The organism is Solidesulfovibrio fructosivorans JJ], assembly GCF_000179555.1.
Classification (GTDB): Bacteria; Desulfobacterota; Desulfovibrionia; order Desulfovibrionales; family Desulfovibrionaceae; genus Solidesulfovibrio; species Solidesulfovibrio fructosivorans.
Genome location: NZ_AECZ01000026.1, coordinates 1 through 54,416, shown reverse-complemented (window position 1 = coordinate 54,416; position 54,416 = coordinate 1). Strand labels below are relative to the sequence as shown.

The window sequence follows — 54,416 nt, the reverse complement described above, 5'->3', positions numbered from 1 at the left end:
CCCTCCCCAAAAACTTTCAAAAGGGGCTGTGGGCCGCGGTCCATCTCTATCGCTGCCCGTCAAAGCCGATGAAAGTTTTTGAAGAGGGTCCAGGGGGAAACTTTTTTCAAAAAGTTTCCCCCTGGCCGCCGGAGGCATCTCCCCATCCCTCTTCAGATCTCAAGCGGCAGGCGCACGAAAAAGGTGGTGCCGGCGTCGTCGTCGCTGGCGAAGCCGACCTCGCCGCCGAGGTATTTCTCCGCGAAAAGCTTCATGCCGTAAGTGCCCAGTCCCCGGCCGGTTCCCTTGGTGGAAAAGGCACGGCGGAAAATCTGCGCCCGGGCCTCCTCAGGCACGACACCGGGGTTGTGCACCCAGAAGCGCACATGTCCGTCGTCCAGGTCGCAACCGGCCGTGATCGTGTCGCCGGGGCCGGACGCTTCCAGGGCGTTTTTCTGCATGTTGACCAGGATGCGGGCGAGGAGCTTGCGGTCCGTGGCGAAAAAGGCGTCGGAGCTGTCCTTGGCCACGACGAGGGTTTTGCCCCGGGCGGAGGTTTCCCGCCGCATGAAGGCGACGATGTCGTTTAAAAGGGAGAGCGTCCCGAGCTTGCTCACCGTGACTTCGTAGTCCCCGTGCTCGGCCTGGGTGAAGTCTCGCTGGGACACGATGAGGTCGTTAATGCGCTCGGTGGCGAACAGCAGCAGGTCCAGCTCGGCATTGCGGGCGCCTTCCTCCTCTTCGCGCATGATCTCGCAGATGCCCTGCATGCCGGAGACGATGTTCAGGATGTCGTGGTAGAAGATGCGCTCGATAAGCGACAGGCGTTTCTCGGCCCGCGTATCGGTCAGGATGATGGCGTGGAACATTTCCCCGTTGTAGGGCAGCCCCCAGGCCCAGAGCCGGAAGTCCAGGGTCTCCAGGCGCTTGCCGCCATGCCGGGCCAGGGAGCATTCGCCCTGAACCGTATCGGCGCCGGCCAGCAGTTTGCCCATCGACCGGGCCACGCCGCAGCTGCGGCAGGTTTCGCTCGTGCCGCAGCCGCCGATCTCGATGTTCGCGCCCAGACAGGAGAGCGCCTCGCCCAGGCGCTGGCCGAGCACATCCTTGTTCGGACAATCCAGGGAAGCCAGTTCCCGGAATTTTTCATTGGAATAGATGATCTGCCGCGTATCGTTGCACACGGCCACGCCCAACGGCAGGCGGTTGAGCACGCCGGCCGCCGGGCTCGAGGCGAAAATCTGCGCCTGGCGGCCGATTTTTGTTATGGACGTGCGCTGGGCCGGTAAAAACGGAACAACTCCGGCGTTCACAGAACTACCTCCGCGCGGATATCCCGCCCGGTCCGCATACCGCATGGCGCACTGCTCCCGCAAGTCCTCAGGCCATGGCCGCATTCCCCGCCAGCGCGGCCAGGATCGGGGCGCCGGGATCGCCCAGCCGGGCGGCGAAAATCTCCGGCAATCCGGCCAGTTCCGCCAGCAGCCGGGACAGGCGTCCGTCGTCGGTTACGGCCACGACCAACCGCGTCGTTCCGTCGGGACGGGGCAGGCAGGCCAGCCCCAGCAGGGGATAGGCCCGCCTGGCCAGACAGGCGGCCACATGGCGCACGGCGGCCATGGGATCATGGGCGGCCAACTCCAGCACGGCGTGGCCGCTTTCGGGACCTCTCGCGTCAATTGGCGTCGGCATGGCTTCCCTCCAGAATCATTTCGCTGTTGGCGGCGCCGGGGGGCACCATGGGGTACACGTGGGCGTCGGGATCGACCGGGACGCGGATGAGTGCCGGTCCCTGCGCGGCCAGGGCGGCGGCCAAAGCGCCGCGTCCATCGCGGCAGCGTGCCATGTCGAGGCTCGCCATGCCGAACCCGGCGGCCAGGGCCGCGAAATCCGGCCGGGCGGAAAAGGTCGTGGCCGTGTAGCGCCCCTCTACGAAAAAGGCCTGCTGCTGGCGCACGAGCCCGAGCACGCCGTTGTCCATGAGCAGGATTTTGACCGGCAACCCCAGCTCCACCAGCGTGGCCATCTCCTGGATGTTCATGAGCAGCCCGCCGTCGCCGGTGACGCACACCACCGGCGTGCCCGGTTCGGCCAGCGCCGCGCCGATGGCCGAGGGCAGCCCGAAGCCCATGGTGCCGAGCCCGCCCGAGGTGAGGAACCGTCCCGGCCGCGAGCACGGCCAGACCTGGGCCGCGCGCATCTGGTTCTGGCCCACGTCGGTGGTCACGATGGCCTCGGGGCCGAGGATGTCGGCCACCGCCGCCAGCACGCCGTACGGGCTTTTGGGATCGCCGAGGGCCGGCAGGGAAAAGGGATGCAGCTCGCGCAGCACCGCCCGGTGCGCCGACCAGTCCGGCCGCGCCCGGGACGGCACCAGGGGCAGGAGCGCATCGAGAATCCTGGCCGCGTCCCCGGCCAGGGCGACATGGGCGCGCCTGTTCTTGTGGTGTTCGGCCGGGTCGATGTCGATGTGCACTACGGCCGCGTCCGGACAGAACCGCTTGGCGTCGCCCGTGGCCCGGTCGTCGAAACGCGCGCCGATGGCCACGAGCAGGTCGCAGTCGGTGAGCAGATGATTGGAGGCCGGCCGGCCGTGCATGCCGATCATGCCCGCGTTTCGCGGATGGTCGACCGGCAGCAGGCCAAGGGCCATCAGCGTGGTCACCACCGGCGCGTCGAGCGCCTCGGCCAGGGCGGTCACGGCCTCGCCCGCGCCGCACCGGGCCGCGCCGCCGCCGCAGTAGAGCACCGGCCGCCGGCTCGCCGCCATGAGCGCCGCCGCCTTGGCCAGCTCGGTCGTGTGCGGCATGGCCTGGGCATCGGCATGCCCCGTCTCGGGCCAGGCGTCGAACCGGACCAGTTCGGTCTGCACGTCCCGGGGCACGTCGATCACCACCGGACCGGGCCGGCCCGAGGCGGCGATGTGAAAGGCGTCGGCCATGAGCCTTGGCAGATCGGCCGCCCGGCGCACCAGCATGTTGTGCTTGGCGATGGGGATCGTCAGGCCGTACACGTCCACTTCCTGAAAGGCGTCCGTGCCGATAAGCCCGCGCGAAACCTGCCCCGTGATGCACACCAGCGGCACGGAGTCGGCCTTGGCGTCGGCAATGGCGGTCAGCACGTTCATCGCCCCCGGCCCCGACGTGGCCAGACACACCTGGGTCGTGCCCGAGACCCGGGCCATGCCCTGGGCGATGAACCCCGCGCCCTGTTCATGGCGCGCCAGCACGATGCGCACCGGCGTTTCGGCGATGGCGTCGAACATCGGCAGATTGGCTCCGCCCGGGATGCCCGACACCACGGTGATGCCATGCCGCACGAGACTTTCCGCAATGATGCGCGCTCCGGTCATCTCAATCATCTTGGGCCTCCTTGGGCCCCAACGACGCGCGGCGGAAAACGCAAAAAGCCCCCGCCGGCGCGCCGGCGGGGGCTGGATAAGCTTCGAATTGCTGTAAAAGAATCCCCGCTAAGGCGCCGTTATAACGACGCCTACTACGACCGCGCTGGTCCGGAAGGACTCGGGTAGCATGCGGGAATTCGTCGTAGTCATGGCAGGGTTTTCTCCGTCAGTTTGGTTATCCTTACCCCGGCTTCCCCCGGCCCGTCAAGCCCCGGGGCAGGCAGGGGAGGCTTTGCCTCCCCTGCACCCCTCCATCGGGGGGCTTGATGCCCCCCGAACCCCCCTTTACCGGGTAGGTCTGGTGGATGGGGGAGAGCGGGGGGCAGCGCCCCAGCCTGAGCCTATATTACACCATGTAGCGCAGATAATAGCCGCAGGTGGGGTAGGCCCAGATGGCGTCGGCCAGGGCCTTGGCCGGCAGGTTGTTGCGCATGGCCAGGGCGATGGCGTTGATGATTTCCTCGGCGTCGTGGCCGAGGATGTGCGCGCCGAGGATCCGGCCGGTGTCCGGGGCGGTGAGGATCTTGGAATAGCCGACGGTTTCGCCCAGGCGCTTCCAGGGGAAGGCGTCGGCCAGGTCGTATTCCTTTTTCTCGTAGGGGATGTCGCGGGCCCGGCACTGGGCTTCGGTCAGGCCGGCCATGCCGAGCGGCGGCTGGGTGAAGAGCACGCTCGGGGTGCCGCGGCGGTCGATGGGCAGGGTATTGCCGGTGAGCATGTTGTGCCCGGCGGTCTTGCTTTCGAGGTCGGCGGTGGGGGTGAGCGCGTAGGGCGCGTCCAGGCAGTCGCCGGCGGCGTAGATGTCGGGATTGGCGGTCTGGAGGTACGGGCTGACGGTGATGCCGCGCTTGGTGTGGGTGACGCCTGCGGCTTCGAGGTCGAGGTCGTCGATGGCGGCGGGGCGGCCGGCGGCGTTGACCGCCATGTCGCAGGTGAGACTGGCGCCCGGAGCCTCGATGCGCAGGCCCTCGGGGCTTTGGGTAATGGAGGAGACCGGGGCGTTTAAGCGCGCGTCGATGCCCAGGGCGCGGGTCGCATCCACGAGGCGGGAAACGGCGTCCTGGTCGAAGTTGCGCAGGAAGGCGTCGCCGTGGGTGATGATGGCGACCTCTTTCCCGCCGCAGAATTTGGCGATGTGGGCCAGTTCGAAGGCGATGAAGCCGCCGCCGATAAAGGCCAGGCATTTGGGCAGGGCGTCGCGGTCGAGGAAGGTGTCGCTGGTGTCGAGCCGGTCGCTGCCGGGAAAGTCGAAACGCCGGGGCCGCGCGCCCACGGCGATGAGAATTTTCTTGCCCGTGTATTCCGTTGCGTCCACTGCTATGGTGTTGCTGCCGGTGAAGACGCCGCGCCCCCGGATGATGTCGATGCCGGCCTGGGCATAGGATTTTTCGATGCTGGCGTCGATGGGGCTTGTGAAACCGCGTTTGAAGGCCATAAGCGCCTGCCAGTCGACGGCGGGCTCGCCGGACAGGCCTTTGCCGGCCAGATGGCGGGCGGCGGAGACGGCCTCGACGGCGGCCATGAGCACTTTTTTGGGGTTGCAGCCGGTATGCGGGCAGACCCCGCCGAGCGGTCCGGATTCGATGATGGCCACGGACCAGCCGGCTTCCCGGCAGCGACGCGCCGCCGGGTGGCAGGCCGGTCCCGCGCCGAGCACGAGCAGGTCGTATGTTCGCGTCATGATGGCTTCCTTTGCCGGGCGGGCGGCCCGGCCTTTGGCTTAAAGTGGGATCAGGCTAGCATGGATCGGGCGGCGAAGACAGGGGCGCGCGTGAAAAGCGGCGGCCCGGGCGGAGGCGAAGATGGGAGCGCGATACGACTATGATCTGGCGGTTCTTGGCGGCGGCGCGGCGGGACTGACGGTCGCGGCCGGGGCGGCAAGGCTTGGGGTCAAGGTTCTGCTGGTCGAGCGTGAGGGCCGGCTTGGCGGCGACTGTCTGCATTTCGGCTGCGTGCCGAGCAAGACGCTCATCGCCACGGCCAGGGCCCGGCGGATGATGGCCCGGGCCGGGGAATTCGGCCTGCCCGAGGTCGCCTTGCCGCCGGTGGATTTCGCCCTGGTGCGCCGGCGCATCGAGGCCGTGATCGCGGCGATCCAGCAACACGATTCGCCGGAGCGTTTTCGCGGGCTCGGGGCCGAGGTCCGTTTCGGGGAGGCCCGGTTTCTGGACGATCATGTCCTGGAGATCGACGGCGGGCGCGTAAGCGCCGCCCGGATCGTCGTCGCCACCGGATCGCGGGCCGCCGTGCCGGATATCCCGGGACTGGCCGAAGCCGGGTTTCTCACCAACCGGGAGATCTTTTCGCTGGAGCGCCTGCCGGAGCGGCTGGTGATCCTCGGCGGCGGGCCGATCGCCGTGGAGATGGGGCAGGCTTTTTTTCGCCTGGGGAGCAAGGTTACGCTGGTGCAGCGCAGCGCCCGGATACTCACCCGGGAGGATGCGGACCTGGCGACGGTGGTCCAGGCGCGCCTCGCCGCCGAGGGCCTGGATTTGCGCCTTGGGGCCAAAGTCGTGTCCGTGACCCCGGGCGCGCCGAAAACCGTCACCCTCGAGCGGGACGGGCGGCGCGAGGCCGTCGCGGCCACGGATATCCTCGTGGCCATGGGCCGCGCCCCGAACCTCGAAGGGCTTGGGCTTGACGCGGCCGGGGTTGTCCATACAAAAAAAGGCCTTGTGCTCGACGCCCGGTTGCGCTCCAGCCGGTCGCATATTTTCGGGGCCGGCGATGTCACGGGGGAGCACCTTTTCACGCACGCCGCCGGCTACGAGGGCGGGGTGGTGGTCGCGGGCGCGGTGTTTCGGCTGCCCAAAAAGGCCGAGTACCGGCTGTTGCCGCGCTGCGTGTACGCCGAGCCGGAGCTGGCCGTGGTCGGCGCGACCGAGGACGGGGCCCGAAAGGCCGGCCTTGCGGTCACGACGATTACCGAGCCCTTTTCCGGCAACGACCGGGCCAGGGCCGAGGGCGAAACCGAGGGGCTGGTCAAGATCGTGCTCGGGGACAAGGGGCGGCCGCTTGGCGTCGGCATCGTCGGTCCGGACGCCGGAGAGCTTGCCGGCGAATGGGTGGCGGCGCTGGCCGGAAAAGTGGGGCTCGGCACGCTTTCCGGCGCGGTCCACCCCTATCCGACCCTGGCCGAGACGAGTAAACGGGCGGCCGGGCGCGGGCTCGAGGCGAAACTTTTTTCGCCCGTCGTGCGGCGGGTATTGCGTCTTTTTTTCGGTTATCGGGGAAAGCGGTAACCATTTCGGATGATTGACGGACAAATTTATCTGGCGGCGGGCGGCGGACGCCTGGCCGCGGGGGAGTGGCGCGATGACGGAGGGGAGCGAGGCGGTGCGGCTTGTCATGGTGCTCAAGGGCTATCCGCGTCTGTCCGAGACGTTTATTTCCAACGAGATACTGCTGCTTGAGGCCAAGGGCTTCAAGGTGCGCATCGTGTCCATGCGCGATCCGCGCGAGGCCGCGCGCCATGCCTCGATCTACCGCATCAAGGCCGATGTGGTGTATCTGCCGGAATACATCCGGCCGGCGCTCGGGGAGCTTCTCTACGAGAATTTCCGGGCCGCCCTGGCCGCGCCGCGCGGCTACCTGCGCGCCTTTGGCCTCATGGTCCGGCATCTGGCCCGGACGCGCCGCTCGGCCACGGTCAAGCACCTGCTCCAGGCCGGGTTTCTCTGCCGCCGGGCGCTGACCCCGGGCGAACCCGCCCACCTGCACGCCCATTTCGCCCATTCGCCCACTTCGGTCGCGGTTTATGCCGGGCTCATAAGCGGCCTGCCCGTGAGCTTCACCGGCCACGCCAAGGACGTCTGGACCCAGGAGCCGGGCAAGCTGGCCGAAAAAATCGGCCGGGCCGCCTTCGTCGTCACCTGCACCAAGGCCAACGCCGCCTATCTGCGCCGGCTTTCGCCAAACGGCACGCCGGTCTACGACGTCTACCACGGCATCGACCTGTCGCTTTTCCACGGTCCGGAAAAACGCCCCGATCCGGCCCCGCCGTATCGCATCCTGACCGTGGCCAGACTGACGGCCAAAAAAGGTCTGGACACGGTCCTTGCCGCCCTGGGCCGTCTGGCCGGAGAGGGGATGGACTTCACCTACGACCTCGTGGGAGAGGGCGAGGACCGGGAAGCCCTGCAAGCGCGGGCCCGGGCCCTTGGCATCGCGGACCGGGTGAATTTTTGCGGGGCGATGCCCCACGAGGCGGTGCTGGCGCTCTACCGGAAAGCCGACGTGTTTGTCCTCGGCTGCCGCGTGCTTAAAAACGGCGACCGCGACGGCGTGCCAAACGTCATCGTCGAGGCCATGGCCATGGGAGTGCCGGTTGCGGCCACCAACGTCTCGGCCCTGCCGGAGCTGGCGCAAGACGGCGAGACGGCCCTGGCCTGTCCGCCCGACGATCCGGCGGCGCTGGCGGCCAATATCCGGCGCTTGCTCGCCGACGCGGAGCTTCGCGCGCGCCTGACCGACGCGGCCAGGGCCGCCGTGGCCCGCGATTTCGACAACGCGGCCAACATCGAACGGCTGGCGGCCATCTTCGCCCGCCATGCCGGAGGCAAGGTCCCGTCGCCTGTTGCCGGACCGGGCGGGGCCGCGTGAACGTCGCCCTGTACGCGCCCTTCAAGCCCCTGGATCATCCCGATCCCTCAGGCGATCGGACCATCGGCCGCGAGCTGGCCGCCGCCCTGGAAGCGGGGGGAATCACGATCGTGACCCCGAGCCGGTTTCGCACCCGCTGGTTTTCCACGCGGCCGCTTTTGTGGTTGAAGGCCCTGGCCGCGCGCCGCGCCGCCCTGGAAGCGGCCAGTCTGGCCCGGGTCAAGGTCTGGCTCACTTTCCACACCTACTACAAGTCGCCGGATATCCTCGGCCCCTACGTCGCCCGGGAGCTCGGCATTCCCTACGTCGTTTTCCAGGGCGTCTATTCCACCAAGACCCAGCGCAGGCTCAAGACCCGCCTTGGCTACGAGCTCAACCGCCGGGCGCTTCTGGCCGCCCGGCTGGTGGTCACCAACCGTCGGCTCGATTACGCCAACCTGGCCCGGCTGTTGCCCAAAAACAGGCTCGCCTATGTGCGCCCAGGCATCCGGCCCGACGCCTTCGCTTTCGACGCCGAGGCCCGGCGGGAACTGCGCCGGGAGTGGGACGTGGGCGACGCGCCGATCATCGTCACTGCGGCCATGTTTCGCGACGACGTGAAGACCAAGAGTCTTGTCTATCTTTTTCTGCGCCTGGGCGAGCTGGCCCGGGAGGGAACGCCTTTTTTCCTGGTGATCGCCGGCGACGGAGTCATGCGGGACAAGCTGATGGCCCTGGCCCGGCGCGAGCTGCCCGACCGCCATCTGTTTTTGGGCCGCGTCGACCGGGAGGACATGGGGGCGCTTTTCGGCGCGGGGGATATCTTCGCTTTTCCCGGCATTCGGGAATCCCTCGGCATGGTCTACCTGGAGGCCCAGGCCGCCGGGCTGCCGGTGGTGGCCCTGGCCGACGGCGGCGTGCCGGAAGTGGTGGCGAACGGCCGCACGGGATTGCTCACCCCTCCCGGCGACGACGCGGCCTATCGCCGGGCCCTGTGCGAGCTGCTCACGGACAGGCAGCTCCGCCGGGACATGGGCGAGGCGGCCGAGGCATACGTGCGCGAGAAGCACGACCGGGACCGCAATTACGGCGTGATGGCCCGGGTGCTGCGCCGGCTGGCCGGCGAGGGTTGAAAATGCTTCTGGCCGAAATCAAAACATTTATGGTATGATATATAATAAAATGTTTGTTATATAGGAATTATTATTCCTTACATACGCCTTGCGGCCTAAGCGGTGCGCGTCGACAAGGCCGGAGCCTGTCATGGCCAATCTCTGCGAAACGCCGCTGCGTGATTTACCCCCCGCAACGCCCCTGACGTTCGGTCTCTGGACCTCGGCCGGCCAGGCCGCCCGCACGTTGCTCGACGCCGGAGCCGGTGAAGCCCTCGTCCTCGACGGCGGCCGGCCGCTTGGCGTGGTCACCACGCGCGGGCTGGCCCGGGTGCTCGTCCAGACCCCGGACACGGCCGCCCATCTGGCCGTGCGCGACCTCATGGACCCTGTGGCCGTTTCTCTGGACACCGATTATCTGCCGGCCGCCCTGCGCCACCTGCTCGCCGCGCCGTCGCGGCGGCTGGCGGTGGTGGACGCCAAGGGCCGGGCCGTGGGGATTCTGGCTCCGTTCCATGTGACCCGCTTGTGCGGGCAGATCGGCGAGTTTCCCGGACGCACCGTGGCCAGCGCCATGGCCCGGGCGGTGGTGACGGCGGCGGTGGGCGAGACCTTGCCGTCGGTTCTGGCCCGCATGATCCGCACCGGCGTGGGCGGGGTGGTGGTGGCCGAGGCGGACAGGCCGCGCGGCGCGTTTACGACCCGCGACGCCGTGGCGCTTCTGGCCGGCGGACGCGATATCGCCAATTGCCGCGTGGAAGCGGTCATGCGCGCCCCGGTGGTGGCCATCTCGCCGCAGCTGCCGCTCACCGAGGCCGTCTCCGGCATGGACGGGGCCGGGGCGGGGAGGCTGGCCGTCACTGACGCCGCCGGTTACCTGCTCGGGCTTTTGACCTGGACCGACGTGGCCCAGGTCGTCTCCGAGCTTTTGTCGGCGGCCGAGGGCGCGGCGTTTCGCAAGCGGGCGGAACAATACCGGGACCTCTACGACAATGCCGCCCAGGGGCTTTTTCGCCTGGACACGGCCGGCCGTCCCCTGGCCGTCAACACGACCCTGGCCCGGCTCTTCGGCTGCCGCGACGCGAACGATTGCCTGCGTCAGGCCCGCACCGACGAACACCTTGTGCGTCTGGACATCCCTCAGCGCCGGGAACTGCTCGTGCGCGCCCTGGGACAGGCCGATCCTGTTTTTTTCGAAACGCATTTCTACCATCATGACGGCAGTATGGCGCGCATCAAATGTTATGTGCGCGCCCAGCGCGACGCGCTCGGCAGCCCGGTGTGCCTGGAGGGGGCCTGCGCCGATTTCTCCGCCTTGCCGCCGCCGGAGAACGCCGCCGGCGAAAACGGCTACCGCTCCATCGTCGAGCACATCACCGAACTGATCTGCCGCATCGACGCCGCCGGACGGCTGCTGTTCGTCAACACGGCCTTTGCCCGCTACTGGGGCAAGACGGCCGAGGCGTGCGTGGCCGAGAATTTCCGCTCGCCCATGCCGGACGAGGACGCGGACCTGGTGGCAAGGCGCCTGGCCGCCATATCCCCCGTCCGGCCGACCACCGGCTTCGAGCATCGGGTGCTGCGCCCGGACGGCCGCATACGCTGGCAACGCTGGATTTATCGGGCCATGTTCGACGAGGCGGGAACGCTCTGCGAATACCAGGCCGTGGGCCGCGACGTCACGGCGCGCAAGCTGGCCGAGGAGCGCCTGCGCGCCGAGCACGCCAGGGCCCGCAATATGCTCGAGGCCTTGCCCCTGGCGGTGTTTTTCAAGGATGTCGAGCGGCGCTTCACGGGGTGCAACCAGGCTTTCGAGACCCAAAGCGGCATTGCGCGCGAGCGCCTTGTCGGCGGCACCCTCGACGATTTTCTCGGCGAGGCCGATGCCCGGCCGTATCATGCGATCGACCGGGAACTGCTGGCCAAGGGAGGGCGGCAGGTCTACGAGGCCGTGCTGCCGACGCCGGCCGGCGCGCGCCACATGATCGTCCACAAGGGGCTTCTCCACGATGCCGGAGGCGCTGTTGCCGGCATCATCGGCGCGGCCATCGACATCACCGAGCGCAAACTGGCCGATCGGGCGGCCGTTCAAGTCCGCGACGCCCTGGAGGCCGAGGCGCTGCGTCTGCGCCAACGCATGGCCGGGGCGATCGAGGCCCGGGAACAGGCCGAGTCCCGGCTGCGTCGGGAACGGCGTTTTCTGGATACGGTGCTTTCCGGCATCCAGGACGGCATCTGCGTGCTCACGCCCGACCTGACCGTCACCTCGTCCAACAAGGCCATGCGGGCGCTCTACGCCGAACGGGGGGAGATGGTCGGGCGCAAGTGCTTCGACCTGTTTCACGGCCGGGGCATGCCCTGCAACGATTGTCCCTCCTTGCGGGCCCTGGCCACGAGCAAACTGGCCATAAGCCTCGTGCCCAAGATCGAGTCGGGCAGCGCTTCGGGCTGGGTGGAGCTTTTTTGTTACCCGCTCTTCGATGACGACGGCGTGGTGTCGGGGGTGGTCGAGATCGTGCGCGACATCACCGCCGGCAAGCGGCTCGAGGCGGAACTGGCCGACGCGCTGGAACGGGCCGAGGGGGCCAGCCAGGCCAAAGGCGCGTTTCTGGCCAACATGAGCCACGAGATCCGCACGCCGCTCAATGCCGTGCTGGGCTATGTCCAGCTCATGCTGGCCGACCGCCTGGAACCCCGGCAGCGCGAACGCCTGACCGTGGTCGAGGAGTCCGCCGGCACCCTGCTTTCCATCATCAACGACATCCTCGACTATTCCAAGATCGAGGCCGGCCGCATGGAACTCAAGGCCGAGCCTTTTGATCTCGTGCGCGGCCTGGAGGGCGTGCTCAAGGAGCAGGAGGTCCTGGCCAAGGCCAAGGGGCTCGACCTTGTCCTCGACATCGCGGAAAACGTGCCCGGGGCCGTACGCGGCGACGGGTTGCGGCTGCGCCAGGTGCTGCGCAATCTGGTCAACAACGCCGTCAAGTACACGGATAAGGGGGGCGTGCGGCTTGGCGTCGCCATTGCCGACGCGCCGTGCGCCGCTTCCGGCGGGGAGGGCGGCCGGCTGTGGCTGCGCTTTACCGTGGCCGACACCGGAATCGGCATCCCCTACGAGCAGCAGGAAACGATTTTCGACAGCTTCACCCAAATCGACGGCGGCCTGACCAAGCGCCAGGCCGGCACCGGACTGGGGCTGGCCATCTGCCGCCGGCTGGCCGGGCTCATGGGCGGGACGATATCGCTCGAAAGCACCCCTGGCCAGGGCAGCGCGTTCCGGCTGGAATGTCCCTTCGATGCGGCCCGCGTCGAACCGGCATCCGTTGCGGACACGCCGGCCGGGCCCCGGTCCGACGACTTGCCGCCGCTTTCCATCCTTTTGGTCGAGGACAACCGGGTCAACCGGGTGTTCGCCTCGGACCTCCTGGAAAACAGGGGCCATACCGTCGCCGTGGCCGAGAACGGCCGGGCCGCCCTGGACTATCTGGCCGCGCATCAGGTCGACGTGGTGCTCATGGACATCCAGATGCCGGTCATGGACGGTCTTGCCGCCACCCGGGCCATCCGGGCCGGGCATCCGCCCATCGACCCGGATCTGCCGGTCATCGGGCTGTCGGCCTATGCCATGGACCAGGAGCGCGAACGTTTTTTGGCGGCGGGACTCGACGACTACATCATCAAGCCCATCGACGTGGGAGCCTTTTTCGCGGTCGTGCGCGACGTGCTGACCCGGCGCGGCCGCATGCCCTCCGGGGTGGGCCGTATCGAGGACGGGGACAGGCAAATCCTCGACAGGCAGGGGCTCATGCGGCAGTACCGCACCAAGACGCGGCTTTTGTCCCGGGTGGGGCGGGCGTTCGTGTCTTCGGTGCCGGAGCAGCTTGCGAACATGGAGGCGGCTCTTCGCGCCGGGGACATGCCGGTCTGCGAACGGGTGGCCCACACGCTCAAGGGCAATGCGGCCATGTTCGGGGCGGCGACCATGCGCGCCCTGGCGGCCGAAGCGGAGATCGTCGCCGCCGCCGGCGATGCCGACAAGTTTGTCGCCTTGGCTCCGGCCCTGGTCGCCGCCTGCCAGGCGGTGGTCGCCGGTATGGACGATTTCCTGCGGGGGCTTGCCCCATAATCGGGGTGCGCTCTTAGGGATTTTGGGGCATACCGGGCGCAACGCATCACGGAGGGGGCGTTTCCATGGCTCGAACCGTCTTTTATCTTTTACGCCACGCCGAGACGCTGTGGAACCGCGACAAGCGCATCCAGGGGCAATGGGACAGCGAATTGCACCCGGAAGGGCACGCCGCGGCCGAAGCCCTGGCGCCGCGCCTTTCGGGGCTCGGCCTGTCCCGCATCCTCGTCAGCGACCTGGGCCGGGCCAAGTCCACGGCCGGCATTTTCAACCTGCGCCTGCGCCTGCCGGTGACCCTTGACCGCCGGTTGCGTGAACAGCATTTTGGCGACTGGATGGGCAAGTACTGGCGCGACATCCCCGAGGCCGACAAATGCGCCGCCGAGGCGGCGGGCTGGGATTTCCGTCCCCCCGGCGGCGAGTCGCGAAGCGACGTGCGCCAGCGCGCCGAGCACGCCCTGATCGACGCCGCCCGGGCCAATGCCGGGCGCGCGGTCCTGGTCGTCACCCACCAGGGCGTCATCAAGGCCATCCTGTACCATCTGCTCGGCCGGAACTATACGCCGGACGAACCGCCGGCGTTCGACCTGTCCCGGTTGCAGCGCCTGGTCTGCCAGGACGGCGTGCTGTCCATCGACGCCCTGGACGTGGTCCCGCCCGAGGAAGTCCCCGCCCCGGACATTGCGTGAAAATCGCCCTGTACTGCCAGCATGTGCTCGGCATGGGGCATCTCATGCGCACCCTGGAGATCGTCGCCGCCCTGGAAGGGCATGAGCGGCTGTGCATCCTCGGCGGGCCCGACGCCCCGGTCGGCCTGCCGCAGGACGTTGCCGTCGTGCGGCTGCCGGCCCTGTCCATGGACGAGGAATTTTCCGCGCTGTCCCTGGACGGGGAGGCTTTGGAAACGGCCAAGAAGACCCGGGCCGCCATGCTGCTCGATGCCCTGACCGCCTTTGCACCGGACGTCTTTTTCGTCGAACTCTATCCTTTTGGCCGCAAGGCCTTCGAATTCGAGCTCGTGCCCGCCCTGGCCGCCATCCGTGCCGGCGCGTACGGCCCCTGCCGGGTCGTTTGCGGCGTGCGCGACATTTTGGTCGAGAAAAAGGACCAGGCCGGCTACGAGGCCCGGGTCCTGGACCGGTTGGAGCGCTTTTTCGACGCGGTGTGCGTCCATGGCGACCCGGCGCTTTTTCCGCTGTCGGCCACGTTTTCCCGGGCCGCGGATATTCCCGTGCCCGTGGCCTACACGGGCTACGTGGCTCCCGCGCCGCAGGCGGCCGTCGACGGGGGGGCCGTGCGCCGGGCGCTTGGCGTGAAAAAGGGGAAGGGGCTTTTGGTCGCAAGCGCGGGAGGGGGCAAGGTCGGCTCCGAGCTTTTGGCCGCCACCCTGGCCGCCTGCCGCGAGCGGGCGCGTCTTACGGAATTGGCGGTGCGGGTCTTTGCCGGGCCGTATTGCCCGGACGACGCGTACCGGGCGCTCGGGGACGCGGCGGCGAGCCTGCCGGACGCCGGAGTGGCGCGTTTTGCCGACAATTTTGCCGACATTTTGAAGATTGCCGATGTCTCGGTGAGTCTGGCCGGGTACAACACGGTCATGGCGCTTCTGGCCGCCCGCGCCCGGGCGTTGGTGTACCCCTTCGACCAGAATCGCGAGCAGCGTCTGCGGGCCGGCCGCCTGGAGGAAATGGGTCTTTTGGGCTTGGTTGCGCCGGAGGATCTCGTCCCGGACCGTCTGGCCGACCGGATCGTCGCCGCTCTGGACGCGCCCCGGCCGCCCCGGGCCGCTGTCGATCTCGACGGCGCGCGGCGCACGGCCGCGTTGCTGGTCACGCCTTCCGTTTGACGAAGACCGCATCCCCGGACACGATCCGGCCGTCCGCGTCCCGCGCGAAATCGTAGAGCCCGTCGCAGGCGAATCCGTATTCCGTCAGGAAAGCCTCAAGTTCGGGCAAAAGCGCCTGTCCGGCGTAGAGCGGCACCAGCGCCGTCTCGGCCACCACCACCGACACGCCCGGCAAAAGTCCGGTCGCCCCGCGAAGCGCCGGCAACTCGTAGCCCTGCAAGTCCAGCTTGATGACGTCGGCGGCCGCGGCCACGGCGTCGAGCCGCGCCACCGGCACGTCCACCGTCTCCGTCACCGTGAGCGTCTGGTCGGCATATTTGTCGCGGATTCCCGTGGGCGGGAGGAGCGAGGACAGCGTGGGGCGGTTCATGACCGAAAGGGTGCGCGTCTGCGCCGCATCGCCGAGAGCCACGGCCCGGACCGTCACCCGGGCGTCGCCGGCAAAGCGCTTGGCCAGCTTGCGCGCCAGACGCGGCTGGGGCTCCACGGCCAACACGCGCGCCCGGGGCAGGGCCGTAAGCAGCCGCTCCACGACATTGCCCTTGTTGGCCCCGCCGTCGACAATGACAGGGGCTTCCGGCAACGCCAGCTCCAAAAGACGATCGATCCAGCTCTCCCGCATGAATGGGCATTCCTTTGGGAAGAAAGACAGTGCGAGAGGGGAAACCCTTTAAAAAGGGTTGTCCCCTCTCGCGCTCTCCCTTTCCAAAATTTTATAATAAGGGGATGCGATAGGTAGAACGTATTATCACCGTTAAAAGTTTTTGGAGAGGGGGTCCGGGGGGGGAACCTTTTTTCAAAAAGGTTCCCCCCCGGTCTCATCCTCCTCTTCATCCAAATCCGGCGCCTGGTCGTAGGGCGCGCCGAGGGGCAGTTGCACGGTGAAGGTCGCCTCGCCGCCAAGCTGGAAGAAGGTGAGCGAACCGCCCATGTTCTTGACGATGCGGTAGGCCAGCGGCAGCCCGAGGCGCTCCTCGCCTTCCTCGAAGGGCAGGAAGAGCAGTTCCGGATCGTCCACCGGCATGGTTGTGGCGAAGGTCACGTCGAGGTGGATGAACCGGGCGTGGCGCGAGGTGGCGAGGGACACCCGGCCGCCCTGGGGCAGGCGTTTGGAGGCGTAGCGCACGAGGCTCGTGACCACCTGGGTGAGCAGTTCCGGGTCGAGCTGGAGATCGGGCAGCCCGGGGGCGAGCTTGGTATCGGCGGCGAGGCCCCGGGCGGAAAATTCCGGAGCCAGGAACTCCACCACGGCGGACGCGATGGCCCCGAGCGAGCAAAGCCGCGGGCGCAGATCGACGGGGTGCAGGTAGGTGCTTATCCGGTCCAGGATATCCTCGAGGCGTCTGGCTTCGGCCAGGATGATGCCCGCCTCGCGGTTGTCCGGCATCCGGGCTTGCAGGCGATGGGCGAAGCCGGCGATGGAAAAAAGCGGGTTTCGGATCTCGTGGGCCACTTCCGCCGAGATCGCGCCCAGGGTCTTGAGCTTTTCCTCCTGGACCACGAAGCGTTCCAGTTCCACCCGGTCGGTGATGTCCACCACGATGCCCTCGATCATGGTTGCGGCATCGTCGTGGTTGGGCCGGGTCGAGGGGATGGCCCGCAGCAGCGCGTGGACCGTGGCCCCGTTTTTGTGGATGAACCGGCATTCCTCGGTGCGGGCGCGGCCCCGGGCCGGGAAGTCCCGGGTGAGGCTTTGGACCACGCGTTCCCGGTCGTCCGGGTGCAGGCGCGTCACGAACCAATCCCGTTCGCTCAGTGCCTCGCCTCGAGAAAAACCGAGCAACGTGCGGCAAAATTTGTTAATGAAAGCCACGCGCAGGTCCGCTTCCAGGACGAAGACCAGAAGCGGCAGGTTTTGCACCAGATTGAAATAGCGGGTCTCGGCCAGACGTACGGCCCGGGACAGGTGCTGCCGCTCGAGCACGGCTTCCAGGGCATGGCCGAGCAGGTCGAAGCTGACGATGGGTTTTTGCAGATAATCCGCCGCGCCGAGGCGAAAGGCCTGGATCACGCCCTGGATTTCGTCCTGGCCGGAGATGACGATGACCGGCGGCGGCTTGCCGCCTTCCCGGGCCAGGGCCTTGAGCACGTCGAACCCGTCCAGGCCGGGCAGGCGCAGGTCGAGCAGCACGGCGTCGGGTTTGTGTTCGCGGATGGCGGCAAGCCCGGTCCGCCCGTCGTCGGCGGTGGCGACGGCGTAGCCCGAGGCCGTCAGCCAAAGGCTCACGGCTTGCCGCACGTCGGGGTCATCCTCGACGATCAGGATCGTGGCAGTGGTGGTCTCGGCCATGGCGGTCTCCGCGGACAGCTGATTATGGTGGAAGCTTAGACCATTCGGCCGCGCCTTGCCAGGGGCGCGGCAATATCCGCGCGGCCGGGGTGGGGCTTTTTGGGAGTTGCAAAAATGTCAACTTCAAACTAGGGAGACTCACGTCGTGCCGCCTTCGGAGCGCGCCGGACTCATGTGGAGAAAGGTCCGGCCTGCCTGCCCCGGGGCGGATGGAGACACGGCGTCGTCTGGGGTTTGGTACACAAAAACGTTATGAGAGGGGGAAAACCATGAACGCGGCGGACACCGCTTTCGTGCTCATTTCCGCTGCCCTGGTCATGCTCATGACCCCGGGGCTGGCGCTTTTTTACGGTGGCATGGTCCGGGGCAAGAACATCCTCGGCACGCTCATGCACTCCAACATCCTGCTTGGCACCGTCACCATCATATGGGCCATCGTCGGCTACAGCCTGGCCTTTGGCGGCGACATCGGCGGGCTGATCGGCAATCTCGACTACGTGTTTCTGCGCGGGGTCGGGACCGCCGCCAAGCCGGGCGTGGACAACATCCCGCACCTGGCCTTCATGATCTTCCAGTGCATGTTCGCGGTGATCACGCCGGCGCTGATTACCGGCGCGTTCGCCGAGCGCATCAAATTTTCGGGGTTCCTCGTCTTCACCTGCCTGTGGATGATCGTGGTCTACTCGCCCATGGCCCACTGGGTCTGGGGCGGCGGCTGGATGGCCAAGATGGGCGCCCTCGATTTCGCCGGCGGCGCGGTGGTCCACATGAGTTCCGGTGCCTCGGCCCTGGCCGCGGCCCTGTATCTGGGCCGGCGTCACGGCTACGGCAAGCAGGCCTTCATTCCCCACAACCTGCCGCTGACCATCCTCGGCGCGGGACTTTTGTGGTTCGGCTGGTTCGGGTTCAACGCCGGCAGCGCCCTGGCCGCCAACGGGTTGGCCGCCTCGGCCTTCGTCACCACCCACCTCGCCGCCGCCGCCGCCGCCTTGAGCTGGATCGTGGTGGAATGGCTCCATCGCGGCAAGCCGACCACGCTCGGCATGGCCTCCGGCGCGGTGGCCGGACTTGTCGCCATCACCCCGGCGGCGGGCTTCGTCGAGCCCATGCCGGCCATCCTCATGGGCCTTGTCGCCGGCGCGCTGTGCTACGGCGGCGTGCTCTTAAAAAGCAGACTCAAGTACGACGACGCCCTGGACGTGGTGGGCATCCATGGCCTCGGCGGCACCTTCGGCGCGCTTGCCACTGGGCTTTTCGCCACCACGGCCGTCAACGACGCCGGGGCCAACGGCCTTTTCTACGGCAACCCCGGCCAGCTGTGGATCCAGTTCGTTTCCGTGGTCGCCACCTGGGCCTACTGCTTCGTCATGTCCTTGATCCTCTTTAAGATCGTGGACGTGATGGTTGGTATTCGGGTAAGCCAGGAAGACGAGACCAAGGGCCTCGACGTCAGCCAGCACAGTGAAGTCGGCTACCAGCTCTAACGTGGGGAGTACGCGCGCCATGAAAAAGATCGAAGTCATCACGCGGCCTTACAAGATCGATGAGATCAAGGAAAAGCTCACCGGCATCGGCATCAAGGGGATGACCATCTCCGAGGTCAAGGGGTTCGGCCGCCAGCGCGGTCATACCGAGGTCTACCGCGGGGCCGAGTACCAGGTGGATTTCGTGCCCAAGGTCAAGATGGAGGTGGTGGTGGAGGACGCCATGGCCGCCGAGGTCATCGCCACCATCAAGGCCGCCGCCCAGACCGGCGAGGTCGGCGACGGCAAGATCTTCGTCTCCACCATCGACGAGGTCATCCGCATCCGCACCGGCGAGACCGGCAACGCGGCTATTTAAGGAAAAGAGGAAGAAGTGCGAGAGGGGAAACCCTTTGAAAAAGGGTTGTCCCCTCTCGCGCTCTCCCTTTCCTAAATTTTCTAAAGGTGTTGGGGAAAGGAAGAATATTGCCTCATCGGTAAGGAAAACGATGAAGAGGTTGCCAAGGTTTCCCCGTCTTCGCGCGTGATCTCCCCGGAACCATGCATGTCCCTACAAGAAAAGCCGCCGAGCGCGGCCCTGCTCGTCGAAGGCAAGGCCCTTCTGGATACGGCCCTGGCCGACGGCCAGGTGGACGTGTCCTACGTCGCCGCTCTGGCCGACGTCTTCGACCGTTATTTTCGCGAACGTCTGGCCGAATACGAGGCGTCCTCGGGCGAACGGGCGGCCTTTGCCCTGGTGGCCGTGGGCGGTTACGGCCGGCGTGAGCTGTGCCCGGCCTCGGACATCGACGTCCTGGTGGTCTTCGGCGGCGAATGCCCGGCCGACGCGCCGGAACTGGCGCGGTTCCTCTTTTTCCCGCTGTGGGACCTGGGCGTGGACCTGGGCCATGGCGTGCGCACCTTGGACCAGTGTCTGACGCTTGCCCGTACGGACCATCAGGTGCTGGCCTCGCTGCTCGACGCCCGGTTTCTTGCCGGCGACCCCGGCGTGCACGAGGGGCTGGCCGCCCGGCTGGCCGCCGACGTGTTTCCGGCCCGATCCGCCGATTTCGCCTTGTGGCTGGATGCGGGCAACAAGGAGCGCAAGGCCTCCTACGGCGATGCCGGGGCCATGCTCGAGCCCAACCTCAAAAACGGCCTTGGCGGGCTTCGCGACGCCCATCAGGTGCGCTGGCTACTGGCCCTGGACGCCGGGCGCGAGCGCGATGCCGTACTCCTCGCCCCGGAACTGGCCGCCCTTGCCGAGGATTTCCGTTTCGTCCTGACCGCCCGGATGCACCTGCACCGCCTGTGCGGCCGCAAAAACGACAAGCTCTATTTCGAGTTTCAGGAGCGCGTGGCCGAGGCTATGGGCTTTGGACCGCGCGGCGACCGGGCCGGGGTGGAACGGTTCCTGGCCCGGTTGTTGCGCCGCATGGCCGACATCAAGGCCTTGCGCCTTTCCGCCTGGCCGCTTCTGGCCGGCTCTCTCGGGGCGCTCGATCTCGGCGCGCCGGCCAAGGCCCTGGGGGGCGGCGTGGAGTTCGCCCCGGAGGGGCTGCGCTTCGCGCCGGGACTCTCCGAAGAGGCGGCCATGGAGGGGCTTTTCGACCTGCTTCTGGCCTGCGCCCGGACGGGCCGGGCGCCGTCCCACGAGACGCTTCGCCGGATGCGGGACATTGCTTCGGCCTATGCCCGGTTGGCCGGTGTGTCCCCGCGCACCGGGCGGCGGCTCTACGACGGCCTCGGCGCGGTCATGGCGGCCGACGCCACCGGCGCGGCCATGGACGCGGTCATGGCCACCGGGCTGTTGCGGGCCGCCTTGCCGGAATTCGCCCGGGTCGAGGACATCGTCGCCTTCGACATCTACCACGTGCACCCCGTGGGCCGGCACACCCTGGAGGCGGTGCGGCTCCTGGCCGGCATCCGGGCCGGGGAGCCCTCGCGCTACAAGGCGCTTCTGGCCGGCCTGCCCCGGCCGGAGCTGGTTTTCTGGGGACTTTTGCTCCACGACGTGGGCAAGGGGCTTGGCGGGGGGCACGCGGAAAAGGGGGCGCAGCTGGCCGAGGCCATGCTGGCCCGGCTGGCCGCGCCGCTGGAGGTGCGCCATGCCGTGGCCGGACTCGTGCGCGAGCACCTGCTGTTGCCGGAAACGGCGACCGGCCGCGACCTGGCCGACCGGGACGTGGTGGCCGGAGTGGCGGCCCGGGTGGCCACGGTGGAAACCCTCGACATGCTGACGCTCATCGCCCGCTGCGACGGTCAGGCCACCGGGCCCCAGGCCTGGACCGGCTGGAAGGAATCGCTCATCTTCGAACTCTACGACAAGGTCCGCGCCGCCATCGAGCAGGGGCGGATCTTCGACGCCGGCGACGCCAGAATCATGCTGGCGACGCGGGAGCGCGTGCGCGAGCTGGCCGGCGAGGGCATGGAGCCCGAGGCCTTGGAGCGGGCGCTTTTGGCCATGCCGCCGCGCTACCTGGTGGTGGAATCGCCTGAAACCATCCTGGTCCATCTGGCCTTGCTCAAAGAGCTGGACGCGGCCGAGGTCGAGGACAGGCGCATGTGCCCGAGCGCCCGCTCGGCCCGCCGGGGCCGGGACGTGGCCGTGTTGCGCCACGAGGCCTTGCCCGAGGGCGACGGCTTTCGCCTGACCGTTGCGGCCCGGGGCGTGCGCGCCCTTTTCGCCACGGTCTGCGGGGCGCTGGCCCTCTACGACCTGTCCATCCGCGACGCCGACGTTTTCGTGTGGGAGGGCGGGGTGACGATCTTGTCGCTTCGCACCGCCAATCCGCCGGATGTGCTCTATGCCGACGAGGTCTTCGCCCGGGTCGCCCGGGCCGTGCGCTATGCGTTTTCGGGCAAGCTTTTTCTCGCCTACCGGCTGGCGAAAAAGCGGGAATCGTTTTTGTGCGCGCCGGCGGCGGCCAATTGCCCCCGGACCCCGCCCGAGGTGGTGCTCGACGACCGGGCCTCGGACCTCTACACCGTGTTGGAGGTGACCTGCGACGACCGGGTGGGCCTCCTCTACGACATCGCCCACACGCTTTACGAGCTGCGCCTGGAGACGCATCTGGCCAAGGTGGTGACCCCGGCCGGCCGGGTGCGCGACGTGTTTTACGTGCGCGGTCCCGACGGCAGGCGGGTGGAGGACCCGGAGCAGGCGGCGGAGATCAAGGCCGCGCTGTTGCACCGGCTGGCCGACGATTTGTGCGCCGCGCACTGAGCCCGGCGGGCGTATCCGAGCGGTGTCGACGCTTGACGACGGCCTTGGTTGCGGCGATACCTTGGGCATCTACGTCGTGTCGCGGCCTTGCGCCGCGACCGTCAAGGAGCCCGCATGAGCGACATTGAAGCCCTGCCGTGCCCCCCGCGTCTCGGGGAGCCCGCCCCGGATTTCGAGATCGAAACCACCCAGGGCATTCTGCGTCTGGAAGATTTCCGGGGAAGCTGGCTGGTGCTTTTTTCCCATCCGGCGGATTTCACTCCGGTGTGCGCCACGGAGATCATCGCCTTCGCCGGCGCGCGCGAGACCCTGCGCGCCAGCGGCTGCGAACTGCTCGGGCTGTCCGTGGATTCCATCTTTTCCCACATCGCCTGGGTGCGCTCCCTGGAGTCGCGGTTTTCGGTCACCGTCGATTTCCCCTTGGGCGCGGACACCACCGGCATGGTGGCGCGGCGCTACGGCATGCGCATGCCTGCCGAATCGCCCAACGAGCCGTCACGCGTGACCTTCGTCATCGATGACCGCCAGATCGTGCGGGCCCATCTCGCCTACCCCATGACAACCGGCCGCAATGTCGACGAGATCGTGCGGCTGGTCGCGGCCCTGCAGACGACCGACGCCCGCGGCGTCGCCACCCCGGCCGGCTGGAAGCCGGGCGAGGCGGTGCTCGTCCCGCCGCCCCGCACCAAGGCCATGGCCGAGGAGCGGGTGAAGGCGGGCGGGCCGGGCTGCCCGGATTGGTATTTTTGCAAAAAGGAGACTGCATGACGTCCGAGGACAACCTAGACGAACGCATAGACGCTGATGAAAGCGTCGCCGCCATCAAACCCGACGGAGGGCTCACCCAGACGGCCAAGGATATCCTGCGCGTCTGCGATCCACCGGCGACCGAAGAGGATATCAGCCGGGCCCTGGTGCGCCATTTTTCCCAGGTCGAGCCCATGGTGCGCGATCTGATCAATCTGGGGCTGCTCATGGATGTCGAGGGCCGGCTGGCCCTGACCGAGCTGGCGCGGGAAAAACTCCCGCGCTAGATATTTCTTTTGCAAAGAGGATGCGAGAGGGGAAACCCTTCTTAAAAAGGGGTCTCTCTTCTCGCGCCCTCCCTTTCCAAAACCCTTGCCTTGACCGGCGTCGTATGGACACCCTGGCTTGCCTCCTGGGGCTGGAGGGCCGGGGAAGCATCCTTCGGAAAACGTGGTCCCGCCTCGGCAGGCTTTAACGGAACAGGGCCCGGCGAAGGTCCCGGTATCCCGGCGCGGCCTTTACGGTCGCGCGTGGCGGTATTATGGTGTCCAGTATCGATGCGCCGGCCATGCGCCATGCGGTGCCGGCCAAGCGCGCCTGGAGGTTGCCGTGAACGCCTTATCCCGGTCCGGGGATTCCCCCGGGTCGCGCAATCCGGAAAGCTGCCGCCGTTGTGCCGCGGCCGGCCCCACATGCTGCACGCTGACGCCCGGGCATGAGGAATTGTGTTTCCCCATCTCCGAGGTGGAGCGGCACCGCATTGCCGAACATGTGGGCCTTTCGCTCGGGGCGTTCACGCCGGAAGCCAATTCCGGGGCGTTTCTCTCCTGTATGCGTCGGCTTTTCCCCCGTGAGGGCAAGTTGCTCGAAAGTCTTTTTCCCGAATCGGGCCGCCACCTGCGCCTGTCGGTCTCTCCCGGGGGGCACTGCGTGTTTCTGCAGGCCGACGGATGCCGCTTGCCAAGGGAGGCCCGGCCGTATTATTGCCGCCTCTTCCCATTCTGGATGGCTGACGGACGGGTCACGGCCTTTGCCGCCGCCAGCTGTCTCGTCCACCGCCAGGGCCGCACCGTCGCCGGGATGCTCACGCTTCTTGCGGCGACCGAGGGGCAGGTGCGCGATCTCCACGGCCGGCTGCGACTGGCCTGGGGGCTTCCTCCCCGGGAAGACATGCCCGCGGTCACTCCCGTCCCAGCGAGATTTGGCACGTGAAAAAATTCCTCATTTTGCTTGTTCTGTTGGTGTTCGTCGGCATCGTCTCCGGGGCCGCCGGCCTTATCGGCTTGTACTACTGGGCCTCGAGCGATCTGCCGAGTTTCCGCAAAATCACCGACTACCGCCCGCCGCTGGTCACGACCATCTACACCCGCGACAACAAGGTGCTCGGCTACCTCTATTCCGAAAAGCGCTTTTTGGTGACGCTCTCGGAGATGCCCGAGTTTTTGCCCAAGGCCTTCCTGGCCGCCGAGGACGCCACCTTCTACCAGCACGAGGGCGTGGACCTTTCGGCCATCGTCCGGGCCATGATCAAAAACCTCCAGCGCGGCGGCATCCGGCAGGGCGGTTCCACCATCACCCAGCAGGTCATCAAGCGGCTGCTTTTGTCCTCGGAAAAAAGCTACAAGCGCAAGATCAAGGAAGCCATCCTAGCCTATCGCCTGGAGAAGTACCTGACCAAGGACGAAATCCTCACCATCTACCTCAACCAGATCTACCTGGGCTCCCGGGCCTACGGCGTGGAAGCGGCGGCGCGGACCTATTTCGGCGTCCACGTCGGCGACCTGACCCTGGCCCAGGCCGCGCTTCTGGCCGGCCTGCCCCAGGCGCCTTCGCGCTACAGTCCGTTTCGGGATTTCCAGGCGGCCAAGAACCGCCAGAAATACGTGCTCGGCCGCATGCTGGCCCAGGGCTGGATCACCCAGGCCCAGCACGACCAGGCCGTGGCCGAGCCGCTGGTCTTTAAAAGCATGCCCGACCCGTCCTGGGAGGTGGCCCCGTTCTACCTCGAGGAGGTGCGCCGGGAACTCATCGACCGTTTCGGCGAGGATCAGGTCTACAACGGCGGCCTGCACGTGCGCACGGCCGTGGACCTCAAGCACCAGGAAGCGGCCGAACGGGCCCTGCGCGAGGGGCTGGTCGCCTCGGAGAAGCGCCGGGGCTACAAGCCGGCCCTGGAAAAGCTCGACAAGGACAAGTTCGCGGATTTTCTGGCCCACAGCAACGTCCCCGCGTCGCTTTTGACCCCGGGGCGCTGGCTCAAGGCCCTGGTCACGGAGGTCGGCGGCCAGGGCGTGACCGTGCGCTTCGGCGACAAGTACGGCTTCATTCCGGCCAGCGAGGTCGGCTGGGCCAAGGGCCGGGTGGAAGTCGGCGACATCGTCTGGACGTCGGTGCTGGCCGAGCCCGAAAAGCCCGGCGCCCGCAAGGAGGAGGCCGAGGCCCCGGCCCCCAAGGGCAAGAAGGGCAAGGCCGAATCGAGGAAAGCCGCGCCGTCGGCGTCCTCCCGGCCCATGTGGAAGCTGGCCATGCAGCTCGAGCCGCGCATCGAGGGGGCCATCGTGTCCATGGACCCGCGCACGGGCGAGGTGCTGGCCTGCGTCGGCGGCTTCTCCTTCGAAAAAAGCCAGTTCAACCGGGCCACCCAGTCGTTTCGCCAGCCCGGTTCGTCGTTTAAGCCCATCGTCTATTCCGTGGCCATGGACAACGGCATGACCCCGGCCACGGTGGTCATGGACGCGCCCTTTTCCTACCGCGATCCCTGGAGCGGCCAGGTCTGGTCCCCGGGCAACTACGAGGGCAACTTTTCCGGTCCCATGACGCTTCGGGCCGCGCTGTCCAAGTCGAAAAACCTGGTCACGGTGCGGGTGGCCCAGCAGGTGGGCATGAAAAAGATCATCGCCCGGGCCCAGGAACTGGGGCTGCGGGGCGAATTCGTGCCGTACCTGCCGGTGAGCCTGGGAGCGGTGGCCGTCAACCTGCTGGACATGATCCACGCCTATTCCGCCTTTGCCCGCGACGGCTCGACCATCACCCCGCGCTTCGTCCTGGACGTCAAGAGCCCCTGGGGCGAGGAACTCTACGTCAACAAGCCCGAGATCAAGCAGGTGCTCACGCCCCAGACCGCCTACATCATGGACTGCATGCTCAAGGAAGTGGTGCGGGCCGGCACGGCCACGCGGGTGAAGGTCCTCGGCCGGCCCATCGCCGGCAAGACCGGCACCACCAACGACTTCCAGGATGCCTGGTTCATGGGCTTTTCGCCCTATCTGCTGACCGGCTGCTACGTCGGCTTCGACCAGCCCAAACCCATGGGCAGGGGCGAGACCGGCGGGCGGGCGGCCCTGCCCATCTGGCTGGCCTACCGCGAAGCCGTGGAGAACGATTATCCGGTGGAGGATTTCTCGCGGCCCCCGGGCATCGTCATGGCCAACGTGGACGGCGTGCCCATGGCCTTCAAGGAGGGCACCGAACGCGGTTCCATGGCCGTCATGGACGAGGAGCAGGAGAAGGCCTTTTTCACCGACCCCAACGCGCCCCTCGGCAAGGGCGAGGACCTGCTCAAGCAGATGTTCTGATCGCGTCCGCCCGCGCCCGTTTGGGGCGCCTGGACCGCGGGCGGGGCCCGGGGGCCGTCCGGTCGGCGGTCTTGCCCGGGGCGATGGCGGCCCCGGAACGGGCATCCCGCGTGGCGCTTTCCCCTTCAAACAGCGTATTCTTTGTCGCCCGGACTGGTTCGGCAGCCGGGCGACTTTTTTTGCGGCCTGTCCGGCTGTGGGCACGGTGTTGGCAGCGGCTTTTTTCGGGCGGATGATGGACGGCGGCGCCGGACAGGACTTTTGCGAGAGGGTGGCCTATGGTGCTTTTGAAGATATTACGCCAGTAATGGTGGAAATGTCTGGAGGGTACGCCTTTTATATGGCGTGATATGGATGGAATTACGTCTGTGAAATGAATGGAATATTGAGAGAATTATTTCTCTTTTTGAAGATAAATAAAATGGGATTGGGGGAAATGTACTTTTATATTGCAGGAGTATTTTAACTTTTTTCTGGATACTTGTTTATGTGACGCAATGTTAATTAAAAGGTTACATCGAAATAATTTATTTTTTCTCTAAACTCCTTTCTCCTTCGGCCGATAAGTCCCGCAGGCAAGGTTGCACAAAACCAAAGGAGAAACGCCATGTCCTCTGATCTTATCGGCCTCAGTTACGGCAGCGGCACCGGTACGAGCCTGGGCACGCTGGCCAGCTCCAGCAAATCCTCGACCGTGAGCGCGGCTTCAAGTTCGGACGACGACTCCTCCGGGAGCCCGGGCATCCAGGGTGACGGCAAGAATTTTTCCAACGGCGCGGAAATGATGCAGAAGCTCAAGAATCTGCAAAGTTCCGATCCGGACAAGTTCAAGGAAGTGGCGCAGAAGATTTCGAACAGTCTGTCCGATGCGGCCAAGAACTCTTCGGATTCCCAGGCCGCCGGCATGTACAGCGATATGGCCGGCAAGTTCGCCCAGGCCGCCAAGTCGGGCAGCATGTCTTCGCTGGGTCCCTCCGAGCCGCCGAGCAACGCTTCCGGCGCTCAGGGGCAGGCGGCCATGAAATACGCCGCCCACCAAAGCGGCGGCGGCAACCCCATGGAAAACGTCGACAGCATCATTTCCGGCGCGCTTTCCGGTGTGGGGGCTTCCGAGGCGTAATCCGCAAGTGCCGCCTCCCGTCGCCGGGACGCGCTGCGAGGCGCGGCGGCGGGAGGCGGACAGGTCCGGCGCGGCGGGCTTATGACGGGGCGTCGTGGCCGAAGAAGGTATTTTCCAGGCTTTGCGTCTCGGCCGGCGGCAGGCGCATGGCCAGCTTCTGGATGTCTTCCAGGTAGCACCGGGCGTTGCTCAAGAAGAAGGCCAGGGCCGGCGCGAACGTCTTTCCCACCAGGCCGTCGATAAAAAGGCGGCTGATTTCCTTTTCCCGCAACAGCACGTACTGCGACAGCAAAAAAATCCGGCGCTCGCGCAGCGACATGGCCCGAAGCGCCCGGGCCATGACCGTGCGGGCGTGGGGCTGGTACATCCAGAAATAGAGAAAATCCAAAGCATTGGCGATGAAGATGGCTTGCAGGCCGCCCGGGTGCGATTCCAGGCCGGAAAGGAATTTCTTGGGCGACTCAAGCAGGCTCGCCGCATCGGCGTCGGGATGGAGCAGCTCGAGCCGGGTCTGCGCCTCCCGGAGCTGGCGGAATTTTTCCCGGTAGTCGCGGGCGCGCAGGCGCAGGTAGCGTCCCCGGTCGGCCAGTCCCTCGATCACCGCGGCCACGCAGTCCGAGGCGAACTTGGACACGATGGCCGCGAAGGGTTCCAGGATCGCCTCGGGCGAGGCCGCGCCGGCGTGGCGCAACACCCAGGCCAGGGCGAAGTTGATGCCGACGGCCAGCGGAATGGAGAGCACCGAGCGGAACAGGTTGCCAAGCGCCGCCGCCCGGGGAAGCCCCCGGAAAAGATTATGGCTGGCCAGGTAAAGTCCGTTGGCCAGGGCCATGATGGTGAAAAGCGCGGTCGGGTTGGTGGCGGTGGTGATGCCGAGCCCGTGGCCGAGGAGCGCCGAGCGCACCAGGACGTCGAGCAGCGGCACGGAAAAGCCGGTGAAAAAAAGCGAGTCCGCGATCCGGTCGATGCTGACGTAGTCCTCCCAGCGCAAAAGCTGGCTGCGCCGCAGCCCGCCGCAGCCGAAAGCCGTCTGGATCAGGTTGCGCAGGCCCGTGATGCCGAACCAGATGAACGGTCCGCCATAGGCCAGCACCCACCACGAATGGGTGCTGGCGAAGGAGGCGGCGGCCACGGCGAAGCCGATGCCGATCTTCGCGGCGTTTTTGAGTGAGCCGTTGGCGTAGCGCGCCCGAAAGCGCATGGGCTTGGCATCGGCGGCCGCTTCCAGAAAACGTTCGGCGGCGCTTGGCTGGGTGCCGCCCAGGGTATGGATATTGGCCGTCTTCCCGGTTGCCCGGAATGCCCGCCCGGTGGTCCAGGACAGCCGCCAGCGGTAGCCGCCAAGGCGCAGCAGCGGCCATTCGCCAAGGCGGCGAAGCGTCCTGGTGAGCGGTCCCGGCGGGCAGTCGTCGGGCAGGGCGCAAAGGCGCGGCGACACGGCCAGGCCCACGGGAATGACCCGGCGCAGGCTTTGGCCCGGTTTTTTGGCCCGGGCGGCCAGATGGGCCCGGGTGCGGTGGGGCAGGGTGTCGGCCACGGCCAGCCCCATGCCGTGGCAGCGGGTGGAATGGCCCGAGGAATCCGAACCCATGCGCACGCCAAGGGGGGAGAGGCGGTAGGCGGCCGTCATCTCCCCCACCTCCGGGCGCAACTCCCGCAGCCGCGCGGCCGTTGCCGCGTCGCCGGTCGCTTCGGCCTTCTCGGCCGTCCGGGTGATGCGCTCCTTGAGTCCCACGGCGTCGCCGACGTTGAGGATGGCCAGCAGCTCCAGGGTGTCGGCCGCGTCGCGTTTTTGCGTTTCGAAAACCCGCAGGTTGAAGATCTCGATGTGCGTGATCGCGCCCCGGCAGGCGAACAGCAGGCGCAGCACGTCGGCGACATCCATGCCCGCCGCCACCAGGGTCAGGCGGTGCGTGCCGCACAGTTCGGCGAGCGCCCGGCAAAGCTCCCCCGGCGAAAGCCGCATGCGCTTGGGCAGGGTTTCGCCGGGCGCGGCCTCCTCGGGCGCCGTGAGCCCGGGGTTGGCCTCGGGCGAGAGCCAGCCGTCAAGAAGCGCTTCCACATCCAGCGCCTCCAGGCTGGCCAGGTAGTCCTTGAGCGCGGCCTCGTCCGAGGGCGTCCGTGCCTGCACGTCCTTGCCCCGCGCGGCCAGAAGCGGCTCCAGCCGCTCGTGGACGAAGCGGGCCAGGTGCAGGGGGCTTGGTTGGCCGTGCCCCACGCTCTCGAGAAAATCGTCCGGGGATAGCGGGGGCAGGTCGAGCCCGAAACGGGCGTTTATGGCCGGCCGGTGGCGCGCGTTGAAGGCGTCGAGCAGGGCCAGGGCGTGGCGCTTGAAACGCTCGGAGATTTCCCGTCCCTGGCGCATGAAGTCCTCGATGGCCGGATCGCGCAGGAAGGCCGCGCTTTCCTCGGGCCGGGACAGGGCCTCCGGCGTCCACAGGAACTTGACCGGCCTGCCGTCGTGGCGGGCCAAAAGCTCAATGCCGATGGCCACCTCCATCTCCATGATGTCTGCGGCGGCCAGCAGTTCGGCGGCGGTGTCCGGATGCACGTGATGGTAATGGATCACGGTGAGCCGGCGGATGCCCTTGATCCAGGCGTCGAGGATCAGGTGGGTGGGGGATTTGCGACCCTTGGTCGCGGCGTCGTGGACGTGGTCGTCGAAGGCAACCTGGTTCCACTCCTCGGGCATTTCGAGCAGGTGGTGCTCGGCGAGCAGGCGGCGCACCACCCGGGGATTGCCCGGCACGGCGGCGCGAAAGTCGTGGGCCAGCTCAAGCTGCCGCCTGCGGTCGTCGCCCGCCCGCACGAGCCGCTTCATGATTTCCAGCAGCACCCGGGCCGTATTTTTCTCCAGGCCCGTGCCGGCGATGGCCGTGGCCTCGTCACGCAGACAGCGTAGCGCCCGCAACCTGACGTCGGCCAGGCCGGCGTCCAGCGAGCCGATCAGGCGGATGATGGCATAGGCCAGGCGCATGGCGCGCGGGGCGGCCATTTCCTTGATGCCGTGGGGGTGCAGGTACGAGGCGAGCAGTCCCCGCAGTCCCGGTGAATCCCGCCGGGACCAGACGTCGGCCACAAGTCCCAGCAGTTCGTAGTCCCCCCGGTCGAAGCACAACCGGGCCGGGCCGGACAGTTCCGGACCGGGCGGAAGCGGGGGGCGCTGCCTGGCCGGGGCGAGCCGCGGGAGGAAATTGGCTGGGAAATCAGTTTGTTGCATAACCGACTTTTTTCCTTGAAAAATACCTAGCGTCCGGCCACGCTGGGCGTCAAGGGGCGACGGGCGGGCCGCTTGGCCTGTCAAAACTGTTTTGTTATGCACGGCATCGATAGGCGTGATAATCTCTGTCGCAATACGGGAGGAGAGATGGGAAAACCCAAGGTTCCCCAGGCGGCCCTGGACATGGCCCGGCAGGCGGCCGGCGATATCCGCCGCCTGGAAGCCGAGGCGGCCAGCGCCCTGCACGAGGCGGGGGACACCGCCGGTCACCGGAAGTATCTGACCGACAAATGCTTGACCCTCGAGGCCTTGTCCGAGGAGGCGGCCGATGTCCTGGCCGACGCCGATACCGACGGTGTGACCGCCTTTACCGCCGGGCTCGAGGATTTCGCCCGACGGGCCGGCATGGCCCTGTCGCTCGAGAGCATTTTTTTCATGGGCGCGTTGCTGTATCCCGAAGAGTACCAGGACGGCGACCTCAACGATCTGGAACGGTTTATCGACCGATTCGAGGCGGCGTAAGGCCATGAACGTCTTCGATCCCATCGTGATCAACGGCATGCGGATCAAGAACCGCTTTGTGCGCTCGGCCACGGCCGAGGGCCTGGCCGCCCCCGACGGCACGGTCACGGACCGGCTCGAGGCGGCGCTGGCCGCCCTGGCCGTCGGCGGGGTGGGGCTGATCATTTCGGGCCATGCCTATGTGGAGAAACGGGGGCAGGCCGGCATGGGCCAGCTTGGCGTCCACACGTCGGAGATGGAGGCGGGGGTGGCCAGGCTCGCCAGGGCCGTGCACGCCCACGGCGGCCGGTTTGTGGTCCAGCTCGCCCATGCCGGGTGCCGGGCCGATCCGGCCCTGTCCGGCGAGCCGGTGGTCGGGCCTTCGCAGCCCGAGGACCCGGACGCGCCGCCGTGCTCGGCCATGAGCGCCGAGGACCTGGCCCGGTTCGAGGCCGCCTTCGGCGCGGCCGCCGCCCTGTGCCGCGACGCCGGGGCCGACGGCGTGCAGATTCACGCCGCCCACGGCTACGGCATAAGCCAGTTTCTTTCGCCGCGCACCAACCGCCGCTCGGGAGCCTACGGCGGCGCGCTGGCCAACCGGGCCAGGCTGCTGCTCGAGACCATAGGCGCCATCCGGGGCCGGATCGGCAACGATTACCCGGTGCTGGCCAAGATCAACTGCGAGGATTTCATCGAGGGCGGCATGACGGCCGAGGAAGGCCGGCAAGTCGTTTCCTGGCTCGCGCTGGCCGGCGCTGACGCGGTGGAGCTTTCCGGCGGCACGCTGGATTCGGGCAAACTGTCGCCCGTGCGGCCCGGAAAGATCGCCATTCCCGACGGCGAGGCCTATTACCGGGAACAGGCGGCCGCGATCAAAACAAAGGGGCTCGGCATACCGCTCATTTTGGTCGGCGGCATACGCAGCCTGGAAACCGCCAATGGGATTGTCGCCTCGGGCACGGCCGACATGGTCGCCCTGTCCCGGCCGCTGATTCGCGAACCGGGACTCGTCGCGCGCTGGGAATCCGGCGATGCCGCGCCCTCGGCCTGCGTCAGCGACAACGCCTGCTTCGTGCCCCTGCGCCGGGGCGAAGGCGTCTCCTGCCTGACGGCGGCCCGGGAAGCCCGACGCAGGGCGTCGTAATGAGGCTGGGGGGAACCTTGTCTTTCAAAAGGTTCCCCCCAGACCCCCTTCCCAAGACTTTTCACGGTGACGGGATGTTGTCCGCCAATAACTCGTAAAAGTTAAAAAATTTAGGAAAGGGAGCGCGCGAGAGGGGCTACTGCCCTTTTTAAAGGGTTTCCCCTCTCGCACTTCCTATCTTCTTTAGTCTTTTTCGTTGTTCTGAATGAAGGCGATGGTTTTTTCCGGCAGGGCTTTTTGGCCGCCGGCGGCCGAGAGTTCCGTCAGGTCTTCGGTGATGGTGAGCATGAGGTTGGTGAAGCGCGTCTGCATGTGCAAGCGTTCCTGGGCATCGGGACTGTGCCAGGCCTGTTTGAGCAGTTCCGCCGCGTGGTGGTGGATCATGAGCGCGATGGGCTTGGGCATGCTGCCATAGTATTCCAGCATGTTGGCCTTCATCTCGTCGATGCTTTCCAGGAATTCGGCGAAGTGTTCGGTTTGCCGCTCTTCTTCCATGCGCGCCCGGCGGCATTCTTCCTTGAAGCGGATTTCCATGAGTTCCAGGCGCTTTTTGAGCTCCGCCGCGGCCACGAGCTTTTCTTCCTTGAGCCGGTCGAGCTCGGGCTGGTTTTCCTTGCGCCACTGGGCCGCCTCGCTGCGGACAGAGTAGCAAAGCCTGGTGATGGCCTTGGCGATGTTCTCGGGTATCGACATGGTTACCTCGTTTGTTCGAAAAAAAGTTCCATCACCGGCGGCGTGTCCGAAGCGCCCGCGTTGGCGAAAAAGCGGTTGAGCGCCGCAAGCCGGTCGAAATCGACATCCGTGATCGCCTTTTCGATGAAAACCGACGTGCGCTGGTGCATGTAGGGCGTCATCCTGCGTTTGTTGGCCTCGAGCTGTTCGCGCACGATGACCGCCATCTCGCGGATGTTGCGGCGCTGATGCCGCAGCGCCAGCTTGGTCCGCGTTTTTTGGCCTTTGGCCGCGATATCTTCCCGGATGCGGCGGTGTTTTTCCAGTCGCCGTTCCAGCCGGGTTTTGCGGCCGAGCAGGTAGCGGTAGGCCAGAAAGGTCAGAAGAAGCGCCGGGCCGTACAGGGCGACCACGGAAAAAGAGACATAGATCAGGGAAGTCTGGGCGGGGTTAGGCGGCATGGCGGAAAATACGGGCGTCCGGGAATCGGCTCGGGGCTTTGGGGGCCACGTGCCGGGCGAAGGGGAAAAGGCGTTGTCGCGTACTCGTGGCTGCACTCATGCGGCTGCGCACCCGCGTCGCCGGCCGGCGGAGCGGCGCTCCCCGGCGGCTCAAGCGGGCGTCCATTTGCCCTGCTAGGCCAAAGCCCGGCCGGCGTCAAGCCGGCGCTTGTGCCGCCGGTCGCGGTCCGAAAGCCCACGCGCCAACCGGCCGGGACCACGGGGGGTACCAGGTGGGCAAACCCGTTTCCTCCGGGCGCAAAACGCGTCCGAAGTAGACGGCGGCCGGGTTTATAGAATTTTCGTGACGCTCCTTTGTTGGGGGGATTCTTCTATCCTGCTGTGATGTCGAATGAAATAGAGCCAGTGTCAAATTGCCCGGGCCGTCGCCCCAAGTCTATACTCCTGGCGTTTCGAAAAACGCCCAAGCCAGGAGCCTGTCCCATGCGCTGTCCCATTTGCGAACGCGGCTGTATCCTCGAATCCGGAAAGACGGGCCTTTGCGGCCGCTACACGCTGGAGGACGGCGGCGTCGAGGAGTGCTATCCGGACCGTTACCTGATCACCAGCCCCATTTCCGTGGAAACCATTCCCTTGCTCCACTTTCATCCGGGCGCGCCGTTTTTCCAGATCAGCACCGTGGGCTGCAATTTCGACTGCCCGGGCTGCATCGCCACGGTCACGGCCCGGGAGATGCGGCCGGACAGCCCGGCTCTGCGCCGCATGCCGCCCGAGGCCGTGGTGGACATGGCCGAAAAGCAGGGCTGCCGGGGCATCGCCTTTTTGATGAACGACCCGCTGGCCTCCTATTTCACCTTTCTGGAGGTGGCCAGGGAGGCCAAGGCGCGGGGGCTTATGGTCGGCTGCGCCAGCAACGCCTATTTCACCGAGGCGTCCCTGGAGCCGTTTCTGGGGCTTTTGGACTGCATCAACGTCGGCGTCAAAGGGATGAGCGCGGCGCGCGCCCGGCTGTGCGGCGGGGCGAACCCGGAAGTGGTGCTGCGCAACATCCGGGCGCTGATCGGGGCGGGCGTGCATGTGGAGGTCGCCTGCATGGACCGCCTGGACAACCGGGACGACACCCGGCTTTTGGCCGCGACCCTGGCGGAAATCTCTCCCGACATGGTGCTCCAGATGATGCGCTTCGTGCCCATCGAGGACGCCGACCCGGCCCTGGAGCCGGCCATCGCCGACACCGAGGCCTTTGCCCGGGAGCTGCGCCGCACGCTCCCCTTCACCTACGTCTTCAACACCCCGGGCACGCGCGGCCTGGACACGGTGTGTCCGTCGTGCGGCGCGCCGGTCGTTTCACGCGATTTTTACGGCCCCATGGGGGCGCGGCTGGTCGGGCTCGCCCCGGGCGTGTCGCCCGAATCCGTGCATTGCGGCGCCTGCGGGGCCGACACGGCCGTGCGGGGGCCGGTGGAGCCGCCGGTCATGCGGGAGGGGGCCTTTCAAGGCGGCTACCCGTTCACCCGGGCGCTGGAGATCGTGGAATCCATGTGCCTGGCCATGGGCGTGGACGATCAGGCCGAGGTGGTCGCCGTGTGGGAGCATCTGCTCGCGCGGGGCATGTTGCACCAGCTCCACAAGGACATCCAGACCATCGACGGCTACATGCGGCTGATCCGCGAGTTCGGCGGGGTGCTCGGCCGCGACCGGGCCGCGTCGGGTCTGGTGGATTTTCTGGCGGAGATGATCGCGCCGGTGCGCGAAGGGGCGGCCAAGGTCGCCAGGCATCCCCGGACCTTTTACGCCATGGGCAAGCCGCTTTTCGGCCTCAAGGGAGACCGGTTCGAAAACCATCTCGTGGGCGTGGCCGGCGGGGAAAGCCTCAACACCACCCTGGACCTCGACGGCCGGCCCGGCCGTACGGTCTCGGCGGCAACGCTGCAAGAGCTTGACCCCGAGGTGATCTTCATCTCGTCTTTTCTCTCGAACAACATCGACGATTTTTGCCGGGAATGCGGGGAACTGGGGCTTGACGTGGCCGCGGTGCGAGACGGGCGCGTATACACCGCCCCCGTGCCGTCGAGCGACTTCGGCGCGCCCAAGTGGGTGCTGGGGCTGCGCTTTATCGCCAGCAAGCTGCACCCGGAGGTTTTCCACTTCGACAGCGTGGCGGACGCGGCGGACTATCATGCCCACGTTTTCGGCCGGCACTTTCCGCTCGCGAGCATCAACCGGTCCTTTGCCAAGCCGAGCCGTGATTGGCGCTTTGTGAAAGGGAGGGGGAGGGAGGATAATGCGAGAGGGGCAACCCTTTGAAGAGGGCAGTAGCCCTCTCGCGCTCTCCCTTTCCTGAACTTTTTGCCGGCACGGGTGCCACGCACGGGCATTTGCGGAGGAAAGTATCGAGAGCCAGGGGAAAGGCTTTGGCGAGCCAAGGCCTTTCCCCCGCAGGCGGAAGCGGCGGTTAGTCGGTGACGACCATGATGCTGGTGGCCTTGATCATGGCCTTGACCGGAGAGCCGGCCTTGAGCCCCATGTTTTCGGCGGATTCCTTGGTGATGACGGAGACGATGTCCACGCCGCCGGCATCGATGATCACTTCGGCGTTGACCATGCCGATGTTGACGGACTTCACGGTGCCGGGGATAAGGTTGCGGGCGCTGACTTTCATTGTTTTTTTCTCCTGGTTGAAGGATGCTTGCGGAGTTTGCGAATCCTTCATAGCACAAAGATGAATTGTTTCCAGTCAGAGAAAGACTTTTTTCAAAGAAATTTTCAGTCACACGAGATGTAAACTTTCCATGTGAGTGTAGTATTGCAATCCTACTGCATGAGGAATTGAAGGAAAATTGCCTTCTTGTTTTCAATGTTCTTCGAGAATTTTTGGCTTGCTATGGCGCAACGTCGTGGCGGACGAGGCCGTCTGGCCGCCCGGCGGGTTGCGGGCCCGCAAGAATTGCCGCGACGAAGGTTGAGACGGCAGGCGTATGGAAGAATCAAGGATGGGAGGACTGAGGCAATGGTTTCGATTTTTATTTTCATTTGAACAAAGAAAAGGTAATGTTTGCCGCAGCGGGTAAAAGGATACTCAAAAAAAACTATTGCTGTGTATATGTGCTAAGGAATCTTTGGCGCGGCTAACTTCAGTGTCGTTTTGATATGTTTTATGTAGATGACATAATGCTTGATTCATAATTGTATGATGGAGGAAGGGGTATGGACGTCACTGGTCAATCGAAACAGGAAAAAAAGATTGAAGAAATGGCAAATGTTGTTGAGAAGGTCCATGCCGGGCTTTCCCATCTTTCGGTTAAAGGAGACTTTCGTCTCGCCATCGCGGCGGCCCTTAAGGATTTTGGCGAATCGAGTTGGAAGGATATCGGCAAGGGACCTCGATCGACGCGCGAAAAATTTTTCGCGGCAATTTGCGACTATGCGATCCCGAGGATAGTGAAAATTGGTTTTCCAGAAAGCAAGGTCGATACTTTGCGGCAAGGGTTGCAAGAGATGAATGCGAAATACCTGCAAGGATAAGAGGATGTGAACTTGTCGACAAAACCACGTGGGTCAGGTCGCTGCGAAGGTTCGAGTGCGAGGCACAAAAAAACAAGTCCGACGCGTAGGTAGCTGTGCGAGGGCGGGTTTTCGAAGTATTGCTTTGAATAGCATCAAGTCTTGTGCCGTGTTGCGCCGCAAAGGAGACCGCGCGTGTTGCCCCGCATTACCGCGATGGTAAATCGTCCTTATCTGAGTTTGCTCATTGTTTTGACGGCCTTGTTCATTTTGGTCCCGGTGGGCACGCGAAGTTTGGACTATGGAATAGTGTTGGATATAGTTTATTATGTAGTTGTAATTGTAGGATTGCGTTCAATAGCCTCTTTGTGGTTTTCCCGTATGCTTATGGCGCTTGCGCCGTTTTATATCGCTGGTGATGTCGTTGGGCTGTTGCTCAAAAATACAACGATCATAATGTTGGTATGTCTGCTGGGGGCGGTCATTATTCTCGGCGTATGCGTCAGTATATTGTTCGCTATTCACAAGGTGAGGCAAGTTAACGCGGATGTCATCATGGGGGGGATCTGCGTTTTCTTGCTTATTGGACAGTTTTTTTACATGATATACTTTTCAATGTACCTTTTTGATGCCAGCGCCTTTGATTTCACGTCGCATGGAAAGCACCCGCCGCTCCTGAATGCCATGGGAATGATTTTTTATTTTAGTTACAGCTGTCTTTTGACCTCCGGCTTTGGCGATATTGTGCCCATGAATGCATGGGGGCAATGTCTAAGTGTGCTGGAGGGAATAGCTGGCCAGTGTTTCCTGGTGGTTTTCATCGCCAGGCTCGTCAATCTCCAGTATCGCGCCCCGTCCGGTTCCGATCGGCCGCAGGAATTGCGGCGGCCATTGGACTGAGGGTCCCTGCCATTAAAACTTTCTGAGCTCGAACAGCTTTTTCGTCTGGGTCGAGACGATGTGGAAGTACTTGTCCTGGGGGATGAAGATATAGGGCACGTCCTCGGCCCGGCGGAACAGGAAATCCGAGAGGATCATGCGGTTGACGGCCTGGTGGCCGATAATCATGATGTGCTCGGAATTGCCGCTCAAATAGAGGGCCTTTTTCACGCCCCGGTAGACCCGGCCGGCCATGGTGGCGTAGCCCTCGCCGCCGGGGTAGACGAAGTTGTACTTGTTGCGGGTCCGGGCCGCGAAAAGGTCCGGCCGCGTGCGCTCGATCTCGGCGTAGCTCATGCCGTCGCATTCGCCCACGTCGATCTCGTCGAATTCCGGGAAGGCGTGGTGGGTGGTCTGGCCCTTGCGCGTCTCCAGGAGCGGCTCGGCCATCTCCAGGGTGCGGGTGAGCGAACTGGTGAAGATGTAGGGCAGGGGCGTGCCGATGAAATGGCGGGAGAGCGCCCAGGCCTGTTTGCGGCCCTTGTCGGTCAGGTTCGAGTTGCCGCCCACCATGTCGCGCACGTTGTATTCGCTTTCGGCGTGGCGCACCAGAAAGAGGTTCTTGATCCAGTCGGACATGAGCAGGTCGCGAATGCGGCCGTAGTAGGGCAGGCCGGCCGAGATGCGCTCGAAGAGAATGCGGTTGTTGAGCGTGTCCAGGCGCACCAGGTCGTGGACCTCGTCCGGCGGCTCGTAGATGTGGCGGTAGTAGCCGATGCGGGTGACGAAGCTTTTTCTCGCCTCGGCCTCGGACAGAGTGGAAAATTCCGGGAGCCTGGTCTTGCGGGCGATGGACAGGGCCAAAAGCTCGGGGTCGTCGTTGATGCACTCGATAAAAAGGATGGGGTGGTTGGGCAGATGGGCCCGCAACGTCTCCCGCCGTTTGCGGGAGACGTTGGTGGCGTCGAGGATGGCGATGTCGCCTTCGGTGGAAAGGTAGGCTTTGGCCTCGGCGAAATTGACCGCCGCGATGCGTTCGCGCAGCCCGGCCGCGTGGATGTTGGCCGGGTTGTAGAAGTCGGGGTTGGACGTGTTGCCCGGGATCATGCGCCGGCGCACGTCGCCGTTGTTGAAGATCCCGACCTTGATGTCGTCCTTTTCCAGGTTCTCCTTGATCTTGGCGCCGACGGTGGACTTGCCCATGGCCGGCAGCCCCACCATGGCGATGTAGAGCTTGCGCGGCCTGGCCATCAGAGCAACCCCACTTCCCAGTTGAAATGGCTGGAGCGTTCGCGGCGCTCCACGTCCTTGGGCATGGGCTCGCGCAGGTCCGCGAACACGGCGTAGCCGGCCTTGGCCAGTCCCTCGCGGTGCCGGCCGAGGTCGACCTCCCAGTTGGCGTAGAGCCAGTAGGTGCGGTCGTACTTCACGGCCCAGAGCCCCTCTTCCTTGGGGCTTATGACCGGCAGGCAGGTCTTGATCTCGCCGGAAAGCACCCGGGAAAGCCCGAGCGGCCAGGCACCCTTGTACACAAGGCCAAGGGGCAACGGCGAGAGCTTGGGCAGGGCGAGCAAATCCTCGCCGGAAAGCTCGGGCGAGACGAACGCCCCGGCGAAGCCGGTCCGCTCCAGCTCGCCGAGGGCGAGGGGGTTGGCGATATTGCAAAACGGCCCGGCCCACAGTTCCAGTCCTTTGGCCTTGGCCGGGAAAAGCCCGGTCTGCCAGGGCGCGCCGAGCACGAACCGCTTGCCGCCGCGCGAGCAGATGGCCGCGACAAGGCTCACGAACTCGCTTTCCTCATCCGGCCAGATCACCGGCGGCAGCCACCACCAGACCGAGGCGGCCCGGCCCAGCGGCAGATTGTGCGCCCGCTTGGTGGAGACCCACACGCCGAACGCGCCGCCCTTTTCCTTGCGCATGTCCGGATGCCGCCACACGCTTATGGCAAGGGGCTCGCCCCGGCCCGGCTTCCTGGGCCTGGGCATGGCGGGAGTGAACTCCACGGGCTTGGCCTCGCGCTCGGGCAGGCCCTCGAGCGCGGCTTCCAAGGGGCGCAGCTTGTCCATGAGCGCCGGTTCGCGGCGGTCGATCAGGTAGGCGGCCATGCCGGATTCCGGGCGCGGGCTGTCGGTTATGGTCAGCGTCAACCGGCCGCCCTTGGGCACCGGGCGCGTCACCTTGATGATGCGGTGGCCGGGCTCGTCCTCGGTGCCGAGGCGCACCAAGTCGCCGGTCATGAGCGTCACGCGGGTCGAGAGGTTCCATTGTCCGGGCTTCATGCCCCGCGTAAGCTTGCCGGCCGGCATGCCCGAGCCGGTGCGCTCCTTGGCGTCGATGGGATTCTTGGGACGCTGGGGCAGGAAATTGTAGTTGGTGGTGGCCCGGCCAAGGGACTGTTCCAGGAATTCCAGGGCCATTTTCTTGGCCGAGGCGTCGTCCGCGAAGTCGCGCAGGAGCTTGTAGGCCGCGACGGTGTGGTAGACGTAGTGGGGGCCTTTCTTGCGGCCTTCGATCTTCCAGGCCGCCACTTCCGGGATGGTGAGAAGCGCCTTGGTCAAAACGTCGAGGCTCAGGTCCTGGCAGGAGAAGTAACGGCCCTTCTGGCCCCGGTGGGCGTAGACGCGGCGGCAGGGCTGGACGCAGCGGCCGCGAAGCCCGGATTTGCCGCCGAGGAAGCTGCTCCAGTAGCAGCGGCCCGAGACGTTGTAGCACAGCGCGCCGTGGACGAAGGCCTCCAGGGAAAACCCCTCGGGCGCGGCCTCGGCCATCTCGCGCATCTCGTCCACGGAGAGTTCGCGCGGCAGCACCACCCGGGAAAAGGAATAGCCGGGCAGGGCGGCAAGTCCGGTCGGGCTCGAAACGTTGGCCAGGGTGGACAGGTGCAGTTCGCCCTTGTAGCCGGCCTGCCGCGCCACGGCGGCCACGCCGAGGTCCTGGACGATGAGCGCTTCCGGGCCGACGTCGGCCATGAGCCGCTTGACCAGCCGGCCGGCCTTGTCCGCCTCGTCGGGCTTGAGCAGGGTGTTTACGGCCACGTAGGTGCGAACGCCCCGTCCCCTTGCCAGCTCGGCCAGCCCAGCCAGTTCGGAGATGGAAAAATTTCGGGCCAGCATGCGGGCGGAGAAGTGCTTGAGCCCGCAGTAGACGGCGTCGGCTCCGGCGGCCACGGCCGCCAGAAAGGAATAGGGATCCCCCGCAGGGGCCAGGATTTCAGGCTTTTTCGCCTCGGTCATAGGGATACTCGTTTGCAGGAATTTTAGGCGGGAGATGCCGCGAGGGGAATACCATAGGTCAAAGTCGATCAAGAGGGAATACTTTTTCCGCATCCTCGGCCGCCGGCCCGTCCGTCTCCTTCCGGCGGCGAATTGGTTACCATATTGCAACAGTCCGGTTTTGATGCAATGGTGGCTGCCACGTTTTCACCGGAGGGGGAACATGCAGCTGGTCACCGAACAGATGGAGCGGTATTTGTCGGGCGGGGCCTGGATTCGCAAGATTTTCGAACAGGGCCTGGAACTCAAGAAGAAGTACGGCGAGGAAGCGGTCTGCGACTTTTCCCTCGGCAATCCCGACTTGCCGCCGCCGCCCGTGATCGGCGAGTGCCTGGCCGACCTGTCCTGCCGGATGGATAAGCCCTTCGCCCTGGGCTACATGCCCAACCCCGGCTACCCCGAAGTGCGGGCCGCCCTGGCCGAACACCTGCGCAAGGAGCAGGACGGCGCGCCCATTACCGCCGGCGACGTGATCCTCACCTGCGGCGCGGCCGGCGGCATCAACGTCTTTTTCCGCACCGTGCTCACCCCCGGCGACGTGGTCCTGTGCCCGTCCCCCTATTTTGTGGAATACGACTTTTACGCCGCCAACCACGGCGCGACCCTGACCACCGTGCCGACCAAGCCCGACACCTTCGAGCTGGACATCGCGGCCATGGAGGCGGCCATCACCCCGCGCACGCGGGTGGTGATGATCAATTCGCCCAACAACCCCACCGGCCAGATCTATTCCAAGGAAACGCTCATCGAGCTTTCGGCCATGCTCACCCGCCAAAACGCGGGCCGCGACCGGCCCATCTACCTGCTCGCCGACGAGCCGTACCGTTTTCTGGCCTACGACGGCGCGACGGTGCCGTCGGTGCTGCCGCTCTATCCGTATTCCCTGGTCATCGGCTCTTTTTCCAAAAACCTGTCCCTGCCGGGCGAGCGGGTCGGGTTCGTCGTGGTCTCGCCGGACATGCCGGGCCGGGAAAAGCTTGTGGCCGGCATGGTCTTCGCCAACCGCATCATGGGCTTCGTCAACGCCCCGGCCGTGGGCCAGGCGCTTTTGCTGCGGGCGCTCGGCCAGGAAGTGGACCGCACCATCTACGAACGCCGGCGCAAGGCCATGGCCGGGGTGCTGACCCGGGCCGGATATTCGTTTTTCATGCCGCGCGGGGCGTTTTATTTCTTCCCCAAATCGCCCATTCCGGACGAGGTGGCGTTTGTGGAGCGCCTCGCGGCCGAGCGGGTGCTGGCCGTGCCCGGGCGCGGTTTCGGGCTGCCCGGCCACTTTCGGCTGGCTTTCTGCGTGGACGAGGCCGTCATCAACCGGTCCGAGGCCGGCTTCGCCAAGGCCATGGCCGGATAACGGACGGGCTTTTTTTACAAGATATCTGTTGACAGCCCCGGTGGGGCGGCTTAATTGATCGCATCTCAACGTTGGCTAAGTCTTTGTAACCGTCTCCGAGGATCTTTGCGTTTGCGAGCTCCCGTCGACCTTTGAAGAGTTAGCCCGAAAAAAAGTTTGGAGCTTTAGCGAATGTCCAAGAAACTCTACGTCGGCAACCTGCCTTTTTCCACCAACGAAGATGAAATCCGCAACCTTTTCGCCGCCTACGGCGATGTGGAGTCGGTCAACCTGATCGTTGACCGCGAGACCGGCCGCCTGCGCGGCTTCGGCTTCGTGGAAATGTCCCCCGAAGGCGCCGATGCCGCCATGGAAGCCCTCGACGGCAAGGCTTTCGGTGGTCGCGACCTGCGCGTCAACGAGGCGCAGGAGCGTCAGCCCCGCTCCGGCGGTTACGGCGCCCCCCGTCGCAACAGCTGGTAGTCGCCGACACGCCGGTGCAAGCCGGCCACGGTATGTAGCCAAGGCCCCGTCCGCTTGCGGATGGGGCCTTTCTCGTGATTCCCGCCCGACGGGACGCTTACTTGACGCCTTGGCCAAAGGCGGTTAAGTAGTCCAACTTTGCCCTTTACCGAGGTGCCCAAGGACCATGTTCGACAGCCTTACCGACAGACTCGACGACGTCTTCCGCAAGATCAGGGGGCACGCCCGCCTGACCGAGGAGAACGTCCAGACCGCCTTGCGCGAGGTTCGTCTGGCCCTGCTCGAGGCCGACGTCAACTTCAAGGTCGTCAAGGACTTCGTCGACCGCGTGCGCGAGCGGGCCATGGGCCAGGACGTCCTCAAAAGCCTGACCCCGGGCCAGCAGGTCGTCAAGATCGTCCACGACGAAATGGTCGAGCTGCTCGGCGGCGAAGCCCGGGAACTGGACCTCAAGGCCTCCCCGGCCGTCATCATGGTCGTGGGGCTGCAAGGCTCGGGCAAAACCACCACCTGCGCCAAGCTGGCCCTGAAGCTGCGGCGGGAACTGAAGCGCAAGCCTTATCTGGTGCCGGCCGACGTCTACCGCCCGGCGGCCATCGACCAGCTCCATAAGCTGGCGTCACAGCTCGATATCGAGGCTTTTCCGTCCACCACGGACCAGAACCCGGTGGACATCTGCACGGCCGCCCTGGAAGAGGCCAAGCGCACCGGCCACGACGTGGTGCTGCTCGACACCGCCGGCCGCCTGCATGTCGACGAAGCCCTCATGGAGGAGCTTTCGGCCATCAAGGCCAAGACCGGGCCCGGCGAAATCCTGTTCGTGGCCGACGCCATGACCGGCCAGGACGCCGTCACCGTCGCCTCCTCGTTCAACGACCGCTTGGGCGTCACCGGCGTGGTGCTCACCAAGATGGACGGCGACGCCCGGGGCGGCGCGGCCTTGTCCGTGCGCCAGGTCACGGGCAAGTCCATCAAGTTCGTGGGCACGGGCGAAAAGGTTTCGGACCTGGAAGTCTTCCATCCCGACCGGGTCGCCTCGCGCATCCTCGGCATGGGCGACATCCTGACGCTCATCGAAAAGGCCCAGGCCGACGTGGACGCCGATGAAGCGGCGGCCATGGAAAAGAAACTGCGCAAGGCGCAGTTCACCCTGGAAGATTTCCGCACCCAGATGCGCCGGGTCAAAAAGCTCGGTTCCATCGAGGGCCTGCTCAAGCTCATCCCCGGCATGTCCCAGATCCGCAAGCAGCTGGGCGAAGTGCAGATGCCGGAAAAGGAGATGGCCCGGGTCGAGGCCATCATCAATTCCATGACCAAGGCCGAGCGGGCCACGCCCAAGCTCATCAACGTCAGCCGCAAGGAACGCATCGCCAAGGGCTCGGGCACCACGGTCCTGGAAGTCAGCCAACTGCTGAAAAATTTCACCCAGATGCAAAAGATGATGCAGCGCATGATGGGCGGCAAGGGCATGCCGAGCATGCCCAAGATGCCCCCCGGCATGAAGCTGCCCGGCGGCATGCCGGGCGGGATGCCGGGGATGCCTCCGGGAATGCCTGGCGGTATGCCTGGGGGCATGCCGGGAGCCCCCGGCGGCGATCCCGAAGCCGTTCGCGCCGCCCGGGCCGCGGCCAAGGCCGCGGCCAAGAAGAAAAAGGAACAACGGAAAAAACGGAAAAAACGCTAGCCGCATGGCGGGCGAATATTCCACAACAGCTCTCACCCCGAAGGACAGGAGAATACGTTATGGCCATGAAACTGCGTCTGACCCGCATGGGTTCCAAGAAGCGCCCGTTTTACCGCATCGTCGCCATGGATTCCAAGACCCGCCGCGACGGCCGCGCCCTGGAGTATCTCGGCTACTACAACCCCATGGTTGACCCGGCCGAAATAAAAGTGGATAGTGAAAAAGTGCGGTCCTGGCTTGAGCGTGGAGCCAAGCCCTCGGATACCGTGCGCGCCCTGCTGCAGAAGGCTGACGTCTAGGCTCCTCCGGCACACGCCGCTTGGAAGGAGAGGTCCGGGCCGGAAATCCCAGACGCCGCCGCTTCACCCCCGGGTGCGGCCCGGGGGTATACGGAAACGGAGGCGGAAGTCCTTCGCTTGCTCTTACGGTTACCTCAGGAGGTGCGTATGTTGAAGGACTTGATTGAGTATGTGGCCAAATCCCTGGTGGACAACCCGGATCAGGTGCAGGTGTCGGAGATAGAGGGCGAACAGACCTCGGTCATCGAACTCAAGGTGGCCAAGGAAGACCTCGGCAAGGTCATCGGCAAACAAGGCCGGACCGCCCGCGCCATGCGTACCATCCTCGGCGCGGCCTCGACCAAGGCCCGCAAGCGCTCCGTGCTGGAGATCCTCGAGTAGGAACGCCCGCGCCGATTCGACACGACCGCCATGGGCCCGGAAAAATACATCATTGTGGGTGACGTGGCGCGCCCACACGGCATCCGGGGGGAGTTGTGCATCGACAGCCATGCCGACTCCCCTTCGTACTTCGACCGGGGAGCGGAGGTGCTCCTGTGCCCGCCCGGGTCTCCTGGGCGCGGCCGCGTCTATACCGTGCGCGCCGCCCGCGTCCATAAGGAACGCCTTCTCGTCAGCTTCGAGGGCGTCCCGGACCGCAACGCCGCCGAGCTCCTGCGGGGGCTGGCCGTTTGCGTGCCGGCCTCGCGCCTTGTCCCGCCCGATCCCGACGAAGTCTTCCTGCATCAACTCCTCGGCCTGCGCGTGCGTCTGGCCCAAGCCGCCCCGGGCAGTCCCGATTTCGGCGTCATCGAAGACGTCCGCGACTCCGGCGGGGCCGAGCTTTGGGTGATTCGCGACGCCGCCGGCCACGAGATTCTTTTTCCCGCCGCCGACGAGCTGGTCCCCGACATCGACCTTGAGGCCGGTTTCGTGGTCATCGACCCGCCGCCCGGTTTGTTGGAACTCTACCAGACCGACTGACACCGCGTTCATTCGTCCGAGTGTTGCCGCAATGGCGATGTTTTCCCGCAAGGCAAGGCCGACATATATCGGTTTTGTTTGGGGGAGGCTGCCGTGTTGTCGTTGCACTGTCGCTGTTGTTGGTCGGGCCGGCTGGGGGCAGTGCGGCCGCGCGCGGCGCATATTTGAAGAATACGCCCTCGCGTCCGTCCTGCCCCCAGCCGGCCCTGGTCGCGCGTCCCATCCCCGAAAGCGATGCGTACCGACCGTACGGATCCACACAGCCATTGGAAAGCAAGAGGCGTACGTACCCTCGCATGGCATGGCACTCCGGCGAGCGCGGCTTGCCGCCAAAGCTGAAAACAACCCCCGCTGCTGCGTGTGCAGGTTCGCCGGCTCGCCCGATGTGGACTCCCATTCGAGTGAAGGGTGCGCCTCTACAGTATTGCTCTTCCTTTGTGGATAGAAAAGGGCTCTTCATTCCTTTGGAAATGAAGAGCCCTTTTTCTGCCGCGCCCGGTGAACCCCATGCCCCCTTTGAAAGTTTTTGATGGGGGGTCCGGGGGGAAACTTTTTTCAAAAAGTTTCCCCCCGGCCGCCGGAGGCACCCCTCATATATCGCCTCCGGCAGCGAAGCCCGAGGCCCAGGCCCAGTGCAGGTTGAAGCCGCCGAGGCGGCCGGTGACGTCGAGCAGTTCGCCGATGACGTAGAGGCCGGGGATGTCGCTTGCGGCCAGGGTCTTGGAGGAGATGCGGTCCACGGTGACGCCGCCGAGGGTCACTTCGGCCTTGGCGTAGCCTTCGGCCCGGGCCGGGGCGAAGGAGAAGGCGGCAAGCGACGCGGCGAGCTTGCGGCGGGCTTTGGGGGAGAGGCCGGCGGCGGGGCCGGTCGCGCCGAGGTGCTGGCACAGGGCGGTGGCCAGGCGTTTGGGCAGGCAACCGGACAGGGCGTTTTTGATCTCCTGGCGGCCGGCTTCGGCCAGGATCGCCTCGGGATCGCGGCCGGGCAGCCAGTCGATGGAAAGCGTTTCGCCCTCGCGCCAGAAAAGCGAGGCATCGAGCACGGCCGGGCCGGAGACGCCTTTGTGGGTGAAAAGCAGCTCGCCGGTGATGTCGCATGGGCCGGTCAGGCGCACGGGCAGGGATACGCCGGCAAGTTCGCGGCAAAGCGGGGCCATGTCCGGCCCGGCCAGAAGCGGGGTGAGGCCCGGGCGCAGTTCAGTGGCCGGCAGGCCGAAGCCCCGGGCCAGGGTGTAGCCGCAATCCGTGGCACCAAGTCCCGGCCAGGATTTCCCGCCCAGGGCCAGCACCAGGGAGGTTGCGCGCACGGAACCGGCCTCGGTGTCGATGACGAAGACGTCGCCGTCCTTGCGGGCGTCGCGCACACGCGTGCCGAGCTGGATGCGAGCGCCCGCCCGCCGGGCCTCGCTCAGGAGAAACCGGGTCAGGGCACGCGCGCCGTCGCGGCAGAAGACCTTGCCGCCGGGTTCCTCGACCGTGGCCACACCGCCGGCATGGATCCAGTCCAGGAAGTCGGCGGGGGAGAAGCGGGCCAGGGCCGATTTGACGAAATGCGGGTTGGCGCAATGGTAATCCGCGGCCCGGATGTCGGTGTTGGTGCAATTGGCCCGGCCGCCGCCGGCGGCCAGCACCTTGCGGGCGGCCTTGGGGCCGTGGTCGATGACGAGGGTGTCGCGCCCCCTGCCGGCGCAGGCAATGGCGCAGCAAAGCCCGGAGGCCCCGGCTCCCAGAATGACGACGTCAGTGTGCATATTGTGAGAGATGAGCCGGGGGGAAACCTTTCTTGCAGAAAGGTTCTCCCCCCGGACCCCCTTTCCAAAGACTTTTAATAATAATGAAGTGTTAACTGTATAACACTGGCCACGTTATAAATTTTAGGAAGGGGAGAGCGCGAGAGGGGAGAACCCTTTTTCAAAAGGGTTTCCCCTCTCGCACTTTCTTCCCCATTCTTCCTTCCCTCTTCCCTAATTTCCGGCCACGGCCATCCAGGTTTCGAGGGCGTCGAGCAAGCGCGTTTTGGCGACGGGTTTGGCCTGGAAATCGTCGCAGCCGGCGGCCAGTCCCCGCTGGCGGTGTTCCTCGAAGGCATGGGCGGTCAGGGCGATGACCGGGGTGCGGGGGCGGCCCAGTTCCGTTTCCATGCGGCGCAGGGCCCTTGTCGTTTCGAGGCCGTCCATTTCGGGCATTTCCATGTCCATGAGCACGATGTCGTAGGGCGTCTCGCGCAGGGCTTCGAGTCCGGCCTGCCCGCTGGGAGCCCAGGTCAGGTCGAAGCGGCTGTCTTCGAGCATGATTCTGGTGACTTCGGCGTTGCCGGGGCTGTCCTCGATGAGCAGGACCGTCGCCCGTCGGCCTGGATGGGAAATGACTGTGGGTTTTGCCGCATGCGGCAAGGCGTCTTGCGGGACCGGGGTATGCACCGGGCGCAACGGCAGGCGCACCGTGAAGGTCGATCCCTGGCCGACCGCCGTTTCCACCCGGATGCTGCCGCCCATCAGGTCCACGAGCTTTTTGGAGATGGCCAGCCCCAGGCCTACCCCGCCGTAGAGCCGGCTGGTGGTGGCGTCGGCCTGGGTGAAGCGGTCGAAAATGACGGGCAGTTTGTCCACGGGGATGCCGATGCCGGTGTCGCGCACGTCCAGGCGCAGCCAGTCCCCGCCGGTGGGGCCGGCCTCCCGGCCGACGGCCAGGACGATGCTGCCCTGGTGGGTGAATTTGACGGCGTTGCCGAGCAGGTTGACCAGGACTTGCCGGATGCGGTCCGGGCTTAGGGAAACGCTCGGGGGCAGGTCTTCGGCGAGATCGAGGCGCAGGGCGATGTCTTTCGCGGCGGCGTCGGGGCGCATCATGTCCACGATGCGTCCGGCCAGCTTCCCGATGTCGCAGGGCTTTTCCTCGATGATAAGTCCGCCGGATTCGATCTGGGACAGGTCGAGGATATCGTTTAACAAGGTGAGCAGGCTTCCCCCGGCGATTTCGATGGCGCGGATGGCCTGGGTCTGCTTGGGCGGCAGGTCGGCGGCCGAGAGCGCCTGGGCCATGCCCAGGATGGTGTTCATGGGCGTGCGGATTTCATGGCTCATGGTGGAGAGGAATTCCGTTTTGGCCCGGTTGGCGGCTTCGGCGGCTTCCTTGGCCCGGCGCAGGGACCGCTCTATGGCCTTGCGCTCGGTGATGTCCACCAGCACGGACAGGAGGCAGGTTTCGCCGTACGCCTGGATGGGCACGGCGGAATAGAGCACCACCACGGTGGAGCCGTTTTGGTGGAGCAGTTCGAGTTCCTTGCCGACGATGGAGCCCTTGGCGACAAGTTCGTCCACCAGCGCCCGGCGGTCCTCGGGGTGTGGCCACACCCCGAGGTGCAGGCTTTCGCGGCCGATCACAGCCGCCTTTTCGTAGCCGAACATGCGCGCTCCGTTTTCATTGATATCCACGACGCGGCTGTCGCGCTGGGCGCTCACGCAAAGCCCGACCGGGGAGAGGCGGAAGATCTTGGCCAGTTGGTCCTGGCTTTCCCGCAGGGCGGTCTCGTCCCTTTTGCGGCGGGTGATGTCTGTATGGGAGCCGGCCATGCGCACGACCTGGCCCTTTTCGTCCTTGGAATTTGCACCCCGTCCGACGATCCAGCGGTAGGAGCCGTCCGCGTGACGCATGCGGTATTCCACGACGAAGCTGTCCGTTTCACCCGTGGCGCAGCGACGGTTTTCCCGCAGGACGGCCTCGACGTCGTCGGGATGGATGCGTTGGTTCCATTCCGTAACGGTCGGGGATAACGCGTCCGGGGCGAGCCCGAGGATTTCCAGGTAACGGGGCGAAAAATAGACCGCATCCGTACGCAGGTCCCAGTCCCAGATGCCGTCGTTGGAAGCGCGCACCACCAGCGCATAGCGGGCTTCGCTGGCGGCGAGCGCTTTCTCGGCCTGCTTGCGTTGGGTGATCTCGTTGCCGACGCACAGGAATTCGGTCGGGAGTCCCTTGGGATCGCGCAGGGCGATGACGGACCACGTGATCCAGATGGCGCGGCCGTTCTCGCCGATATGCCGCCGGTCCAGGGTTCGCGCGCCGTCCGGAGCCTCGGCCAGGACGGCCAGGATCGCCCCCCACGATTCGGAGGCATCGCTTCCCGGCGCGCCACCCAAGGCGTCGATGTCGCGTCCGAGCATGCGCTCAAGGGGCAGGCCGAAGACCCGCTGGCCCCAGGCGTTGCAGAATACCACCCGGCCGAGGAGATCGAGGCGCACGATGAGGCAGGCCGCGTTTTCGACCAGTTCCCGGTAGCGGCGTTCGCTTTGGCCGACCGCTTCGAGCAGCTCCTCGAGCCTGGCTGTCTGGCGGCGGACGGTGCGCCGCAGCAGCGCGTTTATGGACAGCAAAACGAGCGCGGCCGCGGCCAACGCCGCCACGGCCAGCAGGGCGTAGCGCAGGCCGGACGAGGGGAAAAGGGGCGTGCCGCGCCACTTCTTGTCGATTGCCTTGAGGTCCTTGGCCGCAATGCCGTCGAAGCCCGCTTCGACGAAGCGCAAAAGCGCCGCGTTTCCCTTGCGCACGGCAGTGTGCAACTTGCCGGAATAGAGGATGAAGGCCAGCCTGAATTCGCCGTCGAGCCCCTGTCTGTAAAGGTGGTACATCGCCGGCGGGGCGTCCATGCAAAAGACCTTGATATTGCCGTTCTTGGCGGCCTGGATCACGTCCTCGTAGGTGTCGTAGTACAAAAGCGGGCCGATGCCGTGCCGCTGCAAAATCTCGGCGCAGGCGTCGCCGCGTTTGACCGCCACCGGAAAGCCGCGCAGGGAAGCCATGTCGGTGATGCCGGAGAGGTCCTTTTGCACGAAGACCGGCACGTCGATGGTCGCGTAGGGTTTGGAGAACAGGAAGTCCTTTTGGCGGGTCTCGTTTTCGAAAAACAGGTCGATGACGTCGGCCTCGCCATGGCGCATGGCGTTTTGGGCCGCGTCCCAGTTCATGGGAACGAGGGTGACCGGCACGCCGGTGCGTTTTTCCCAAAGCTTCCAGCGATCAACCAGGATGCCGCGCACCTCGCCCGAAGGGGTGGTGATGATGTAGGGCGGGTAATCCTTGTCCACGACCACGGTGAGTTTTTCCGGGCGTGTGGGTGCGGCTTGGGGCGGTTCCGCCGGGGACGGCTCGGTTGCGGCCGGGGCGAAGGCGGGGAGGAGGGCGATCGCCAGGAAGGCGGCGACAATAAGAAAAAAGAAGGCGCGGGCGGCGAGCGACAAGGGATGGCCGGCGAAAGCGGCCGGGGGAAAGGCGTCGGACGGGCGGCGAGAGGCCGCCGCCTCGGGTATTGGAAATCGCATTGCCGCTCTGTTGTTGAAGTCGCGCCGTCTTGCGGCAGGTCCATGCCCGCAATGGCTTTCCTGTTACGCGAAAGCCCAGCGGGCGGCAATGCGGCTTCACCCGCCCGCCTTCGACAAATTGGGCGATACGGTTTTCCTGAAAATGGAAAAGGTGGCGGAGTCGGCTAACTCCATTCCTTCATCGGCGGGTTGGACTTGCCGGTCATGGATTCGATGTCGATGCGCACCACGGCCGTTTTGGACACCACCTCGGGCCGGAAACCTTCTTCCGGGCCGGCAAAGTGCCGCATGAGGATGCGCAATCCCTCGACTTTTTCCGCTTCGTCCTCGAGGAAGACGGCCGTGCCGAAGCCGATGACCGACTTGTAGTAGGCGGTGTAATCGCAGGGGCGTTCACCGGTGACGATTTCCACGGCGCTGTCGATCTCGAAGCAGACCTTGGGGTTTTGACGCAGGATGTCCATCTTCTTGCCCTTGAGCGATGAATGGAAATAAAGGTGTCCGGCGGCGTAGCCGATGTTGACGGGCACGACATAGGGCCACGCGCCGTCGTAGAGCCCGAGCCGGCACACCTTGGCCCGCATGAGCTGTTCTTCCAGTACGCCTCTGTCCGTGAGTTCCCGCTCTTTCTTGCGCATCGCCTTTCTCCCGGCAGCATTCGAGCCGTTTGTTTGGTTGGGGCTGGCTGGCCGGCGGCGGGGCGGGATAGCCGCGTGCGGCGCATATTTGAAGAATACGCCTTCGCGTCCGCTCCACCCCGCCGCCGGCCCTGGGAACGCGTCCCAGGTTCGGGAACGATTTCCGCCCGCCCGGCATCCCTGTGGGGAAAGCCTGGCTCTGTTCCCAAAAAAATGAAAAACCCCATATCCCCTCTCAGGCGGAGCCTCCGCCCCTTTGAACGTTTTTGAAGGGGGTCCGGGGGAAACTTTTTTCAAAAAGTTTCCCCCGGCCGCCGGAGGCATTCCATTCCCTCTCATCGCATCGGCTTACGCGGTCATGGCGTCGCAGACCTTGTGCATGAGCGCCTTGATGTCCTTGAAGGCTTCGCGCCCGGCGTGCATCTGCTTGGGGTGGTGGATGGTGGGGCCGGGGGTGGCCACATCGGCGGCGCAGTACTTGATGAGCTTCTGCATGTTCACCGGCTGGGTCTCCAGATGGAACTGCAGGCCGACGACCTGGCCGCCGTTGGCGACGAAGGCCTGGTTGGCGCAGGCGGCAGAGGAAGCGGCATGGACGGCTCCCGGCGGGATGGAGAAGGTGTCGCCGTGCCAGTGGAAGGCGTAGAAGGATTGGGGGAATCCGGCGAAGACCGGCTCGGCCAGACCTTCCGGGGTCATTTCCACCTTGAACCAGCCGATTTCCGGCACCGGATTCTTGGTCACCGTGCCGCCGAGGACGGCGGAGACGAGCTGGGCTCCCAGGCAGATGCCGAGCACCTTCTTGCCGGCGGCGATGGCCGCTTCGATGGCTTTTTTCTCGCCGGCCAGCCAGGGATATTCTTTTTCGTCGTAGACGCTCATGGGCCCGCCCATGACGATGAGCATGTCGTAGTCCGAGGCCGGAGGCGGGGTCTCGTCGGCGTAGAAGCTGGTGGCGGTCAGGGAGTGGTCTTTTTCGGCGGCAAAGGATGCGATGGAGCCCACATCCTCGAAGGGGACATGGTAAAAGGCGTGCAGGCGCATGGGTACCTCCCGAAGTGACGATGGAAGTCGGCGCGGCGAAAGCGCCGATGCCGGTTGTCGGTTCCGCCCCGGGTTCTTGTCAAGGCCGGGGGGCCGCAAACGCCGGCCGGGGCTTTCCACGGGGGGGCGGGTTGTCATATAGGGGCATCATGCCCCACGCCCCGGCGCGGGCGGCTACCAATTAAAACATGAGGAACTCCATGACCAATTCCACGTGGCATGCCCAGACGCTGGCCCTGCATGCCGGCCATGCTCCGGATGAGGATACGCTTTCCCGGGCCGTGCCCATCTACCAGACCACAAGCTTTTTGTTCCGCGATGCCGCCCATGCGGCCAACCTGTTCGCGCTCAAGGAAGCCGGCTACATCTACACGCGGCTTGGCAACCCCACCACCGACGTGCTGGAAAAGCGCCTGGCCGCCCTGCACGGCGCTCCGGCCTGCCTGTGCACGGCCTCGGGCATGTCCGCCATTTTCTACGCTGTGGTCGCCATCACCAAGGCCGGACAGAACATCGTTTCGGGCAGCAACCTCTACGGCGGCACCCACACGCTTTTCGAGCATACGCTGAGGCGCTTCGGCATCGAGGTGCGGTTCGTTGATTCTTCCGACCCGGCCAATTTCGCCCGGGCCATCGATGCCGACACGCGCCTCGTCTACACCGAATCCATCGGCAACCCGCGCTGCAACGTGGACGATCTGCCCGCCATCGCCAAGGTGGCCCACGACGCCGGCATCCCCTTTATTCTGGACAACACTGTGGCCGCGCCGCCCATCCTCAATCCCTTCGAGGTGGGGGCGGACATCGCCGTCTATTCGCTGACGAAAATCATCGGCGGCCACGGCACATGCATCGGCGGGGCCATTGTCGAAAGCGGCGGCTTCGACTGGGCGGCGGGCGGAAAATTCCCGGAGATCACCGCGCCCGACCCCACCTACCACGGGGCCAATTTCTGGGAGATGCTCTGTGAGCTCGAGGGCACGCCGTGCTCGGCCTTTTGCACCAAGTTGCGCACCGGGCTCATGCGCGACATCGGCGCGACGCCGGCCCCCATGAACAGCTTCCTTATCATCCAGGGCCTGGAGACGCTGCCGCTTCGGGCCCGGGCGCACTGCGCCAACGCCCAGCGCGTGGCGGAATTTCTGGAAGCCCATCCCAAGGTGGCCTGGGTCAATTACGCCGGCCTGCCAAGCCACAAGGACCATGCCCGGGCCAAGAAGTTCTTTCCCCTCGGTCCGGGAGCGGTGTTCGGCTTCGGACTCACGGGCGGCATCGAGGCCGGGCGCACATTCATCGAATCGGTGAAGCTGTGCTCGCATCTGGCCAACATTCTCGACGCCAAGACCCTCGTCATCCACCCGGCCAGCACCACCCATTCCCAGCTCACCCCCGACGAGCTGGCGGCGGCCGGCGTGGCCCCGGACATGGTGCGCATCTCGGTCGGCATCGAAGACGTGCGCGACATCATCGCCGACCTGGACCAGGCCCTGGCCCAGGTCCCGGCGTAGGAGAGGGGGAGGAAGGAACCGGGGGAGGGAA

General features: G+C 65.7%; 42 protein-coding genes. 26 read left to right on the top strand and 16 right to left on the bottom strand.

The window, feature by feature from the left end; translation table 11 throughout:
- Positions 1-152: 152 nt before the first annotated feature.
- The 4 genes from DESFRDRAFT_RS15775 to DESFRDRAFT_RS15760 all read right to left on the bottom strand — a co-directional run bounded on the left by DESFRDRAFT_RS15775 (position 153) and on the right by DESFRDRAFT_RS15760 (position 5,063).
- A complete protein-coding gene (locus tag DESFRDRAFT_RS15775; RefSeq protein ID WP_043795014.1) occupies positions 153-1,292 on the bottom strand; it encodes a PAS domain-containing sensor histidine kinase in 1,140 nt (379 codons plus the stop codon).
- Between the two features lie 67 nt (positions 1,293-1,359).
- Complete coding sequence (locus DESFRDRAFT_RS15770; RefSeq protein WP_005995559.1) at positions 1,360-1,671, bottom strand: ACT domain-containing protein; 312 nt, start codon at positions 1,669-1,671, stop codon at positions 1,360-1,362.
- Positions 1,655-3,340, bottom strand: a complete 1,686-nt coding sequence (gene ilvB, locus DESFRDRAFT_RS15765) for a biosynthetic-type acetolactate synthase large subunit (RefSeq protein WP_005995557.1) — start codon at positions 3,338-3,340, stop codon at positions 1,655-1,657. The genes DESFRDRAFT_RS15770 and ilvB overlap by 17 nt, the downstream gene beginning before the upstream one ends.
- A 388-nt stretch (positions 3,341-3,728) precedes the next feature.
- Positions 3,729-5,063 carry a dihydrolipoyl dehydrogenase family protein gene (locus DESFRDRAFT_RS15760; RefSeq protein ID WP_005995555.1) on the bottom strand — a complete coding sequence of 445 codons (1,335 nt, stop codon included), beginning with the start codon at positions 5,061-5,063 and terminating at the stop codon, positions 3,729-3,731.
- A 121-nt stretch (positions 5,064-5,184) separates the two neighbouring features.
- Here DESFRDRAFT_RS15760 and DESFRDRAFT_RS15755 point away from each other — a divergent pair, with 121 nt between their 5' ends.
- The 6 genes from DESFRDRAFT_RS15755 to DESFRDRAFT_RS15730 all read left to right on the top strand — a co-directional run bounded on the left by DESFRDRAFT_RS15755 (position 5,185) and on the right by DESFRDRAFT_RS15730 (position 15,044).
- Positions 5,185-6,624, top strand: coding sequence for a dihydrolipoyl dehydrogenase family protein (locus tag DESFRDRAFT_RS15755; protein WP_005995553.1), 1,440 nt, complete (start codon positions 5,185-5,187; stop codon positions 6,622-6,624).
- 73 nt (positions 6,625-6,697) lie between these two features.
- Entirely contained in the window at positions 6,698-7,984 is a 1,287-nt protein-coding gene (locus DESFRDRAFT_RS15750) for a glycosyltransferase family 4 protein (RefSeq protein ID WP_005995551.1), read from the top strand.
- The gene (locus DESFRDRAFT_RS15745) at positions 7,981-9,096 is read left to right on the top strand and encodes a glycosyltransferase family 4 protein (RefSeq protein ID WP_005995550.1); all 1,116 of its coding nucleotides are present in this window, start codon (positions 7,981-7,983) and stop codon (positions 9,094-9,096) included. The genes DESFRDRAFT_RS15750 and DESFRDRAFT_RS15745 overlap by 4 nt, the downstream gene beginning before the upstream one ends.
- Before the next feature lie 130 nt (positions 9,097-9,226).
- On the top strand, positions 9,227-13,201 hold the full coding sequence (locus DESFRDRAFT_RS15740) for a PAS domain-containing protein (protein ID WP_005995549.1): 3,975 nt from the start codon (positions 9,227-9,229) through the stop codon (positions 13,199-13,201).
- Between the two features lie 65 nt (positions 13,202-13,266).
- Positions 13,267-13,890 (top strand): histidine phosphatase family protein, encoded by a 624-nt coding sequence (locus DESFRDRAFT_RS15735; RefSeq protein ID WP_005995548.1) that lies wholly within the window; start codon positions 13,267-13,269, stop codon positions 13,888-13,890.
- Complete coding sequence (locus DESFRDRAFT_RS15730; RefSeq protein WP_005995547.1) at positions 13,887-15,044, top strand: glycosyltransferase family protein; 1,158 nt, start codon at positions 13,887-13,889, stop codon at positions 15,042-15,044. Before DESFRDRAFT_RS15735 ends, DESFRDRAFT_RS15730 begins: the two co-directional genes overlap by 4 nt.
- Here DESFRDRAFT_RS15730 and DESFRDRAFT_RS15725 read toward each other — a convergent pair.
- The gene (locus tag DESFRDRAFT_RS15725) at positions 15,028-15,666 is read right to left on the bottom strand and encodes an FkbM family methyltransferase (RefSeq protein WP_005995546.1); all 639 of its coding nucleotides are present in this window, start codon (positions 15,664-15,666) and stop codon (positions 15,028-15,030) included. The two genes, DESFRDRAFT_RS15730 and DESFRDRAFT_RS15725, sit on opposite strands and share 17 nt — an antisense overlap.
- Before the next feature lie 174 nt (positions 15,667-15,840).
- Positions 15,841-17,334 (bottom strand): ATP-binding response regulator, encoded by a 1,494-nt coding sequence (locus tag DESFRDRAFT_RS15720; protein WP_005995545.1) that lies wholly within the window; start codon positions 17,332-17,334, stop codon positions 15,841-15,843.
- A 269-nt stretch (positions 17,335-17,603) separates the two neighbouring features.
- Between DESFRDRAFT_RS15720 and DESFRDRAFT_RS15715 the strand changes: the two genes are divergently transcribed.
- The 8 genes from DESFRDRAFT_RS15715 (at position 17,604) to DESFRDRAFT_RS15680 (ending at position 27,465) form a co-directional block, all read left to right on the top strand.
- Positions 17,604-18,818: an ammonium transporter gene (locus tag DESFRDRAFT_RS15715; RefSeq protein WP_005995544.1), complete on the top strand. Its 1,215-nt coding sequence runs from the start codon at positions 17,604-17,606 to the stop codon at positions 18,816-18,818.
- A gap of 19 nt (positions 18,819-18,837) precedes the next feature.
- A complete protein-coding gene (locus DESFRDRAFT_RS15710) occupies positions 18,838-19,176 on the top strand; it encodes a P-II family nitrogen regulator (protein WP_005995543.1) in 339 nt (112 codons plus the stop codon).
- Positions 19,177-19,362: 186 nt separating this feature from the next.
- Positions 19,363-22,023: a [protein-PII] uridylyltransferase family protein gene (locus tag DESFRDRAFT_RS15705; protein ID WP_005995541.1), complete on the top strand. Its 2,661-nt coding sequence runs from the start codon at positions 19,363-19,365 to the stop codon at positions 22,021-22,023.
- Positions 22,024-22,137: 114 nt separating this feature from the next.
- Positions 22,138-22,791: a peroxiredoxin gene (locus tag DESFRDRAFT_RS15700; RefSeq protein ID WP_005995540.1), complete on the top strand. Its 654-nt coding sequence runs from the start codon at positions 22,138-22,140 to the stop codon at positions 22,789-22,791.
- Positions 22,788-23,057 (top strand): hypothetical protein, encoded by a 270-nt coding sequence (locus DESFRDRAFT_RS15695; RefSeq protein ID WP_005995539.1) that lies wholly within the window; start codon positions 22,788-22,790, stop codon positions 23,055-23,057. Before DESFRDRAFT_RS15700 ends, DESFRDRAFT_RS15695 begins: the two co-directional genes overlap by 4 nt.
- Positions 23,058-23,379: 322 nt before the next feature.
- A complete protein-coding gene (locus tag DESFRDRAFT_RS15690) occupies positions 23,380-23,982 on the top strand; it encodes a YkgJ family cysteine cluster protein (RefSeq protein WP_005995538.1) in 603 nt (200 codons plus the stop codon).
- Complete coding sequence (locus DESFRDRAFT_RS15685) at positions 23,979-26,345, top strand: penicillin-binding protein 1A (RefSeq protein ID WP_005995537.1); 2,367 nt, start codon at positions 23,979-23,981, stop codon at positions 26,343-26,345. The genes DESFRDRAFT_RS15690 and DESFRDRAFT_RS15685 overlap by 4 nt, the downstream gene beginning before the upstream one ends.
- Before the next feature lie 607 nt (positions 26,346-26,952).
- Positions 26,953-27,465, top strand: coding sequence for a hypothetical protein (locus DESFRDRAFT_RS15680; RefSeq protein ID WP_005995536.1), 513 nt, complete (start codon positions 26,953-26,955; stop codon positions 27,463-27,465).
- 79 nt (positions 27,466-27,544) lie between these two features.
- On the opposite strand, the gene DESFRDRAFT_RS15675 is transcribed toward DESFRDRAFT_RS15680, so the two are convergent.
- The gene (locus DESFRDRAFT_RS15675; protein WP_005995535.1) at positions 27,545-30,685 is read right to left on the bottom strand and encodes a hypothetical protein; all 3,141 of its coding nucleotides are present in this window, start codon (positions 30,683-30,685) and stop codon (positions 27,545-27,547) included.
- Positions 30,686-30,832: 147 nt separating this feature from the next.
- Between DESFRDRAFT_RS15675 and DESFRDRAFT_RS15670 the strand changes: the two genes are divergently transcribed.
- Both DESFRDRAFT_RS15670 and DESFRDRAFT_RS15665 read left to right on the top strand, forming a co-directional pair.
- Positions 30,833-31,207 carry a hypothetical protein gene (locus DESFRDRAFT_RS15670; protein ID WP_005995534.1) on the top strand — a complete coding sequence of 125 codons (375 nt, stop codon included), beginning with the start codon at positions 30,833-30,835 and terminating at the stop codon, positions 31,205-31,207.
- 4 nt (positions 31,208-31,211) lie between these two features.
- Entirely contained in the window at positions 31,212-32,330 is a 1,119-nt protein-coding gene (locus tag DESFRDRAFT_RS15665; protein ID WP_005995533.1) for an NADH:flavin oxidoreductase, read from the top strand.
- 183 nt (positions 32,331-32,513) lie between these two features.
- Here the strand turns inward: DESFRDRAFT_RS15665 and DESFRDRAFT_RS15660 are convergent, their stop codons facing one another.
- Both DESFRDRAFT_RS15660 and DESFRDRAFT_RS15655 read right to left on the bottom strand, forming a co-directional pair.
- Positions 32,514-33,023 (bottom strand): hypothetical protein, encoded by a 510-nt coding sequence (locus DESFRDRAFT_RS15660; RefSeq protein WP_005995532.1) that lies wholly within the window; start codon positions 33,021-33,023, stop codon positions 32,514-32,516.
- A gap of 2 nt (positions 33,024-33,025) precedes the next feature.
- Entirely contained in the window at positions 33,026-33,463 is a 438-nt protein-coding gene (locus DESFRDRAFT_RS15655) for a hypothetical protein (RefSeq protein ID WP_005995531.1), read from the bottom strand.
- 483 nt (positions 33,464-33,946) lie between these two features.
- On the opposite strand from DESFRDRAFT_RS15655, the gene DESFRDRAFT_RS15650 reads away from it, so the two are divergent.
- Positions 33,947-35,770, top strand: coding sequence for a radical SAM protein (locus tag DESFRDRAFT_RS15650; protein ID WP_005995529.1), 1,824 nt, complete (start codon positions 33,947-33,949; stop codon positions 35,768-35,770).
- Positions 35,771-35,918: 148 nt separating this feature from the next.
- Here DESFRDRAFT_RS15650 and DESFRDRAFT_RS15645 read toward each other — a convergent pair whose 3' ends face one another.
- Positions 35,919-36,125: a TOBE domain-containing protein gene (locus DESFRDRAFT_RS15645; RefSeq protein WP_005995528.1), complete on the bottom strand. Its 207-nt coding sequence runs from the start codon at positions 36,123-36,125 to the stop codon at positions 35,919-35,921.
- Positions 36,126-36,670: 545 nt separating this feature from the next.
- On the opposite strand from DESFRDRAFT_RS15645, the gene DESFRDRAFT_RS15640 reads away from it, so the two are divergent.
- Entirely contained in the window at positions 36,671-36,988 is a 318-nt protein-coding gene (locus tag DESFRDRAFT_RS15640) for a hypothetical protein (RefSeq protein ID WP_005995526.1), read from the top strand.
- A gap of 174 nt (positions 36,989-37,162) precedes the next feature.
- Positions 37,163-37,867 carry a potassium channel family protein gene (locus DESFRDRAFT_RS20845; RefSeq protein ID WP_005995524.1) on the top strand — a complete coding sequence of 235 codons (705 nt, stop codon included), beginning with the start codon at positions 37,163-37,165 and terminating at the stop codon, positions 37,865-37,867.
- A 12-nt stretch (positions 37,868-37,879) separates the two neighbouring features.
- Here DESFRDRAFT_RS20845 and DESFRDRAFT_RS15630 read toward each other — a convergent pair whose 3' ends face one another.
- On the bottom strand, positions 37,880-39,097 hold the full coding sequence (locus tag DESFRDRAFT_RS15630; RefSeq protein ID WP_005995522.1) for a bifunctional nucleoside/nucleotide kinase/histidine phosphatase family protein: 1,218 nt from the start codon (positions 39,095-39,097) through the stop codon (positions 37,880-37,882).
- Positions 39,097-41,079: a peptidase U32 family protein gene (locus tag DESFRDRAFT_RS15625; protein WP_005995520.1), complete on the bottom strand. Its 1,983-nt coding sequence runs from the start codon at positions 41,077-41,079 to the stop codon at positions 39,097-39,099. Before DESFRDRAFT_RS15625 ends, DESFRDRAFT_RS15630 begins: the two co-directional genes overlap by 1 nt.
- Before the next feature lie 202 nt (positions 41,080-41,281).
- Between DESFRDRAFT_RS15625 and DESFRDRAFT_RS15620 the strand changes: the two genes are divergently transcribed.
- From DESFRDRAFT_RS15620 to rimM, 6 genes are all read left to right on the top strand, one after another.
- Complete coding sequence (locus DESFRDRAFT_RS15620; RefSeq protein ID WP_005995519.1) at positions 41,282-42,469, top strand: pyridoxal phosphate-dependent aminotransferase; 1,188 nt, start codon at positions 41,282-41,284, stop codon at positions 42,467-42,469.
- 171 nt (positions 42,470-42,640) lie between these two features.
- Positions 42,641-42,931 carry an RNA recognition motif domain-containing protein gene (locus tag DESFRDRAFT_RS15615; RefSeq protein WP_005995518.1) on the top strand — a complete coding sequence of 97 codons (291 nt, stop codon included), beginning with the start codon at positions 42,641-42,643 and terminating at the stop codon, positions 42,929-42,931.
- Positions 42,932-43,097: 166 nt separating this feature from the next.
- On the top strand, positions 43,098-44,615 hold the full coding sequence (ffh, locus tag DESFRDRAFT_RS15610; RefSeq protein WP_005995517.1) for a signal recognition particle protein: 1,518 nt from the start codon (positions 43,098-43,100) through the stop codon (positions 44,613-44,615).
- A 59-nt stretch (positions 44,616-44,674) separates the two neighbouring features.
- Entirely contained in the window at positions 44,675-44,914 is a 240-nt protein-coding gene (gene rpsP, locus DESFRDRAFT_RS15605; RefSeq protein ID WP_005995516.1) for a 30S ribosomal protein S16, read from the top strand.
- Between the two features lie 147 nt (positions 44,915-45,061).
- Positions 45,062-45,295: a KH domain-containing protein gene (locus DESFRDRAFT_RS15600; RefSeq protein ID WP_005995515.1), complete on the top strand. Its 234-nt coding sequence runs from the start codon at positions 45,062-45,064 to the stop codon at positions 45,293-45,295.
- Between the two features lie 30 nt (positions 45,296-45,325).
- On the top strand, positions 45,326-45,877 hold the full coding sequence (gene rimM / locus DESFRDRAFT_RS15595; RefSeq protein WP_005995514.1) for a ribosome maturation factor RimM: 552 nt from the start codon (positions 45,326-45,328) through the stop codon (positions 45,875-45,877).
- A gap of 590 nt (positions 45,878-46,467) precedes the next feature.
- On the opposite strand, the gene DESFRDRAFT_RS15590 is transcribed toward rimM, so the two are convergent.
- From DESFRDRAFT_RS15590 to DESFRDRAFT_RS15575, 4 genes are all read right to left on the bottom strand, one after another.
- Positions 46,468-47,628 carry a BaiN/RdsA family NAD(P)/FAD-dependent oxidoreductase gene (locus DESFRDRAFT_RS15590; RefSeq protein WP_005995513.1) on the bottom strand — a complete coding sequence of 387 codons (1,161 nt, stop codon included), beginning with the start codon at positions 47,626-47,628 and terminating at the stop codon, positions 46,468-46,470.
- A gap of 213 nt (positions 47,629-47,841) precedes the next feature.
- A complete protein-coding gene (locus tag DESFRDRAFT_RS15585; RefSeq protein ID WP_005995512.1) occupies positions 47,842-51,195 on the bottom strand; it encodes a PAS domain S-box protein in 3,354 nt (1,117 codons plus the stop codon).
- A gap of 164 nt (positions 51,196-51,359) precedes the next feature.
- Positions 51,360-51,833: a pyridoxamine 5'-phosphate oxidase family protein gene (locus DESFRDRAFT_RS15580; RefSeq protein ID WP_005995511.1), complete on the bottom strand. Its 474-nt coding sequence runs from the start codon at positions 51,831-51,833 to the stop codon at positions 51,360-51,362.
- Between the two features lie 348 nt (positions 51,834-52,181).
- On the bottom strand, positions 52,182-52,877 hold the full coding sequence (locus tag DESFRDRAFT_RS15575) for a type 1 glutamine amidotransferase (protein WP_005995509.1): 696 nt from the start codon (positions 52,875-52,877) through the stop codon (positions 52,182-52,184).
- 200 nt (positions 52,878-53,077) lie between these two features.
- Here DESFRDRAFT_RS15575 and DESFRDRAFT_RS15570 point away from each other — a divergent pair, with 200 nt between their 5' ends.
- A complete protein-coding gene (locus tag DESFRDRAFT_RS15570) occupies positions 53,078-54,385 on the top strand; it encodes an O-acetylhomoserine aminocarboxypropyltransferase/cysteine synthase family protein (protein ID WP_005995506.1) in 1,308 nt (435 codons plus the stop codon).
- Positions 54,386-54,416 lie beyond the last annotated feature (31 nt).

Bases quoted from the DNA above. Each gene is read 5' to 3' on its own strand.
- DESFRDRAFT_RS15770 (WP_005995559.1), bottom strand. From the start codon at position 1,671: ATGCCGACGCCAATTGACGCGAGAGGTCCCGAAAGCGGCCACGCCGTG.
- ilvB (WP_005995557.1), bottom strand. From the start codon at position 3,340: ATGATTGAGATGACCGGAGCGCGCATCATTGCGGAAAGTCTCGTGCGG.
- DESFRDRAFT_RS15760 (WP_005995555.1), bottom strand. From the start codon at position 5,063: ATGACGCGAACATACGACCTGCTCGTGCTCGGCGCGGGACCGGCCTGC.
- DESFRDRAFT_RS15755 (WP_005995553.1), top strand. From the start codon at position 5,185: ATGGGAGCGCGATACGACTATGATCTGGCGGTTCTTGGCGGCGGCGCG.
- DESFRDRAFT_RS15750 (WP_005995551.1), top strand. From the start codon at position 6,698: ATGACGGAGGGGAGCGAGGCGGTGCGGCTTGTCATGGTGCTCAAGGGC.
- DESFRDRAFT_RS15740 (WP_005995549.1), top strand. From the start codon at position 9,227: ATGGCCAATCTCTGCGAAACGCCGCTGCGTGATTTACCCCCCGCAACG.
- DESFRDRAFT_RS15735 (WP_005995548.1), top strand. From the start codon at position 13,267: ATGGCTCGAACCGTCTTTTATCTTTTACGCCACGCCGAGACGCTGTGG.
- DESFRDRAFT_RS15725 (WP_005995546.1), bottom strand. From the start codon at position 15,666: ATGCGGGAGAGCTGGATCGATCGTCTTTTGGAGCTGGCGTTGCCGGAA.
- DESFRDRAFT_RS15720 (WP_005995545.1), bottom strand. From the start codon at position 17,334: ATGGCCGAGACCACCACTGCCACGATCCTGATCGTCGAGGATGACCCC.
- DESFRDRAFT_RS15715 (WP_005995544.1), top strand. From the start codon at position 17,604: ATGAACGCGGCGGACACCGCTTTCGTGCTCATTTCCGCTGCCCTGGTC.
- DESFRDRAFT_RS15710 (WP_005995543.1), top strand. From the start codon at position 18,838: ATGAAAAAGATCGAAGTCATCACGCGGCCTTACAAGATCGATGAGATC.
- DESFRDRAFT_RS15705 (WP_005995541.1), top strand. From the start codon at position 19,363: ATGTCCCTACAAGAAAAGCCGCCGAGCGCGGCCCTGCTCGTCGAAGGC.
- DESFRDRAFT_RS15700 (WP_005995540.1), top strand. From the start codon at position 22,138: ATGAGCGACATTGAAGCCCTGCCGTGCCCCCCGCGTCTCGGGGAGCCC.
- DESFRDRAFT_RS15695 (WP_005995539.1), top strand. From the start codon at position 22,788: ATGACGTCCGAGGACAACCTAGACGAACGCATAGACGCTGATGAAAGC.
- DESFRDRAFT_RS15680 (WP_005995536.1), top strand. From the start codon at position 26,953: ATGTCCTCTGATCTTATCGGCCTCAGTTACGGCAGCGGCACCGGTACG.
- DESFRDRAFT_RS15675 (WP_005995535.1), bottom strand. From the start codon at position 30,685: ATGCAACAAACTGATTTCCCAGCCAATTTCCTCCCGCGGCTCGCCCCG.
- DESFRDRAFT_RS15670 (WP_005995534.1), top strand. From the start codon at position 30,833: ATGGGAAAACCCAAGGTTCCCCAGGCGGCCCTGGACATGGCCCGGCAG.
- DESFRDRAFT_RS15665 (WP_005995533.1), top strand. From the start codon at position 31,212: ATGAACGTCTTCGATCCCATCGTGATCAACGGCATGCGGATCAAGAAC.
- DESFRDRAFT_RS15660 (WP_005995532.1), bottom strand. From the start codon at position 33,023: ATGTCGATACCCGAGAACATCGCCAAGGCCATCACCAGGCTTTGCTAC.
- DESFRDRAFT_RS15655 (WP_005995531.1), bottom strand. From the start codon at position 33,463: ATGCCGCCTAACCCCGCCCAGACTTCCCTGATCTATGTCTCTTTTTCC.
- DESFRDRAFT_RS15650 (WP_005995529.1), top strand. From the start codon at position 33,947: ATGCGCTGTCCCATTTGCGAACGCGGCTGTATCCTCGAATCCGGAAAG.
- DESFRDRAFT_RS15645 (WP_005995528.1), bottom strand. From the start codon at position 36,125: ATGAAAGTCAGCGCCCGCAACCTTATCCCCGGCACCGTGAAGTCCGTC.
- DESFRDRAFT_RS15640 (WP_005995526.1), top strand. From the start codon at position 36,671: ATGGACGTCACTGGTCAATCGAAACAGGAAAAAAAGATTGAAGAAATG.
- DESFRDRAFT_RS15630 (WP_005995522.1), bottom strand. From the start codon at position 39,097: ATGGCCAGGCCGCGCAAGCTCTACATCGCCATGGTGGGGCTGCCGGCC.
- DESFRDRAFT_RS15625 (WP_005995520.1), bottom strand. From the start codon at position 41,079: ATGACCGAGGCGAAAAAGCCTGAAATCCTGGCCCCTGCGGGGGATCCC.
- DESFRDRAFT_RS15620 (WP_005995519.1), top strand. From the start codon at position 41,282: ATGCAGCTGGTCACCGAACAGATGGAGCGGTATTTGTCGGGCGGGGCC.
- DESFRDRAFT_RS15615 (WP_005995518.1), top strand. From the start codon at position 42,641: ATGTCCAAGAAACTCTACGTCGGCAACCTGCCTTTTTCCACCAACGAA.
- ffh (WP_005995517.1), top strand. From the start codon at position 43,098: ATGTTCGACAGCCTTACCGACAGACTCGACGACGTCTTCCGCAAGATC.
- rpsP (WP_005995516.1), top strand. From the start codon at position 44,675: ATGGCCATGAAACTGCGTCTGACCCGCATGGGTTCCAAGAAGCGCCCG.
- DESFRDRAFT_RS15600 (WP_005995515.1), top strand. From the start codon at position 45,062: ATGTTGAAGGACTTGATTGAGTATGTGGCCAAATCCCTGGTGGACAAC.
- rimM (WP_005995514.1), top strand. From the start codon at position 45,326: ATGGGCCCGGAAAAATACATCATTGTGGGTGACGTGGCGCGCCCACAC.
- DESFRDRAFT_RS15590 (WP_005995513.1), bottom strand. From the start codon at position 47,628: ATGCACACTGACGTCGTCATTCTGGGAGCCGGGGCCTCCGGGCTTTGC.
- DESFRDRAFT_RS15585 (WP_005995512.1), bottom strand. From the start codon at position 51,195: ATGCGATTTCCAATACCCGAGGCGGCGGCCTCTCGCCGCCCGTCCGAC.
- DESFRDRAFT_RS15580 (WP_005995511.1), bottom strand. From the start codon at position 51,833: ATGCGCAAGAAAGAGCGGGAACTCACGGACAGAGGCGTACTGGAAGAA.
- DESFRDRAFT_RS15575 (WP_005995509.1), bottom strand. From the start codon at position 52,877: ATGCGCCTGCACGCCTTTTACCATGTCCCCTTCGAGGATGTGGGCTCC.
- DESFRDRAFT_RS15570 (WP_005995506.1), top strand. From the start codon at position 53,078: ATGACCAATTCCACGTGGCATGCCCAGACGCTGGCCCTGCATGCCGGC.